The organism is Agromyces ramosus, assembly GCF_004216665.1.
In the GTDB taxonomy this organism is placed as follows: domain Bacteria; phylum Actinomycetota; class Actinomycetes; order Actinomycetales; family Microbacteriaceae; genus Agromyces; species Agromyces ramosus.
In genome coordinates, this window is the sequence record NZ_SGWY01000003.1 from 169,316 (window position 1) to 226,127 (window position 56,812).

General features: G+C 71.3%; 52 protein-coding genes (2 of these 52 cut by a window edge). 16 read left to right on the forward strand and 36 right to left on the reverse strand.

The features are described 5' to 3' along the window. The 3 genes in view from EV187_RS12705 to EV187_RS12715 are tightly spaced (at most 56 nt apart) and all read right to left on the reverse strand, a layout consistent with a single transcriptional unit that may run on beyond the window. A protein-coding gene (locus EV187_RS12705; protein ID WP_130353452.1) for a cell division protein PerM crosses the window boundary here: on the reverse strand, positions 1-548 show its 5' portion. Its footprint begins 739 nt before the window's first position; the window shows 548 of its 1,287 coding nt (coding positions 1-548); its start codon is at positions 546-548; its stop codon lies off the left edge, out of view. 31 nt (positions 549-579) lie between these two features. Further along, entirely contained in the window at positions 580-2,091 is a 1,512-nt protein-coding gene (locus EV187_RS12710) for a hypothetical protein (protein ID WP_130353453.1), read from the reverse strand. Positions 2,092-2,147: 56 nt separating this feature from the next. After that, entirely contained in the window at positions 2,148-2,708 is a 561-nt protein-coding gene (locus EV187_RS12715) for a hypothetical protein (RefSeq protein ID WP_242609597.1), read from the reverse strand. 280 nt (positions 2,709-2,988) lie between these two features. Between EV187_RS12715 and EV187_RS12720 the strand changes: the two genes are divergently transcribed. Beyond that, positions 2,989-5,022 (forward strand): MSCRAMM family protein, encoded by a 2,034-nt coding sequence (locus tag EV187_RS12720; RefSeq protein WP_130353454.1) that lies wholly within the window; start codon positions 2,989-2,991, stop codon positions 5,020-5,022. Positions 5,023-5,348: 326 nt separating this feature from the next. Next, entirely contained in the window at positions 5,349-6,722 is a 1,374-nt protein-coding gene (locus EV187_RS12725; protein WP_130353455.1) for a prealbumin-like fold domain-containing protein, read from the forward strand. A gap of 86 nt (positions 6,723-6,808) precedes the next feature. Here EV187_RS12725 and sucD read toward each other — a convergent pair whose 3' ends face one another. Then, entirely contained in the window at positions 6,809-7,717 is a 909-nt protein-coding gene (sucD, locus tag EV187_RS12730) for a succinate--CoA ligase subunit alpha (RefSeq protein ID WP_130353456.1), read from the reverse strand. Between the two features lie 24 nt (positions 7,718-7,741). Beyond that, positions 7,742-8,908: an ADP-forming succinate--CoA ligase subunit beta gene (gene sucC / locus EV187_RS12735; protein WP_130353457.1), complete on the reverse strand. Its 1,167-nt coding sequence runs from the start codon at positions 8,906-8,908 to the stop codon at positions 7,742-7,744. Positions 8,909-9,105: 197 nt separating this feature from the next. Here sucC and EV187_RS12740 point away from each other — a divergent pair, with 197 nt between their 5' ends. Genes EV187_RS12740 through EV187_RS12750 form a run of 3 tightly spaced genes read left to right on the forward strand, consistent with a single transcriptional unit; the run spans position 9,106 to position 12,345 of the window. Continuing rightward, the gene (locus EV187_RS12740) at positions 9,106-9,825 is read left to right on the forward strand and encodes a VIT1/CCC1 transporter family protein (protein ID WP_130353458.1); all 720 of its coding nucleotides are present in this window, start codon (positions 9,106-9,108) and stop codon (positions 9,823-9,825) included. A 2-nt stretch (positions 9,826-9,827) separates the two neighbouring features. Then, positions 9,828-10,703: a DUF72 domain-containing protein gene (locus EV187_RS12745; RefSeq protein ID WP_423190890.1), complete on the forward strand. Its 876-nt coding sequence runs from the start codon at positions 9,828-9,830 to the stop codon at positions 10,701-10,703. 4 nt (positions 10,704-10,707) lie between these two features. Continuing rightward, positions 10,708-12,345, forward strand: coding sequence for an FAD-dependent oxidoreductase (locus tag EV187_RS12750; protein ID WP_130353459.1), 1,638 nt, complete (start codon positions 10,708-10,710; stop codon positions 12,343-12,345). A 42-nt stretch (positions 12,346-12,387) separates the two neighbouring features. Here EV187_RS12750 and EV187_RS12755 read toward each other — a convergent pair whose 3' ends face one another. Further along, positions 12,388-14,862: an ATP-dependent helicase gene (locus EV187_RS12755; RefSeq protein ID WP_130353460.1), complete on the reverse strand. Its 2,475-nt coding sequence runs from the start codon at positions 14,860-14,862 to the stop codon at positions 12,388-12,390. Between the two features lie 280 nt (positions 14,863-15,142). Between EV187_RS12755 and EV187_RS12760 the strand changes: the two genes are divergently transcribed. Next, positions 15,143-16,060, forward strand: coding sequence for a hypothetical protein (locus EV187_RS12760; RefSeq protein WP_130353461.1), 918 nt, complete (start codon positions 15,143-15,145; stop codon positions 16,058-16,060). 171 nt (positions 16,061-16,231) lie between these two features. On the opposite strand, the gene EV187_RS12765 is transcribed toward EV187_RS12760, so the two are convergent. Next, entirely contained in the window at positions 16,232-17,317 is a 1,086-nt protein-coding gene (locus EV187_RS12765) for a glycerophosphodiester phosphodiesterase family protein (protein ID WP_130353462.1), read from the reverse strand. Positions 17,318-17,474: 157 nt separating this feature from the next. On the opposite strand from EV187_RS12765, the gene EV187_RS12770 reads away from it, so the two are divergent. After that, complete coding sequence (locus EV187_RS12770; RefSeq protein ID WP_130353463.1) at positions 17,475-18,278, forward strand: Bax inhibitor-1/YccA family protein; 804 nt, start codon at positions 17,475-17,477, stop codon at positions 18,276-18,278. 122 nt (positions 18,279-18,400) lie between these two features. On the opposite strand, the gene EV187_RS12775 is transcribed toward EV187_RS12770, so the two are convergent. Beyond that, positions 18,401-19,345 carry an L-lactate dehydrogenase gene (locus EV187_RS12775; RefSeq protein ID WP_130353464.1) on the reverse strand — a complete coding sequence of 315 codons (945 nt, stop codon included), beginning with the start codon at positions 19,343-19,345 and terminating at the stop codon, positions 18,401-18,403. 50 nt (positions 19,346-19,395) lie between these two features. After that, the gene (locus EV187_RS12780; protein WP_130353465.1) at positions 19,396-20,469 is read right to left on the reverse strand and encodes an FAD-dependent monooxygenase; all 1,074 of its coding nucleotides are present in this window, start codon (positions 20,467-20,469) and stop codon (positions 19,396-19,398) included. Between the two features lie 81 nt (positions 20,470-20,550). On the opposite strand from EV187_RS12780, the gene EV187_RS12785 reads away from it, so the two are divergent. Further along, complete coding sequence (locus tag EV187_RS12785; RefSeq protein WP_130353466.1) at positions 20,551-21,084, forward strand: TetR/AcrR family transcriptional regulator; 534 nt, start codon at positions 20,551-20,553, stop codon at positions 21,082-21,084. A 7-nt stretch (positions 21,085-21,091) separates the two neighbouring features. Here the strand turns inward: EV187_RS12785 and guaA are convergent, their stop codons facing one another. From guaA to EV187_RS12800, 3 genes are read right to left on the reverse strand one after another with little or no spacing between them, the layout of a single operon-like run. Next, entirely contained in the window at positions 21,092-22,723 is a 1,632-nt protein-coding gene (guaA, locus tag EV187_RS12790) for a glutamine-hydrolyzing GMP synthase (protein ID WP_130353467.1), read from the reverse strand. Then, positions 22,720-23,184, reverse strand: a complete 465-nt coding sequence (locus EV187_RS12795) for a DUF3817 domain-containing protein (protein ID WP_130353468.1) — start codon at positions 23,182-23,184, stop codon at positions 22,720-22,722. The genes guaA and EV187_RS12795 overlap by 4 nt, the downstream gene beginning before the upstream one ends. A gap of 9 nt (positions 23,185-23,193) precedes the next feature. After that, the gene (locus EV187_RS12800; RefSeq protein WP_130353469.1) at positions 23,194-24,120 is read right to left on the reverse strand and encodes a S1C family serine protease; all 927 of its coding nucleotides are present in this window, start codon (positions 24,118-24,120) and stop codon (positions 23,194-23,196) included. A gap of 168 nt (positions 24,121-24,288) precedes the next feature. Here EV187_RS12800 and EV187_RS12805 point away from each other — a divergent pair, with 168 nt between their 5' ends. Further along, positions 24,289-25,731 carry a metallopeptidase domain-containing protein gene (locus tag EV187_RS12805; RefSeq protein WP_130353470.1) on the forward strand — a complete coding sequence of 481 codons (1,443 nt, stop codon included), beginning with the start codon at positions 24,289-24,291 and terminating at the stop codon, positions 25,729-25,731. On the opposite strand, the gene EV187_RS12810 is transcribed toward EV187_RS12805, so the two are convergent. From EV187_RS12810 to EV187_RS12830, 5 genes are all read right to left on the reverse strand, one after another. Then, the gene (locus EV187_RS12810; RefSeq protein WP_242609598.1) at positions 25,732-26,520 is read right to left on the reverse strand and encodes an SURF1 family protein; all 789 of its coding nucleotides are present in this window, start codon (positions 26,518-26,520) and stop codon (positions 25,732-25,734) included. Next, on the reverse strand, positions 26,520-27,020 hold the full coding sequence (locus tag EV187_RS12815) for a cation:proton antiporter regulatory subunit (protein WP_130353471.1): 501 nt from the start codon (positions 27,018-27,020) through the stop codon (positions 26,520-26,522). Before EV187_RS12815 ends, EV187_RS12810 begins: the two co-directional genes overlap by 1 nt. 53 nt (positions 27,021-27,073) lie before the next feature. Continuing rightward, a complete protein-coding gene (locus tag EV187_RS12820; protein WP_130353472.1) occupies positions 27,074-28,819 on the reverse strand; it encodes a glycerol-3-phosphate dehydrogenase/oxidase in 1,746 nt (581 codons plus the stop codon). 110 nt (positions 28,820-28,929) lie between these two features. Beyond that, complete coding sequence (locus EV187_RS12825; RefSeq protein WP_130353473.1) at positions 28,930-30,054, reverse strand: GuaB3 family IMP dehydrogenase-related protein; 1,125 nt, start codon at positions 30,052-30,054, stop codon at positions 28,930-28,932. Between the two features lie 46 nt (positions 30,055-30,100). Further along, positions 30,101-31,801: an ABC-F family ATP-binding cassette domain-containing protein gene (locus tag EV187_RS12830; protein ID WP_130353474.1), complete on the reverse strand. Its 1,701-nt coding sequence runs from the start codon at positions 31,799-31,801 to the stop codon at positions 30,101-30,103. Between the two features lie 113 nt (positions 31,802-31,914). Here EV187_RS12830 and EV187_RS12835 point away from each other — a divergent pair, with 113 nt between their 5' ends. Next, positions 31,915-33,081 (forward strand): MalY/PatB family protein, encoded by a 1,167-nt coding sequence (locus EV187_RS12835; protein ID WP_130353475.1) that lies wholly within the window; start codon positions 31,915-31,917, stop codon positions 33,079-33,081. A gap of 214 nt (positions 33,082-33,295) precedes the next feature. On the opposite strand, the gene guaB is transcribed toward EV187_RS12835, so the two are convergent. After that, positions 33,296-34,798, reverse strand: a complete 1,503-nt coding sequence (guaB, locus tag EV187_RS12840; RefSeq protein ID WP_130353476.1) for an IMP dehydrogenase — start codon at positions 34,796-34,798, stop codon at positions 33,296-33,298. A 280-nt stretch (positions 34,799-35,078) separates the two neighbouring features. Here guaB and EV187_RS12845 point away from each other — a divergent pair, with 280 nt between their 5' ends. From EV187_RS12845 to EV187_RS12860, 4 genes are read left to right on the forward strand one after another with little or no spacing between them, the layout of a single operon-like run. Further along, positions 35,079-36,353 (forward strand): ABC transporter permease subunit, encoded by a 1,275-nt coding sequence (locus EV187_RS12845; protein ID WP_423190896.1) that lies wholly within the window; start codon positions 35,079-35,081, stop codon positions 36,351-36,353. Positions 36,354-36,368: 15 nt separating this feature from the next. Next, positions 36,369-37,349 carry a branched-chain amino acid ABC transporter permease gene (locus EV187_RS12850; protein ID WP_130354066.1) on the forward strand — a complete coding sequence of 327 codons (981 nt, stop codon included), beginning with the start codon at positions 36,369-36,371 and terminating at the stop codon, positions 37,347-37,349. Beyond that, on the forward strand, positions 37,339-38,250 hold the full coding sequence (locus EV187_RS12855; RefSeq protein ID WP_130353477.1) for an ABC transporter ATP-binding protein: 912 nt from the start codon (positions 37,339-37,341) through the stop codon (positions 38,248-38,250). Before EV187_RS12850 ends, EV187_RS12855 begins: the two co-directional genes overlap by 11 nt. Beyond that, positions 38,237-39,004, forward strand: coding sequence for an ABC transporter ATP-binding protein (locus tag EV187_RS12860; protein ID WP_130353478.1), 768 nt, complete (start codon positions 38,237-38,239; stop codon positions 39,002-39,004). The genes EV187_RS12855 and EV187_RS12860 overlap by 14 nt, the downstream gene beginning before the upstream one ends. Before the next feature lie 498 nt (positions 39,005-39,502). On the opposite strand, the gene EV187_RS12865 is transcribed toward EV187_RS12860, so the two are convergent. The 3 genes from EV187_RS12865 to groES form a co-directional block, all read right to left on the reverse strand. After that, entirely contained in the window at positions 39,503-40,795 is a 1,293-nt protein-coding gene (locus tag EV187_RS12865) for an ABC transporter substrate-binding protein (RefSeq protein WP_130353479.1), read from the reverse strand. A 241-nt stretch (positions 40,796-41,036) separates the two neighbouring features. Then, positions 41,037-42,005: an EamA family transporter RarD gene (gene rarD, locus EV187_RS12870; protein ID WP_423190891.1), complete on the reverse strand. Its 969-nt coding sequence runs from the start codon at positions 42,003-42,005 to the stop codon at positions 41,037-41,039. A 189-nt stretch (positions 42,006-42,194) separates the two neighbouring features. Next, a complete protein-coding gene (groES, locus tag EV187_RS12875) occupies positions 42,195-42,491 on the reverse strand; it encodes a co-chaperone GroES (protein WP_055894868.1) in 297 nt (98 codons plus the stop codon). A 130-nt stretch (positions 42,492-42,621) separates the two neighbouring features. On the opposite strand from groES, the gene EV187_RS12880 reads away from it, so the two are divergent. Continuing rightward, positions 42,622-43,809, forward strand: a complete 1,188-nt coding sequence (locus EV187_RS12880; protein WP_130353480.1) for a class I SAM-dependent methyltransferase — start codon at positions 42,622-42,624, stop codon at positions 43,807-43,809. A gap of 31 nt (positions 43,810-43,840) precedes the next feature. Here the strand turns inward: EV187_RS12880 and EV187_RS12885 are convergent, their stop codons facing one another. The 10 genes from EV187_RS12885 to glmS form a co-directional block, all read right to left on the reverse strand. Beyond that, positions 43,841-44,329: a DUF4190 domain-containing protein gene (locus EV187_RS12885; RefSeq protein ID WP_130353481.1), complete on the reverse strand. Its 489-nt coding sequence runs from the start codon at positions 44,327-44,329 to the stop codon at positions 43,841-43,843. Positions 44,330-44,478: 149 nt separating this feature from the next. After that, positions 44,479-45,192: a DUF4190 domain-containing protein gene (locus EV187_RS18895; RefSeq protein WP_130353482.1), complete on the reverse strand. Its 714-nt coding sequence runs from the start codon at positions 45,190-45,192 to the stop codon at positions 44,479-44,481. A 34-nt stretch (positions 45,193-45,226) separates the two neighbouring features. Then, on the reverse strand, positions 45,227-45,640 hold the full coding sequence (locus EV187_RS12895) for a DUF4190 domain-containing protein (RefSeq protein ID WP_207221837.1): 414 nt from the start codon (positions 45,638-45,640) through the stop codon (positions 45,227-45,229). 154 nt (positions 45,641-45,794) lie between these two features. Further along, positions 45,795-46,847, reverse strand: coding sequence for a tRNA (adenosine(37)-N6)-threonylcarbamoyltransferase complex transferase subunit TsaD (gene tsaD / locus EV187_RS12900; RefSeq protein ID WP_130353483.1), 1,053 nt, complete (start codon positions 46,845-46,847; stop codon positions 45,795-45,797). Then, on the reverse strand, positions 46,844-47,410 hold the full coding sequence (rimI, locus tag EV187_RS12905; protein ID WP_130353484.1) for a ribosomal protein S18-alanine N-acetyltransferase: 567 nt from the start codon (positions 47,408-47,410) through the stop codon (positions 46,844-46,846). Before rimI ends, tsaD begins: the two co-directional genes overlap by 4 nt. Beyond that, positions 47,407-48,027 (reverse strand): tRNA (adenosine(37)-N6)-threonylcarbamoyltransferase complex dimerization subunit type 1 TsaB, encoded by a 621-nt coding sequence (gene tsaB / locus EV187_RS12910; protein WP_130353485.1) that lies wholly within the window; start codon positions 48,025-48,027, stop codon positions 47,407-47,409. The genes rimI and tsaB overlap by 4 nt, the downstream gene beginning before the upstream one ends. 9 nt (positions 48,028-48,036) lie before the next feature. Continuing rightward, positions 48,037-48,540, reverse strand: a complete 504-nt coding sequence (gene tsaE / locus EV187_RS12915; protein ID WP_130354069.1) for a tRNA (adenosine(37)-N6)-threonylcarbamoyltransferase complex ATPase subunit type 1 TsaE — start codon at positions 48,538-48,540, stop codon at positions 48,037-48,039. Continuing rightward, complete coding sequence (gene alr / locus EV187_RS12920) at positions 48,540-49,730, reverse strand: alanine racemase (protein WP_130353486.1); 1,191 nt, start codon at positions 49,728-49,730, stop codon at positions 48,540-48,542. Before alr ends, tsaE begins: the two co-directional genes overlap by 1 nt. After that, positions 49,727-50,092, reverse strand: coding sequence for a holo-ACP synthase (locus EV187_RS12925; RefSeq protein ID WP_130353487.1), 366 nt, complete (start codon positions 50,090-50,092; stop codon positions 49,727-49,729). The genes alr and EV187_RS12925 overlap by 4 nt, the downstream gene beginning before the upstream one ends. A 19-nt stretch (positions 50,093-50,111) precedes the next feature. Then, on the reverse strand, positions 50,112-51,962 hold the full coding sequence (glmS, locus tag EV187_RS12930) for a glutamine--fructose-6-phosphate transaminase (isomerizing) (protein WP_130353488.1): 1,851 nt from the start codon (positions 51,960-51,962) through the stop codon (positions 50,112-50,114). A 79-nt stretch (positions 51,963-52,041) separates the two neighbouring features. On the opposite strand from glmS, the gene coaA reads away from it, so the two are divergent. Then, complete coding sequence (coaA, locus tag EV187_RS12935; protein WP_130353489.1) at positions 52,042-52,998, forward strand: type I pantothenate kinase; 957 nt, start codon at positions 52,042-52,044, stop codon at positions 52,996-52,998. Between the two features lie 66 nt (positions 52,999-53,064). Here coaA and glmM read toward each other — a convergent pair whose 3' ends face one another. From glmM to rplQ, 5 genes are all read right to left on the reverse strand, one after another. After that, on the reverse strand, positions 53,065-54,426 hold the full coding sequence (gene glmM / locus EV187_RS12940; protein WP_130353490.1) for a phosphoglucosamine mutase: 1,362 nt from the start codon (positions 54,424-54,426) through the stop codon (positions 53,065-53,067). A gap of 20 nt (positions 54,427-54,446) precedes the next feature. Further along, positions 54,447-54,932, reverse strand: a complete 486-nt coding sequence (gene rpsI, locus EV187_RS12945; RefSeq protein WP_130353491.1) for a 30S ribosomal protein S9 — start codon at positions 54,930-54,932, stop codon at positions 54,447-54,449. A gap of 43 nt (positions 54,933-54,975) precedes the next feature. Next, a complete protein-coding gene (gene rplM, locus EV187_RS12950; RefSeq protein ID WP_130353492.1) occupies positions 54,976-55,422 on the reverse strand; it encodes a 50S ribosomal protein L13 in 447 nt (148 codons plus the stop codon). A gap of 136 nt (positions 55,423-55,558) precedes the next feature. Beyond that, positions 55,559-56,497 (reverse strand): tRNA pseudouridine(38-40) synthase TruA, encoded by a 939-nt coding sequence (gene truA, locus EV187_RS12955; protein WP_130353493.1) that lies wholly within the window; start codon positions 56,495-56,497, stop codon positions 55,559-55,561. A 240-nt stretch (positions 56,498-56,737) separates the two neighbouring features. Beyond that, positions 56,738-56,812: the 3' end of a 50S ribosomal protein L17 gene (gene rplQ / locus EV187_RS12960; protein WP_130353494.1), read on the reverse strand. It continues 468 nt past the right edge of the window; the window shows 75 of its 543 coding nt (coding positions 469-543); the start codon falls outside the window, past its right edge — the gene reads right to left on this strand; the stop codon is at positions 56,738-56,740.

Sequence of the window (56,812 nt, forward strand, 5' to 3'; positions counted from 1 at the left end):
CGACGCACGACGCCGGTCGCGGCATCCGTCGCCGGATCGGTGCGCAGCACCTGGCCGACCGCACCCAGCACCACGCCGAGGGCCACGATGCCGGCCGGGATCAGCGCCGCCTGCAGCGGGTCGGCCCGCGCGGCATCCACGCCGGCGGTGAGCGCGAGCCCGGCGCCGGCGAGCGCGAACACGACGATCGCGGCGATGCCGCCGCTGAACGAGTGGCCGCCCGCGGTCGAGCGGCGGCCGATGCGGCGGCCGAACGCGACGGTGATGAGCGCGAAGCCGAGGAGCGCGATCGTGATCGGGAAGGAGTCGCCCGCGCCCGGCAGCGCGATCCGCCCCGAGGTGACGGGGTCGAGCTGCACCACGAGGTCGACGCCGTGGCCGAGCAGCCAGACGTCGGCCGCGGCGCGGAAGAACACCGCCGCGTCGACGGCGAGTCCGAAGTGCACCGCCCACAGCAGCATCAGCGGCACGAGCGCGAGGCCGAGGCCGATGAGCGCCGCGACGGATGCCTCGAGGGCGGCCAGCAGGGCGATCGTCGTGCGTCTCATTCCTCCGGGAGCCTATCCCGGAGGGCGTCGCTCAGTCGGCGCGACGTGCAGGATCGGGCGTACTCGATGGCTCGGTCGGCGACGCGTCGACCGGGCCGCCGCCCACCGCGATGCCGACGAGCGGCTCGGTCCCGCCGTCGGCACCTGCCGTCGCCGCCGTGTCCACGGCGTCGGCCTCCGGCGTGTCGGATGCCGCGGCCGCCGCGACCTCGTCGGCGGGGCGTCGCAGCAGCTCGACGATCACCACGGCGATGAGGGCCACGACGACCGTCCAGATGACGGCGCCCACCGTGACCGGCCGGTTGAAGAGCACCACGGCGGCCGCGATGAGGGCGATGGCGATGTAGACGGCGCCGCGCCAGCGGTCGAGGCCGATGCCGAACGAACCGGTCGTCACACCGTGTCGAGCGGCCGCCCTGCGGACGCTCGCGAACCCGGCGCCCGCGAATTCCCTGGCCGCTCGCGCCGGACGCCACGGGCCGGAGAACCAGGCGATCACGGCGACGAGTGTCGAGAGCACGAGGAACGCGACGATCGTCGAGAGCATGAGCTCGACGAGGCCGTCGAAGAGCACCGACGCCGTGTCGGATGGCATGATCGACGGGCTCACGGTGCCGATGAAGAACGTGCGGCCGATGCCGAGCCCGGCGGCGAGGATCAGCATGGTCACGGCGAGTCCGGCCGCCGTCCAGACGAGCGCCACGGTGCGGCGCTTCGCGACGAACACGCCCGCCGCCAACAGCGCGAGGCAGACCCAGGGGAGCCAGGTGCCCACGGCCACCGCGAGCGCGTAGACGGTCTGGACGAGCACGAACGCGTCGTTCTGGGCGATGACGATGGTGCGCTCGACCACGGGGATGTTCGCGGCGAAGCCGACCCCCTGCTGCTCGAGTCGGTCCTTCACTGCTTCGATGATGGGGCCGAGCTGCACCGAGACGGTACCGTCGCCGCCGATCGCGAGCGCGGCGTTCGGATCTCCCTGCACCGCGGCCACGAAGGCCTGGTGACTGCGGGTGAGTGCCGCGCGCCAGATGTCGGCGAAGGCCGGCGACTCGACGAGCCGGTCGACGACGCCCGAGACGAGCGACTGGAGGCCCTGGGTGGCGGGCGCCTCGAGCAGCCCGAGCGCCTGCTCGGCGCGCGGGGGCAGATCGAGCTGCTTGATGCCGTCGAAGAGGTCGGACGTCAGGGTCGGGATGTCGACCTGCTCCTCGATCGCCGCGGTGACCTGGTCGCCGATGTACGACTGCACCGCCGGCTCCTCGGCGAGCGGCGCGAACGTCGCCACGAACTGGTCGGTGTCGACGAGCTGGAGCCGGGCCCACGCCGAGATCACCGCCACGGGTGCGAGCAGCAGCGCGACGACGACGAGCACGACGGCCGCCACGGTGCGGCCACGGCGTCGGCGCTCGCGCGGGGGCGGGCTCGCGGCATCCGTGCGATCGACCGGCTTCGCCGTGACCGCCTCGGACCGCAATGCCGCGTTCTCCGCTTCGAGCTGCGCGATCCTCGCTTCGAGTTGCGACGTCCCTGCATCAGACATAGTCGGCCCCCTTCAGCTCGAAACCTAGCGCGACGAGGGCTTCGGGCGCATCACCTTCAATGGATGAAAGCCTTCATCGCGATCATGGCGATGCCGAACGACGCGGTGCCGAGCGCGCCGGCCACACGGATCGGCCAGCGCGAACCACGTCGGGAGAAGGCGATCCATCCGAGCACCGCGAGCACGACGACGCCCACCCAGAGGGCCGTCCAGATGGCGTAGGCGTCGGGGATCGCGCGGGTGGCGCCGAGGAGCAGGATGAACGACGGGATGAGCGCCGACGCGAGGAGCCCGAGCGATCGACGGAACGAGATGCGGAACGCCTCCCGCAGGCCGATCATGCGGTCGTCGTCGAGTCCGTGCCGGGCCACCGTGCCCGCGTAGACGTGCGCCGCCCAGAACACGATCACCGTGATGAGCACGGTCCAGAACACGGTCCACGAGGATTCCCCGTGACCGCCGGCGACCACGATCATGCCGGAAACGAGGATCACGCCGTACACCGACTCCTCGGTGGCGAAGGTCGTGCGCATGAACGGGTGCGCGAGGATGCCGGGACTGCGCGACGTGGCGCTCTCCCGCACGGCGTCGGCGGCATCCGGATGCGACTCGACCATGCACTCACCCTCTCACGATCGAGGCCTCGTGACCCCTGTTTTGGGAGGTGAGCATGGCTCGATTTTTGGTGCACCTCAATACGCCCCGGGTGTACGCTCGGCGCGAACGTGAACTTCCCCTCGGGGACGATGCAGCCGGACGTCGATTACCCGCGACACCGGCCTCACGACAAGGCGTCTGCGCGTGCCCGCGCGCCGGCACACCGCCATGCACCGCCCACCGAGGGGATGCGTTCGGCTCACCCGAACCGAGCGAACTGCAACACCCCCGGAGGCGACGATGCCTTTCCTCAACCGTCCACGTGCCGACCTCGCCGACTGTCCGCCGCCTGAGCGACGACGAAGCCGGATCGTCGCGATCGCCGCAGCCGGAGCCCTCGTGCTCACCGGCGTCATCGCCGCAGGGCCCGCCCAGGCGAGCCATCCCGAGGTGAGTCTGCCCAACAGCAACTTCGAGATCGAGCCCGACGCGAACCTCAAGCTCGACGACGCGGCCCCGTCGATCGACTGGGCGAGCGTCGCCGAGACCCGGAAGGCCGACGCGGCCAGCGGAACCGGCGACGACTCATTCGGCCAGGGCTCGAAGGAGGACACCCCGGTGCCCAGCGTCGTCTCCGGCAGCATCCCGCCGAACAAGAGCGACTTGAAGAACTTCGGCACGTACTTCGAGGACAAGGCGACGGGCGACGACTTCCTGCACATGTTCTGGCACCGCGTGCAGGACCCGACCGGAACCACGAACATGGACTTCGAGTTCAACCAGTCGCGGACCTTGTCGAGCAACGGCGTGACTCCGGTGCGATCGACAGGCGACCTGCTGATCCAGTACGACCTGGCCAACGGCGGAACCGTTCCCGAACTGTTCCTCTCGCGATGGGTCACCACTGGCGCCGGCAGCCTGTGCGAGGCCGCCAACGCCACGCCGTGCTGGGGTGACCGAGTCAACCTGAGTGCCGCGGGCATCGCGACCGGGTCGATCAACCTGACCGCTATCCCGAATGGCGAGTCGGATGGGCTCGGGCCCATCTCGGCGCGGACATTCGGCGAGGCGTCGGTCAACTTCACGCAGCTCACGGGCGGCGGCTGCACGCCGTTCGGCAGTGCCTACCTGAAGAGCCGCTCGTCCGACTCGTTCACCGCCGCGATGAAGGACTTCATCGCCCCGGCGGCGATCGATCTGAACACCTGCGCGACGGTCATCATCCGGAAGCAGACGAACCCTGACGAGGCGGCGAACACGAGCCTGTTCGACTTCTCCAAGTCGTTCGCGACGCAACCCGCGAGTGTCGACACGTTCTCGCTCGCGGATGACGGCGTGAAGTCGTACACCGGCACCGTTCCCTTCGGCGCCGGCTACACGGTCTCCGAGAACCTGTTGACGATGCCGACCGGCTATGAGTTCGACAACGTCAATTGCAGTGCCAGCACCGGCGTGACCCCGGTCATCAACGGCGAGACGGTGACGTTCGCGATCGACGCCTCGAGCGACGTGCTCGACTGCACATACACGAACGCGGCGAAGGGCACAATCATCGTCGAGAAGGAGACAAGCGACGGATTCGGGACGTTCGCCTTCACGTCGGCCACGCTGCCTGACACCGCGTTCGACCTCACGACGACCGCTCCGGGAGCCGCGGGCAAGGACTCGGAGAGCTTCTCCGACCTCACCCCCGGCACATACGACGTCGCCGAGACGGTTCCCGCCAACTGGAACCTGACGAGTGCCACGTGTGACGACGGGTCGGATCCGGCCTCGATCGACCTCTCGGCCGGTGAGACGGTGACGTGCAAGTTCGTCAACGCCCGCGAGCGCGGCGCGATCCTCATCACGAAGACCGCCAAGCACGCGGACGACCCGGACAACGAGATCCCGCACGCCGGAGTCACGTTCACGGTGACCGGCAACGGCATTCCCGCCGGCACCACCGCCGTGACGGACGCGAACGGCCAGGCCTGCGTCGGCGGCCTGCTCGTGAGCGACCTGCCCGGCATCGGCGCCTACACGGTCACCGAGACGGTGCCCGCCGGGTACCACGTGATCTCGACCAACCCGCAGACCGCGTGGGTGAGCGAGAGCGAGGCGGACTGCGATCCGATCACTCCGGGAGCGTCGCTGGCATTCGAGAACATGCCGCTGACGAACCTCACGGTGTCGGTCGACTCGCAGATCGTGGGCGGAACCTCGTCGACGATCGACTGCGTGCCCGGCCTGCCCGACCCGGACTTCACCACTCCGGCCTCGGGTGACGGGTCGCTCACGTTGAGCGACCTCGAGCCGCAGCTGGTGGTGTGCTCCATCCTCATCGACCCGTGACGGGGAGGCGTCGCACCTGAATTGGATCCCGACTGAAGGGGAGGGTCCCGCCGGCATCGCCGGCGGGACCCTCTTCCGTCGGCACCCCCCGTTTGGGGTAATGAGCAATCCTCAGAAACGACTACCCGCCGGGCGGGCGCGGGTGTACCGTTCAGGCAGCGTGAGAGACTCCTCTCGAGCCCGATGGGGTCGTGCCGCCGAGTACCCCGGCGCACGACCGTACGAACACGACGATCGCGCCCTACAGCTCCGCAATTCGCCACCTCGCCCGCAGAGGACTCATCCGATTCGCCCGAACCGGATGACCTGCGATACAGGAGGCGATCATGCCCCTCACGAACAACCCGACCCTCGACACCGGAACGCCACCGCGCCGGCGCTGGAGGCACCTCGCCGCGGCCGCCGGAATCGGCGCGCTCACGATCACCGCGCTTGTGGCCGCCCCCGCCGCGGCCTCCCACCCCGAGGTGAGCCTGCCCGGCAGCAACTTCGAGATCGACACCGACGCGAACCTGAAGGTCGATGACCCCGCGCCGTCGATCGACTGGGCGAGCGTCAACGAGGTCCGCAAGGCCGACGCGCCGACCGGGTCCGGCGACGACTCGTTCGGCCAGGGCTCCAAGGAGGACACCCCCGTCCCGACGGTCGTCGACGGCAGCATCCCGCCCAACAAGAGCGACCTGCTGAACTTCGGCCTGTACCTCGAGGAAGCGGCGGCCGGTGACTTCCTGCACCTCTTCTGGCACCGCGTCCAGGAGCCGAGCGGCACGACGAACATGGACTTCGAGTTCAACAAGTCCGAGGTGGTGTCCGCGAACGGCGTCACGCCCGTGCGCACCGCCGGCGACCTGCTCATCCAGTACGACCTGGCACAGGGCGGCACGAACCCGCAGCTCTTCCTGTCGGTGTGGGTGACATCCGGCGCAAGCAGCCAGTGCGAGGCGTCCAACTCGGTTCCCTGTTGGGGCGACCGGGTCAACCTCACCGCCGGCGGCAACGCGACCGGCTCGATCAACACGTCCGCCATCCCGGCGGCCGAGTCCGACGGACTGGGACCCATCTCCCCGCGGACCTTCGGTGAGGCCACCGTGGACTTCGATGTCCTCGGCGGGACCGGCTGCGTGGCGTTCGGCAGCGCGTACCTGAAGAGCCGGTCCTCCGACTCGTTCACCGCCGCGCTGAAGGACTTCATCGCTCCGACCGCGACCGGCCTCAACAACTGCGGGGCCCTGAAGATCGTCAAGACGAAGAAGCACGCGGCCTCGGTGCCGAGCACCCAGCCGCACGCGGGCGTCGTCTTCGGCATCACGGGCGGCAGCCTTCCCGCTGGCACGACGGCCACCACCGACGCCAACGGCGTGGCCTGCCTCGCCGGGATCGAGTCCGGCAGCTACACCGTGACCGAGACGGTTCCGACGGGCTACGCGGTCACCTCCGCCAACCCGCAGACCGCCACCGTGGTCGAGGACACGACCTGTGAGACCGCCACGCCCGTGACGTTCACCAACATGCCGTTGACGAACATCACCGTGTCGGTCGACTCGCAGATCCCGGGAGGCACCGCCTCCACGATCGACTGCGACGCGGCCGCCGACCCGCCGTTCGACGCGACGACCGACCCCGTCACCGGGGACGGCTCGTTCTCGCTGAACGACAAGGTGCCGGGCACCTACGTGTGCACCGTCGTCGTCGACCCGTGATCGAGAGGAGACATCCGACCGATCGCATCTGACACGGAAGGCCCCGCCGGCATCGCCGACGGGGCCTTCCCGATGGTGCGAAACGCCTAGGCGCCGAGCGCGGCGACCACCTCGCGCAGCAGGGATGCCGTCTCGGACGGCGTCTTGCCGACCTTGACGCCCGCGGCCTCGAGGGCCTCCTTCTTCGCCTGGGCGGTGCCGGCCGAGCCGGACACGATCGCGCCGGCGTGGCCCATGGTCTTGCCCTCGGGCGCCGTGAACCCCGCGACGTAGCCGACCACCGGCTTCGTCACGTTGTCCTTGATGAAGTCGGCCGCGCGCTCCTCGGCGTCGCCGCCGATCTCGCCGATCATCACGATCGCCTTGGTCTCGGGGTCGGCCTCGAACGCGGCGAGCGCGTCGATGTGCGTCGTGCCGATGATCGGGTCGCCGCCGATGCCGATCGCCGTCGAGAAGCCGAGGTCGCGCAGCTCGTACATCATCTGGTAGGTGAGCGTGCCCGACTTGGAGACGAGGCCGATCGGGCCCTTGCCGGTGATGTTCGCCGGGGTGATGCCGACGAGCGACTCACCGGGGCTGATGATGCCGGGGCAGTTCGGGCCGATGATGCGGGTCTTGCCGCCCTGCTCCTTGGCGTAGGCCCAGAACTCGGCGGAGTCCTGCACGGGCACGCCCTCGGTGATGATCACGAGGAGGGGGATCTCCGCGTCGATGGCCTCGATCACGGCGTCCTTGGTGAACGCCGGCGGCACGAAGGCGATGGAGACATCCGCACCGGTCTGCTCGATCGCCTCGGCGACCGAGGCGAACACGGGCAGCTCGACGGCGTTCCCGTCCTGGTCGGTGTGCAGCACCGTGGTGCCCGCCTTGCGGGCGTTCACGCCACCGACCACCTGGCTGCCGGCCGCGAGCATGCGCGCCGTGTGCTTGGAGCCCTCGCCGCCGGTGATGCCCTGGACGATGACCTTGGAGTCCTTGTTCAGGAAGATCGTCATTGCTCTCGAATCCTTCTCTGCGCGCTACGCGGCGTTCGCCAGCTCGGCGGCCTTGTCGGCGCCCTGGTCCATGTTCTCGGCGAGGGTGACGAGCGGGTGCGCCGCCTCCTCGAGGATGCGGCGGCCCTCCACGACGTTGTTGCCGTCGAGTCGCACGACGAGGGGCTTGTTCGCGGTGGAGCCCAGCTCGGCGAGCGCGCCGACGATGCCCTTCGCGACCTGGTCGCACGCGGTGATGCCGCCGAAGACGTTGACGAACACGCTCTTCACCTGCGGGTCACCGAGGATGATGCCGAGGCCGTTGGCCATGACCTCCGCCGAGGCGCCTCCGCCGATGTCGAGGAAGTTGGCGGGCTTCACGCCGCCGTGGTTCTCGCCGGCATAGGCGACGACGTCGAGCGTCGACATGACGAGGCCCGCGCCGTTGCCGATGATGCCGACCTCGCCGTCGAGCTTCACGTAGTTGAGGTCGAGGGCCTTCGCCTGCGCCTCGAGCGGGTCGGCTGCGGCCTTGTCCTCGAGGAGGGCGTGGCCGGCGTGGCGGAACTCGGCGTTCTCGTCGAGCGTGACCTTGCCGTCGAGCGCGACGATGTTGCCGTCCTCGTCGAGGATGAGCGGGTTGACCTCGACGAGCGTCGCGTCCTCGCTCTTGTAGACGTCGTAGAGCTTCACGAACACGTCGGCGACCTTGTCGACCAGGTCGGCCGGGAAGTTCGCGGCGACCGCGATCTCGCGCGCGGTGGTGGGGGTGATGCCCGTGATCGGGTCGACCTCGACGCGTGCGAGCGCCTCGGGCTTCTCGACGGCGAGCTGCTCGATCTCCATGCCGCCCTCGACGCTCGTGAGCGAGAGGTACGAGCGGTTCGCGCGGTCGAGGAGCACGGAGAAGTAGAACTCCTGCGCGATGCGTGCGCCGCCCGCGACCATGACCCGCTTGACGACGTGGCCCTTGATGTCGAGCCCGAGGATGGCCTTCGCCGCCTCCTCCGCCTCGTCGGGGGTCTTCGCGACCTTGACGCCGCCCGCCTTGCCGCGGCCGCCCGTCTTCACCTGGGCCTTGACCACGACGACGCCGCCGAGCTCCTCGGCTGCGGCGCGAACCGCCTCTGGGGTGTCGGCGACGATGCCCGGGAGCACCGGGACCCCGTACTTCTCGAACAGGTCTCTGGCCTGGTACTCGTAAAGATCCACGCTCTACTTCCAATCGGTCCGCACGCGCGACGGCGCACAGGGGCTGGTGGGTGCGGCCCGGCCTGTCCTTATCGAACGCTGACTCTCTCGATGTCGAGATACGCGGACCGACCACCATGGTACTCCCCCTCATCCGAGGGTCCGAACCGGGCGGATGCCGCTGGCCGCCGCACCGGCCGCGGTGGAAGACTGGCGCCATGAGCGACCGAGCGGAGCCCATCCACCGCGCCGACCCGCACGATTCGGCGGTGCACTCGAAGCTCAACTGGCTGCGCGCCGGCGTGCTCGGCGCCAACGACGGCATCGTCTCGGTCGCCGCGCTCGTCGTCGGCGTGGCCGCGGCGACGACGGATGTCGCGGCCATCCTCATCGCGGGCGTCGCGGCCGTGCTCGCGGGCGCGATCTCGATGGGACTCGGCGAGTACGTGTCGGTGTCGAGCCAACGCGACACCGAGCGCGCCCTCATCGCCAAGGAACGGTGGGAGCTCGAGGCGATGCCGCAGCAGGAGCTCGCCGAGCTCACGGAGCTGTATCGCGCCAAGGGCCTCTCCGCCGCGACGGCGGACACCGTCGCCCGGGAGCTCACCGCCCACGACGCCCTCGCCGCGCACCTCGAGGTGGAACTGCACATCGACGAGGACGACGTGGTGAACCCGTGGCATGCGGCGGGAGCATCCGCCCTGGCGTTCCTCGTGGGCGCCGTGCTCCCGATGCTGGCCATCCTGCTCCCGCCGCCCGAATGGCGGATCCCCGCGACGTTCGTCGCCGTCGTGATCGCGCTCGCGATCACCGGCTGGCTGAGCGCGTGGATCGGCGGCAGCCCCAGGCTCCGGGCCGTGCTGCGCGTCACGATCGGCGGCGCCCTCGCGCTCGCCGTGACGTGGGCGATCGGCGCGCTGCTCGGGGTGGCCGTCTAGCGATGATGGGCGGCGCGGAGGCGCGGGTCGGCATCTCGGGGTGGCTGTACCCGAACTGGCGGGGCGAGTTCTATCCGAAGGGGCTCCGCCAGGCCGACGAGCTCGCGTATGCGGCACGCCGGCTGACGTCGATCGAGGTGAACGGCTCGTTCTACTCCCTGCAGCGTCCCGCGAACTGGCAGCGCTGGCGCGACGCCGTGCCCGACGACTTCGTGTTCGCCGTGAAGGGTCCGCGCTTCATCACGCACATCAAGCGCCTCGGCGACATCGACGGGCCGCTCGCGAACTTCCTCGCCTCGGGCGTGCTGGCGCTCGGCGAGAAGCTCGGACCCGTGCTGTGGCAGCTCCCACCCAACCTCGGGTTCGACGAGACCCTGCTCGACGCGTTCCTCGCCCGGTTGCCGCGCACGCACGCGGCGGCGGCGTCGCTCGCGCGGCATCGGGACGCGCGGATGTCGGGACGCACGTCGTACGCGCTCCGGGCCGCGCCCGATCGGCCGCTCGAGCACGCCGTCGAAGTGCGGCATCCGAGCTTCGAGGAGCACGAGACGGCGTGGGTCTCGCTGCTGGAGCGCCACCGCGTGGCATCCGTCGCCGCCGACACCGCCGGGCGCTACCCGCGCATCGACCGCACCACGGCGGACTTCGCCTACGCGCGACTGCACGGCGATCGCGAGCTGTACGTCTCGGGCTACGACGACGCCGGGCTCGACCGGTGGGAGGCGTGGGTGCGCGGCCACCTCGGCGCGGGTCGCTCCGCCTACGTGTACTTCGACAACGACGTGAAGGTGCGTGCGCCGTTCGACGCGATGGCGCTCATCGCGCGGCTGCGATCGCCGAGCGGCCCTCCCCATGCCGCGGGCATGGTGCGACGATAGGGAGATGGCCAAGAAGCACGGTCCCGTCGTCCCCGATCTCACCGACTCGCAATGGGCTCGGCTCGTCTCGCACGGCGTACCCGTCGACGTCGCCGTGGGCGACATGCTGTTCCGCACGGGCGATCGCTGGTACGACCTCATCCTCGTCGAGGGCGGCGCGGTCGAGGTGGTGCGCGACGCCCTGCCGTGGGTCGGCGAGACGTCGATCGTCACGCTCGGCCCGCGCACGTTCGTCGGCGAACTCGGGCTGCTGAACGGCCAGCGCGCGTTCCTCTCGGCACGGGCGACGGAGGCGGGCCGGATGTACCGCGTCGACCACGCCGCGCTGCAACGGCTCATGGCGGAGGACGACGAGCTCTGCGACCTCCTGCTGCGAACCCTGTGGGCACGTCGGGACTTCCTGCGACGGGGCCCGGCCGCGCTGTCGCTGAAGATCGTCGGCACGCAGCGATCCGCCGCCGCCACCGCGCTGCGCCGCTACGCCGAGCGCCTGGAGCTCGCGCACACCTGGGTCGATGCCGACGATCCCGAGACGGCGGCCCACATCTTCGAGCACGGCTTCTCGCGCGACGACCTCCCCGTCGCGATCGTGCAGGGCGAGAACGTCCGCAACGCGACTCCCGGCCAGGTGGCCGAGCTGCTCGGCCTCGCCTACGTGAACGACGACGACACCGCCGCCGATCTCGCCGTCGTGGGCGGCGGGCCCGCCGGGCTCGCCGCGGCGATCTACGGGGCATCCGAGGGTCTCCGCACGGTGCTGCTCGACTCGATCGCGCCGGGCGGCCAATCGGCGGCGACGTCGCGGATCGAGAACTACCTCGGGTTCCCGTTCGGCGTGAGCGGCGACGCACTCACCGGACAGGCCTCGCTGCAGGCGTTCAAGTTCGGGGTGCGCGTGTTCGCGCCGTGCGAGGTCGCCGGTCTGGAGGGGTCGGGCGACGCCCTCACGCTGACGCTCGCCGACGGCCGCCTGGTGCAGGCGAGGTCGGTCGTGATCACGACCGGCGCGCAGTACCGCACGCTCGACCTCGATCGGTGGAACGAGTTCGAGGGCGCCGGCATCTTCCACGCCGCGACCTCGCTCGAGCTCCGCCAGGTCATCGACGCCCCGGTGGTGGTCGTCGGCGGTGCCAACTCCGCCGGGCAGGCCGCGCTGTACCTCTCGGCCAACGGATGCTCCGTGCGACTCGTCGTCCGTGCCGACTCGCTCTCGTCGCAGATGTCGAGCTACCTCGTCGACCGACTGGCCGACGACCCCCGCATCCGGGTGCACACGCGCACGCGGGTCGCGGCCCTGCACGGAGGCGACGCCCTCGAGCAGGTCACGCTCGAGGGCGGAACGGATGCCACGGTCGACTGCCGCGGCCTGTTCTGCTTCATCGGCGCGGAGCCGGCGACCGACTGGATCACGGATCTCGAGCGCGACGAGGACGGCTTCGTGCGCACGGGCGACGACGTGCGGAGCCTCGGCCCGGCGTGGGCGGCGCTGCAGCGGTCGCCGCTCCCGTTCGAGACGAGCCTGCCCCGCGTGTTCGCCGCGGGCGACGTGCGGCGCGGCTCCATGAAGCGGGTCGCGGCGGCCGTCGGCGAGGGCTCGAGCGCGGTCGCCTCCGTGCACCGGGCGCTGGCCGACGTGTCCTGACGCGCCGACCGCAGCGCCGGCGTCGTGTCGGCGCCGCGCCGGTCAGAGCTTCTCGATCGGCGCGATCTTGATCAGGAGCTTCTTCTGCCCGGCGGTGTCGAACGCGACGTGGGCGATGCGCTTGGTGCCCTCCCCGGTGACCTGCGTGACGCGTCCCTCGCCGAAGTCGACGTGCCGGATGCGGTCGCCCGCCGCGAGCGTGAGGTCGCCGTTGTCGCGCACGGTTCCGGTGACCCGGTTGGCCCACTCGGCCTTCGGGGCGGCGCTCTTCGTGACGCTGAAGCGCTCGAGGTCGCGGTCGCGGGTGCCCCACGCGCCACCCCCGCCCTGACCGTAGCCACGGCGGGCGTTGAGCGCGCGCGGCTGCGTGCCGCCGCGCGAGGTCGCCATGCCCGGCGACTGCCGCCAGTCGATGAGTCCCTCGGGGATCTCCTGCAGGTACCGCGAGGGCATCGCCACGGCGACCTCGCCGAACTGCGCCCGGCTCATCGCGAGCGAGAGGTAGAGGCGCTTGCGCGCACGGGTGATGCCGACGTAGAACAATCGTCGCTCCTCGGCCGGGCCGCCCGGTTCCGATGCCGACATCTGGTGCGGCAGCAGGCCCTCCTCGAGTCCGGTGAGGAACACGGCGTGGTACTCGAGGCCTTTCGCGGTGTGCAGGGTCATCAGCGACACGGTGCCGGATGCATCGTCGAGCTCGTCGGCGGCGGCCACCAGCGACACCTGCGTCAGGAAGTCGACGAGGCTCGCACCCGGATTCTCGCGATCGAAGTCGCGCGTCTGCGCGACGAGCTCCTCGACGTTTTCGGCGCGCGTCTCGTCTTGCGGGTCGCGGCTGTTGCGGAGCGCGTCGATCAGCCCCGACCGCTCGAGCAGGAAGACGAGCGCGTCGGAGACCTTCGAGGCGCCCTCGTTGGTGCCCGCCGCGATGCCCGCGGCCGACGGCACGAGCATGGCGGCCGCCTCGTCGAGCACGGTCGCGAGGTTCGTGATCGCGCCCGTGACCTTCGGGCCGAGGCCGAGGCCGTCGGCGGAGCGCATCGCCTGCCGGAACGACAGCGCGTTCTGCTCGGCGAAACTCGCGAGGGCGGTCTCGGTGGCGGGGCCGATGCCCCGCTTCGGCGTGTTCAGGATGCGTCGCAGCGCGAGCTCGTCGAGGGGGTTCGCGACGGCGATCAGGTACGCCATCGCGTCCTTGATCTCGGCGCGCTCGTAGAACTTCGTTCCCCCGACGACGCGGTAGGGCAGCGCCGACCGTACGAAGATCTCCTCGAGTGCACGGGTCTGCGCGTTGGTGCGGTAGAACACGGCGATGTCGCGGTACGCGACGCCGGCACGGTGCAGCACCTCGATCTCGTCGGCGACGAACTGCGCCTCGTCGTGGGCGGTGTAGCCCGTGTATCCCGTGATCTGGTCGCCGTCTCCGTCGGCCGTCCAGAGTTTCTTCTCCTTACGGTCGAAGTTGTTGGAGATGACCGCGTTCGCCGCGGAGAGGATGTTCTGGGTCGAGCGGTAGTTCTGCTCGAGCAGCACCACCTTCGCGCCCGGGAAGTCGCGTTCGAATTCCACGATGTTGCGGATGTCCGCGCCGCGGAAGGCGTAGATCGACTGGTCGGAGTCGCCGACCACCGTGAGGCTCGCGCCGGGGATGCCACCCGAGGCATCCGTCAGCGCGGCGACGTTCACGCCGTGCTGCTCCATCTCGACCACCCGGTCGGCCGGCACGGGCTGGGTGAGCTCGCGGATGAGCGCGTACTGGGCGTGGTTGGTGTCCTGGTACTCGTCGACGAGGATGTGGCGGAACCGCCGCTGGTAGAGCGACGCGACCTTGGGGAACGCGCGGAACAGGTAGACGGTCTCGGCGATGAGGTCGTCGAAGTCGAGGGCGCTGGCCTCCCGCAGCCGGCGGGTGTACTGCCGGAAGATCTCGAGGAACATCACTTCCTGCGGGTCGCTCGTGTTCGCGTTGCGCGCATACGACTCGACGTCGGCGAGCTCGTTCTTGAGCTTCGAGATCTTCGCCTGGGCGCTCGCGGGCGTGAATCCCAGCGTGTCGGCGTCGAGCTCTTTGATGATGCGCTTCAGGATCGTGCGCTGGTCGGCCGAGTCGTAGATCGTGAAGGTCGAGGTGAGCCCGATCGCCTCGGCCTCGCGCCGGAGGATGCGCACGCACGCCGAGTGGAAGGTGGAGATCCACATGCCCGACGCGCTGTCGCCGAGCAGCACCTCGACGCGCTCGCGCATCTCGGCCGCGGCCTTGTTCGTGAACGTGATCGCGAGGATCTGGCTCGGCCATGCCTCGCGGCTCTCGATGAGGCTCGCGATGCGATGCGTCAGCACCCGCGTCTTGCCCGAGCCCGCGCCCGCGACGATGAGCAGCGCCTGGCCGCGGTACTCCACGGCCTCGCGCTGCTCGGGGTTCAGCCCGTCGGTGAGGCGGGAGCTCGCGGTGGCGGACGGTGCGGAGGGCGCCTCGCGCCAGCCGGCCGGGTCGTCGGGGTCGAGGATCAGCGTCATGTCCCATCAAGTCTAGGCGCGGCATCCGACAGCCACGCCGTCGTAGCCCGGGTCGTCGCGAGGCGGCGACGACCCTGGCCGGATGCCGCCCGCCGACGATCGCGCGACGCACCGCGCGACCCGCTTCGACCCGCCTCACCCGCACGCGTCTTCCCGCTCACTCACGCCGATCGGTCGCTCGTCTCCGGCGGATGCGGCAGATCAACGTGAGTCGTGGTCTCTCGACGCCGCCTGTGGACACTCGGCGTCGCGCCGAGACCGCATCTGGGATCCTCGGTGGATGCCGAGACCTCGGCCGTTGCCCGACGGGCTCGCCGCATCGCCGTTCCGCGTCGCCGAGGCACTCGAGCTCGGCGCCACGCCGCGCCGCCTGCGCGCACGTGACCTCGACGCGCCCTTCCACGGGGTCCGCACCGTCACGCCGGCGAACGACCTCCTCTCGCTCTGTCGCGCATACGCGGTGCGGATGCCGCAGGGGCACTACTTCAGCCACGTCACGGCCGCCCGGCTGTGGGGACTCCCCCTCCCGTCCGCCCTCCGGGGCGATCGCAGGTTGCACGTCAGCACCGCCGGACGCGAACCGCGGGCACGCGGTGTCGTCGGCCACCGGATCGCCGAAGGCGCCGAGATCCGATTCGTCGAGGAGCTCCCGGTGCTCGCGCCGTGCGACGCATGGTGCCAGCTCGGTGCCGTGCTGCTGCAGGGCGACGATCTCGTCATCGCGGGCGACCGGCTGCTCGGCTGGCCCGACCCGCTCGCATCGCCCGACGAACTCGGGGCCGCGATCTCGCGCTTCGCCGGTCGTCGGGGTGCTCGCGCGGTCGCCCGGGCTCGACGCGACATCCGAGCGCGCAGCGGGTCCCCGCGCGAGACGGTGGTGCGGCTGATCGTCGCTCGCGCCGGCTTCCCGGAGCCGGAGCCCAACGGGCCGGTCGAGCTGTCGGGCGGGCGCCGAACGCACGGCGACCTCGTGTTCCGCGCCCACCGGCTGCTCCTCGAGTACGACGGCGAGCAGCACCGGCTGGACGCACGGCGGTTCCGCCGCGACATCGATCGCATCAACGACCTCCAGGACGCCGGATGGGTGGTAATCCGCGTGCACGCCGGCACCCCGCATGCCGAGATCATCGCGCGCCTCGACGCCGGCCTGCGTGCTCGCGGGTGGGAGGGCGCACCCCGCGCGCCGTGGGTGTCGTAGCACGGGGACGGGCCGCTGCCGTGGCATCCGCGCCCCGGGCCCCGAGCCGCTGCCGTGGCATCCGCGAGTCACACCGATCCGACGTTCGCTCGGTGTCGGCGCGACGATTCGACGTGACTCGCGGCGCGGTCGCGGGCGGATGACGCCGGCAGCGGGTGCCGCGATCGGCGCTCAGGCGCGCAGCGCGCGACGCGCCTCGACGCCGAGGTCGGGGTGGTCGACGAAGATCCCGTCGACGCCGGTTCCGATGACGTCCTCGAACTCGCCGAGCCAGTTCCCGAACGCCGAGCGCGCCGTGCCGCGCCGGTACGCCGACGAGAGGAAGCGATTCTCGGGACGCAGCGTCCACGTGAACACCCGCAGGCCGGCGGAGTGCGCGGCGTCGACGAGCTCGGCCCCGACGAGGGGCACGACCCTGCGCGGCGAACGGCCCACGGCCCCGCGCTCGGACGCCGGCGCCCGGGTCGCCGCACCGCGCGGAGCCCCGAGCAGGCGCGCCTTGCCGACGCTCACGCCGTCGACCCGCCCGGCGAGCCCGAGCAGGCCCGCCTCCGTCATGTAGTCGTCGTAGCTCGGCGCCGCGCGTCCCATGGCGAGCACGACGTCGATCGGAGACCCGGTCGCCTCCACGAGGAACACCCGCGGACCGCGGATGCCGCGGCTGCCGAGCCGATCGAGCACGTCGAGCTCGAACGCCTCCATGACGAGGCGCTCGTCGCCACGACCCCAGCCCGCGTCGTCGAGCTCGGCCGCGAACAGCTCGTCGAGCGGCAGCCCGAGCGCGGCGAAGTGGCTCGCGTGCTTGAACTCCGCCACCATGCGAACGAGCCGGCGCTGCTCGTCGGCGGCCGTGTCGATGAGCTCGAACAGGTCGCGGAGCCGGATCACGGGGTACCGGTCGTCGAAGCTCGCGCTCGACTGGCGCAGCGCGCCCAGTCGCTCGCGCGCGCGGAGGGTCGAGAGCTCCGCCCAGGTGAAATCTTCGGTGAACCACCCGGTGAGCGGCTTGCCGTCGACCTCTCGCGTCGTGCGCTTCGACGCGAACTCCGGCCGCGTCGAGACATCCGTGGTGCCCGAGATCTCGTTCTCGTGCCGCAGCACGAGCACTCCGTCGCGCGTCGCGACGATGTCGGGCTCCACCGCGTCGGCGCCGAGCGCGAACGCCAGCTCGTAGGCCGAACGCGTGTGCTCCGGACGGTAGCCCGACGCACCGCGATGGCCGATCACGAGGGGGCGCGCGCCGGAATCGTGCAGCATGCGCCCCAGCGTATCCACGCGTCGACCGGATCCGCGGGAATCCGCGCAGAACTCAGGGCGTTATCCCTGCTACGACCGGTAGATTGGTGCATGGCACGGATGCCGCATCCAGTCGCCTGTCCCCCGCACCGACGACAGCCGAAAGCAGAGGAACACCATGGCTCTCGACAATCCCGCATTCTCGCGGAATTCCGCCTTCTCGCAGCAGGGCGCTGTCGCAGCCGCACAGGACGTGTCGGCTCAGCAGCTCCAGGAGATGTACAACCAGCCTGCGACCCTTCCCGACCGCGAGGTCATGACGGTCGAGAACACCGTCGCGAAGACGGCCGGCGCGTTCGCCGTGCTCGTCGTGTTCGCCGCGGTCGGCTGGCTCGTCACGCCCGCGATGCCGTGGCTCTTCTGGGGCGCCTCGATCATCGGCTTCGTGCTCGCGCTGGTGAACATCTTCAAGAAGGAGCCGTCGCCGGCCCTGATCCTCGCCTACTCGGCGGCCCAGGGCGTCTTCCTCGGCGGCATCTCCTTGATGTTCGAGACCCAGTGGGCCGGCATCGTCGCCCAGGCCGTGATCGGCACGATCGCGGTGGTCGGCGTCACGTTGGCCCTCTTCGCGAGCGGCAAGATCCGCGCGTCGAAGAAGGCCACGAAGGTCTTCCTCATCGCGATGGTGGGCTACCTCGTGTTCTCGCTCGTCAACCTGATCCTCATGTGGACGGGCGTGAACAACGACCCGTGGGGCCTCCTCGGCGCCGAGATCTGGGGCATCCCGCTCGGTCTCGTGGTCGGCGTGCTCGTGATCCTGATGGCGGCGTACTCGCTCGTGCTCGATTTCGACGCGATCCAGCAGGGCGTGCGCAACCGCGCCCCGAAGAAGTACGGCTGGAGCGGCGCCTTCGGCATCCTGATCACCGTGATCTGGCTCTACCTCGAGATCCTGCGCTTCCTCGCCATCGCGCGCGACTAGCGTCAGCCTCGATCGACCGTCGAAGGGCCGCCCTCGGGCGGCCCTTCCTCGTGCGGATCACGGCTCGAATCTGTTCGCGTCGGCGCACTGCGTCGTATCCCCCGTTCGCGCGGCGGTCGCCCTCATCGCCCGAGCGTCTCCAGCGACGCCCGGATCGCGCCGGCCGACGCCCGCAGCAGCGCCTCCTCGTCGGGCGAGAACGGCACGCCCTCCAGCGGGAAGGCGCCGTCGCCGCCGACGAGGCTGGGCACCGACAGCGCCACGCCGTCGATCCCGTGCAGGCCACTGAGCACGGTGCTGACGGGCAGCACCGCGTGCTCGTCGTCGAGCACCGCCTCGACGATGCGCGCCCCGGCCAGTCCGATCGCGGAGTTCGTGGCCCCCTTGCCCCGGATGACCGTGTAGGCGGCGTTGCGCACCTCGTGCGCGATCTCGTCGAGCTCGGCCAACGTGAACGGGTCGCCGCCTCGCCAGTCGAGGATCGGCACGGGGCCGATGCGCGCATTCGACCACAGGGGGAACTCGGTGTCGCCGTGCTCGCCGACGATGTCGGCGTGCACGCTCGACGTCGTGACCCCGGCCCGGCGCGCGAGCAGCCACCGCAGGCGCGACGTGTCGAGCACGGTGCCCGACCCGAACACGCGGTTGGCGGGGAGCCCGGTGATCTGCCTGGCCACCACCGTGAGCACGTCGACGGGGTTGGTGACGAGCACGAAGACCGCGTCGGGCGCCCGCTCGAGCAGCGACGGGAGCACCCGTTCCAGGATGCGCGCGTTCGTCTCGGCGAGCTCCAGCCGCGTCTGGCCCGGCGCCTGCTTGGCACCCGCCGTGACCACGACGACATGCGAGCCCTCCACCACGGCGAGGTCGTCGCCGCCGCTGACACGTGCGTCGGTGAACTGCGTGCCGTGGGCGAGGTCGAGCACCTCGGCCTCGACCTTGGCCGCGGCGATGTCGTAGAGGGCGACCTCGCTCGCCGACCCGCGGATGAGCGCGGCGTACGCGAGGCTCGCGCCCACGCTTCCGGCCCCGACGACCGTGAGCTTCGAGTTCTCCACGACCCCCATGCGCCCATCCTGCCAGCCATGGCCGGTCGAGGCGATCGACGCCGCCGGCGTCAGCCGGTCATGCGAGCGGATGCCTCGGCCGGCACGTCACGGCGACCGACGAGCGAGCGCCGCCCGACGGTCGCGACGAGCCGATCCCGCAGGGGCTGCAGGCGCTCGGCCAGCGCCACGCGCCCGAGCACGGAAGACGCCGCGCGCAGGCGTTGCGTGCGTCGACACCGCGCCCGGTCGTAGGCGGCGAGGGCCGCGTCGGGCGACATCCGCCCGAGGAGGTCGCCGAGGGTCACGGCGTCGATGAGCGCCTCGCACGCGCCGCGGCCCAGGTTCGGCGTCATCGCGTGCGCCGCGTCGCCGACGAGGGCCGCGTCGGCCCGCACGTAGCTCGAGAGCCGGGGGGTCGTCCAGATCCGCTGAGCGAGCGTCGTCTCTGGGGCCGCCGAGGCGAGGACCCGCCGGATCTGCGGTGCCGCGTCGGCATGGCGCGCCCGTGCGATGTCGAGCGCATCGCCGGCGTCGACGTGGCGGGGACCGAGGTCGGAGCGGAACGCCGTGTACCAGTTGGTGCCCTCGTTGTGCGGGCCGAGGCCGAAGAGCTGGCCGCGACCCCAGTACTCGCCGAGCGCGTGCTCGGGAAGCTCGTCGGCGACGACGCCGCGCACCGCGAGCACCGGCGTGACGCGGGCATCCGAACGGGAACCCCACCGTCCGCGGCGAACGGCGCTGTGCACGCCGTCGGCCCCCACGACGACCGTCGCCCCGAGGCGATCGACGTCGTCGACGCGCTCGGTCACGCGTCGCACCGAGTCGGGTACCACCGCGTCGAGCGCACTCAGCAGCTCGTGACGCGAGACGACCATGCCCTCGGCCGACAGGTCCGCGAGTCGCCGTCCCGCCTCGCTCCACATGGGGAAGTGGTCGATCGGGATGCCCACGCTTCGCAGCGGGTCGAGGACCCCGAGTGCGGCGAGTGCCGCCTGGGCATCGGGCCACATGGCCAGGCTGGTGCCCGCGACCGGCAGCTCCGCCCGCTGCTCGTGCAGCGTCACCTCGAAACGGTCGGGGTCGAGTCGCGAGGCGAGTGCCAGCCCGGCGATGCCGCCGCCGACGATGCTGATCGTGTCCATGCGCTGACACTACTACACGTGTAGTGAACTCACCACTACAAGTGGAGTGGATTCGCGCCCACCTCGCCTAGACTCCCCGGTATGGCCGATCGACGCACGACCCTCGCCGATGCGGCGCTCGCGATCGTGGCCGACCACGGCTTCAAGGGGCTCACGCATCGGGCGGTCGACCGGGAGGCATCCGTGCCGCCCGGCACCACCTCGAACTACTTCCGCACCCGTGTCGCGCTCATCGGCGCCGTGGTCGACCGGGTCGAACAGCGCGACCTCGAGGTGTGGGCGGCGGGCGACGGCACGCCCGCCACCACGCCTGAGGGGCTCGCCGGCCAGCTCGCCTCGTACCTCGGCGTGCTCGCACGCTCCCACGCCGACCTCGCCCGCACGCGCTTCAGCCTCAGCATCGAGCGGCCCGACGACGTCGCCGAGGGGCATCGCCGCTTCCTCGCGCTCGCCGAGCGCTCCATCGGGGCGATCGGGCTCGGCGATGCGGCGCTCCGCGCCCGATGGGTCGCCGACTACTGCGACGGCGTGCTCCTGCACCAGGTCACGGCACGGCGCGACGAGGTGCTCGACGTCGCCGCGATCACGGCCGCCATCCGACGGCTGCTCGACTGAGCGCCGGCTACTCCCACTCGATGGTGCCCGGCGGCTTCGACGTGACGTCGAGCACGACCCGGTTGACCTCGCGCACCTCGTTCGTGATGCGGTTCGAGATCCTCGCCAGCACGTCGTAGGGCAGCCGCGTCCAGTCGGCGGTCATCGCGTCTTCCGAGGAGACGGGTCGCAGCACGATCGGGTGCCCGTAGGTGCGGCCGTCGCCCTGCACGCCGACCGAGCGCACGTCGGCGAGGAGCACGACGGGGCACTGCCAGATCTCCTGGTCGAGGCCCGCGGCCGTCAGCTCCGCGCGGGCGATCGCGTCGGCGTCACGCAGGATCTCGAGGCGGTCAGCGGTGACCTCGCCCACGATGCGGATCCCGAGGCCGGGCCCCGGAAACGGCTGGCGGCCCACGATCGCCTCGGGGAGGCCGAGCTCGCGGCCGATCGCGCGCACCTCGTCCTTGAAGAGCGTGCGCAACGGCTCGACGAGCTCGAACTGCAGGTCTTCGGGGAGGCCGCCCACGTTGTGGTGGCTCTTGATGTTCGCGGTGCCCGTGCCGCCGCCCGACTCGACGACGTCGGGGTAGAGCGTGCCCTGCACGAGGAACCGGATGGGCTCGCCATCGGCCGCCGCCTCCGCGACCAGGTCGCGCTCGGCCCGCTCGAACGCACGGATGAATTCGCGCCCGATGATCTTGCGCTTCTCCTCGGGGTCGCTCACGCCCGCGAGCGCGTCGAGGAAGGTGTCGACCGCGTCGATCGTGACGAGCCGGATGCCGGTGGCCGCGACGTAGTCCTCCTCGACCTGCCGGCGCTCGTCCTTGCGGAGCAGGCCGTGGTCGACGAAGACGCACACGAGCTGGTCGCCGACGGCCTCGTGCACGAGGGCGGCGGCGACCGCCGAGTCGACGCCGCCGGAGAGACCGGCGATGACCCGGGCCGAGCCGACCTGCTCGCGGATGCGGGCGACCTGCTCGGCGATCACGTTGCCGGAGTTCCAGTCGGCGGGGATGCCCGCTGCGCGGTGCAGGAAGTTCTCGATCACGCGCTGTCCGAACTCCGAGTGCTTGACCTCGGGGTGCCACTGCACGCCGTAGAAGCCCTGCTCGTCGTTCGCGAACGCCGCGACGGGCGTGGTGGCCGTGGAGGCGAGCACCTCGAAGCCCTCGGGCGCGACCGCCACGGAGTCGCCGTGGCTCATCCACACCGTCTGCGACTCGGGCTGGCCGGCGAGCAACGCGTTGTCATCGTCGGTGCGAGCCGTGACCGCCGTCGAGCCGTACTCGCGATGCCCGGTGTGCGCGACCCGGCCGCCGAGCTGCTGTGCCATCACCTGGAAGCCGTAGCAGATGCCGAGCGTCGGCACCCCGAGCCGGAGGATGCCCTCGTCGAGCGAGGGCGCCCCCGGCTCGTACACCGACGAGGGGCCGCCCGAGAGCACGATGCCCACGGGGTCCTTCGCGCGCACCTCCTCGGCCGTGATCGTGTGCGGCACGATCTCCGAGTAGACGGATGCCTCGCGCACGCGCCGCGCGATGAGCTGCGCGTACTGGGCGCCGAAGTCGACGACGAGGACGGGGCGCTGCTCGGTGCCCTGGTCGGCGGCTTGCTGGGTGGACTGCTCGGTCGCCTGCGCTGCGGGCTGGTCGGTCACTGCTGGGCCTCCACGGTGTCGGCGGTGCTGGTCGCGGCATCCGGTGCTGCCTCGGACTCGCGCCGGTCGAGGTAGGCGCGCACCTCGCGGCCGATGCGGGCCTCGAGGATGAACGAGAGGAACGGCACGACGCCGCCGAGCGCGATGATGATGAACCGGCTGAACGGCCAGCGCATCAGGCTCCACAGGCGGAAGTCGCTGAACAGGTACACCACGTAGAACCAGCCGTGCACCATGAGGATGCCGGTGGACAGGTTCACGGCCGTCACGGTGTCGATCGGCACGAACGCGAGCAGCCCCTGCGGGCCGCCGAGCTCGAGCTCGAGCCCGAACGCGTACTTCATGATCATCTCGGCGCAGAGCAGGAGCAGCAGCACGCCGGTGATGACCGAGGCCACCTGGTAGAAGCGGAGCGCCCCGCGAATGCGCGGCAGATCGGCGAGTTTGGGCTCGAGGGGCATGGGTCCAGTCTACGGCGCGTCGACGAGCTCCCGGGGCACGACGAAGACGTCGACGAGCGCCCCGTTGCGCCACACGGTCATCTCCACCTGCCGGTCGATCGCGTCCTCGACCATGAGGCGCTGGATCGACGTGGAGGTCACGACGTCATTGCCGTCGAGCGACACGACGATGTCGCCGCGGTGCACGCCGGCGAGTTCGGCCGGACTGCCGGACGCGACGCCCGCCACCTGCAGCCCGGTCGGCGAGCCGATCCGTGCGGCGAGCTCGGGTGCGAGCTGCACACGCGCACCGACGATGCCGAGCCACGCCCGCCGCACGCGGCCGCTCCGGGTGAGGGTCGCGATGATGTCGCGCGTGGCTCGGTTGATCGGCACGGCCAGCCCGAGTCCGATGCCGGCCACGGCGGTGTTCACGCCGACCATCCGTCCGCGGCCGTCGGCGAGCACGCCGCCCGAGTTGCCGGGGTTCAGCGCGGCATCCGTCTGGATCACCTCATCGATGACCCGCCCGGATGCGGTGGGCAGCGACCGCCCGAGGTTCGACACGATGCCGGCGGTCACGCTGCCGGCCAGGCCCATGGGGTTGCCGAGCGCCACCACGAGCTGGCCCACGCTGAGGCCGGCGGCATCGCCGAGCGGCACCGGCGGCGGCACCGTGCCGCGGGCCCGCAGCACTGCGAGGTCGGAGAGCACGTCGCGCCCGACCACGTCGACGGCCACCGCGGTGCCGTCGGCGAACGTCGCCTCGACCGACCGGGCGCCGACGACGACGTGGGCGCTGGTCAGCAGCACGCCGTCGTCGGAGATGACGCTCGCGCTTCCGGCGCCCTCGCCCCGCGACGTGCGCACCGCGAGGCTCGCCACACTCGGCAGCACCTCGCGCGCGACGCGGGTGACGACCGCCGAGTAGGCGTCGAGCGGGTCTTCGCTGGTCACACGGAAATGATCGCGCCGCCGCGACGTGCCATGGCCGGAGTTCGCCGCGGGCGGAACATCCGCGGATCCCGGCGGAACCCGCGTGCGGGCGTCGTTCGCCCCGAACTGGGACTGCCCCCACCCGCGACCCGCGGATACGCTCTGAGGCGACCCGAGGATGGGAGCGTCATGCGCTCACGCATCGTTGCACTGTCCGCGTCGCTCCTGCTCGGCGCAGCGTTCGCATCGGCCGGCATCGTGCTCGGGGCGCCCGCTGCGACCGGGGCTGAGGCGGCCGGACTGCTCCCCGCCGATTCGTGCAAGGTCGAGTCCATCAACTTCTCCATGCAGCAGGGATTCCCAGGCCACTTCAGCGCGGCGAGGTCCGTCGGGACCGTGCGCGCCCAGGCACTCTTCGTCGACTTCCCGGACCAGCGGATCGACGACCCGGCCAACGAGATGATGCCGATCTACCAACGCATCATGGAGCAGGAGACGGCGGTGCTGGAGGCGCAGTCCGGCGGTCGCCTCGACATCGAGGTGGAGACGCACGAGACGTGGATGACCCTGCCCGACCCGACGAGCGCGTATCCGCCGGCTGCGGGCGGCGGATGGGCGGGCGACTCCATGACGAAGATCACGACCGAGGCGGTCCGCCTGGCGGATCCGGTCGTCGACTTCGCGACGATCGACGTGATCTGGGTGTTCCACCTCTCGAACCCCTCCCTCGCACGGCGAGCGTCTGCCGACAACGACCTCAGACTCGAGGCCGACGGCCGCTCCCTCACTCGGCATGTGGTCATGTCGACCAGCTACCTCCCGAACACCATCGTGCACGAGACCGGGCATACCCTCGGCCTCCCCGACCTCTACGACGTCGAGGCGTCCAACCTTCCCCAGGAGGACCCGTCGCGCACCCTCCGCTTCATCGGTCAGTGGGACCCCATGAGCGACGCGGACAGTCGAACCCAGTTCACCGGCTGGACGCTCTGGCGGCTCGGCTGGATCGATGATCATCAGGTGCGCTGCGTCGATCCGTCGATTCCGACGGAGGTCACGCTCCATGCGGTCGAGGACCGTGCGGAGGCAGCGCTCGCCGTCGTGAGGACGGAACAGTTCCGAGGCGTGGCGATCGAGTCACGACATCCCGAGCCCGCGCCGCAGAGCGATTTTCCCGATCAGCAGGCCGGGGTGCTGATCTACGTCGTGCAGGGCGACACCACGAGCGGACAGGTGATCGCGCAGTCGGCCGACGGACGAGAACGCCTGACCGACCCGGAGTCCATGAACGCGATCACGCTCCTGCCGGGGGACCGGTACACGGATCCCGACGGGGGCTTCACGGTGACCGTGCTCGTGCACGCCGGCATGTCGGACACGGTCCGCATCGAACCGGTCGGTCAACCGACCGGTTCGCCGGTCGATCCCGACGACGCGGCCGTGCCGGACGACGTGCGTGCGACGCCCGCGGCCGGTTCGGTCGCAACCCTGCCACCCACCGGAGCGGACCCGAACCCGGCGGTCGTCCTCTCGTTCGGACTGCTGGCGATCGGACTCCCCATCGTCGTCGCGGTGCGAGCGCGGCGCCGCGTCAGCGGTGCGGAACCACGGCATCGGGGCGCGAAGCGCTGACTACCGCTGCGCGTCCGCGGGTCGCGCTGCGGACAGATCGGCGGTCTCGTCGCGCTCGCGCTCCACCGCATCGCGGACGAGCCGGTACCAGAGGAAGATCGCGAACCCGGCGAACACCACCCACTCGATCGCGTAGAACACGTTCAGCCAGTTGAGCTCGGCGGTCACCTCGGGCGGCGGCGACACGATGGCCTCGAGCCCGGCGACCGGCTCGGTGGCGGTCACGTAGGCGAAGTACACGGGTCGATCGTCGTAGTCGGCCCAGACGTTGATGAGCTGGGCGACGGCGACGGTCGTCATCGAGAACGGGTCCGCGTCGTCGGCGGGCACGATGGGCGCCTCGCTCGGCAGGAAGCGTCCGACGACCGTGACCTCGTCGCCGGCGGCGGCGTCGAACCGCTCGGCCGCCTCCCGCGCGGTCTCCCGGTCGGCGGCCCAGCCGAGGGCGACGGGCAGGCCGCCCGGCGTGGCATCCGTCACCTCGAGGTGCGCGACGGGCCAGTAGCCGGCCACGCCGTCGTTGAGGCGGCCCTCGACGATCACGGTGTCGCCCGGCACGAAGGTGCCGGTGACCTCGACGCGCTGGCCGGTCGCGGCCTGCTCGGTGGGCCCGTCGGGTTCCGCGACGTCGGCGAGCGGACGCACCTCCTCCGTCGGCCGCACCTGCACGACGGCCTGCTCCACCGCGCGATCGAGCTGCCACTGGCCGAGCAGCGCGAACCCGGCGGCGATCCCGAGCGCGAGGAGGAGCGCGAGCACCCAACGCGGGCGCAGCATCATCTGGAGCATCAGGCCTCGGCGTCTCCAGCGACCCCGCGGCGGATCGCCCGGAACACCGCCTCGATGCCCTCGGTGGGCCCGACCGCGACGATCGTGTCGCCCGGCTGCACGACGAAGTCCGCCGAGGGCGACGGGTGCGCGTGGTCGTCGCGCACCACGGCGACGAGCGCGACGCCGGATGCCGCAGGCACCTCGCCGAGCCGATGCCCGGCCAGCGCGTCGTCATCGTCGACCGTGACCCAGTCGATCGGCACGCCGGGCAGCTCGTCGAGCTCCGCGATGGACTCCACGATGCGCGTGCCGCCGAGGAGCTCGGCGAGCGCGTGCGCCTCCTCCTCGTCGAGCCGCACGGTGATCGCCTCGTCGTCGCCGCGCGCTCCGGCGGGGCGGCTCACGAGGTCGCTGGAGCCGGTGCGGTGCGCGACGACCGCGACCTCCACGCCGTCGGACGTCGTGATGGAGTGCAGCACGCCGACCCCGGGGAGGGTGACCCGGCGGACATCAACCATGGCGCGGACTCCTCGGTCTCGAGTGCGTCGCGCCCCAGTCTATCCGCGCCGGCTCAGTCCACCTTCACGATGTCGGGCGCCTCGAGCCGCACGCGGTCGGCCGAGGCGTCATCGGGCTGCTCCTGCGACGCGCGCTCGGCCGCGACGCGCTGCAGGTACCGCTCGACCTCGAGCGCCTCGCGCGCCTCGTCCCACCCGAGCACGCCCGCCATCAGCCGCGCCGCGACCGGCGCGGCGGAGACGCCGCGGTCCCACGCCTCGATCGAGATGCGCGTGCGCCGGGCGAGCACGTCGTCGAGGTGCAGCGCGCCCTCGTGCGAGGCCGCGTAGACGACCTCGGCGCCGAGGTAGTCGTCGGCGCCAGGGAGCGGCTCGCCGAGCGCGGCATCCGCCCTGATGAGGTCGAGCAGCTCGTCGGTCATCGTGCCGTAGCGGTTGAGCAGGTGCTCGATGCGCACCTTGTGCACGCCGAACGCGCGGGCGATCTTGCCGCGCTTGTTCCACGCGGCCTGATAGCCCTCGGCGCCCAGCAGCGGGATGTCCTGGGTCGTCGACGGCGGCACGCGGCCGTCCATCGCGTCGGCGGCCGCGTCGATCGCGTCCTTGGCCATCACCCGGTAGGTGGTCCACTTGCCGCCCGCGACGACGACGAGGCCCGGCACGGTGTGCGCCACGATGTGCTCGCGCGAGAGCTTCGAGGTCTGGTCGCTCTCGCCGGCGAGCAGCGGGCGCAGTCCGGCGAAGACGCCCTCGACGTCCTCCCGGCTCAGCGGCACCGCGAGCACCGCGTTCACGTGCTCGAGCAGGTAGTCGATGTCGGCGGCGGTGGCGGCCGGATGCGCCTTGTCGAGGTTCCAGTCGGTGTCGGTCGTGCCGATGAGCCAGTGCCGGCCCCAGGGGATCACGAAGAGCACGCTCTTCTCGGTGCGGAAGATCATGCCCATGGCCGACTGGATGCGGTCGCGGGGCACCACGAGGTGGATGCCCTTCGAGGCGCGCACCTTGAACGTGCCGCGCTCGCCCACCATGCGCTGCGTGTCGTCCGTCCAGACGCCGGTCGCGTTCACGACCTGCTTCGCGCGCACCTCGAAGCGCTCGTCGGTCTGCAGGTCGTGCGCCTTCACGCCGACGACCCGCTCCCCCACCTTGACGAACCCCTCGACCTTCACCCGGCTCGCGACGTGCGCGCCGTAGAAGCTCGCCGTGCGCGCGAGGCTGGCCACGTACCGGGCGTCGTCGACCTGCGCGTCGTAGTACGTGATGCCGCCGACGAGCACGTCGTTGGACAGCGAGGGGATGGCGCGCATGACCTGCCGCTTCGACAGGTGCCGGTGGTGCGGGACGCCCGGGGGCCGACCGCCGGTGTAGCTGAAGACGTCGTAGAGCATCATGCCGGCGCCCACGTAGACGCGCTCGAAGATGCGGCGCTGCACGGGGTAGAGGAACCGCACGGGCTTGACCAGGTGCGGGGCGATGCGCTGCAGCAGCAGGCCGCGTTCGATGAGCGCCTCGCGCACGAGTCGGAAGTCGAGCTGCTCGAGATAGCGGATGCCGCCGTGCACGAGCTTCGACGAACGGCTCGACGTGCCCGACGCCCAGTCGCGCGCCTCGAGCAGCCCCGTCGAGAGCCCTCGGGTGACGGCGTCGAGCGCTGCCCCGGTGCCGACGATGCCCCCGCCCACCACGAGGATGTCGAGCTCCTTCTCCTTGAGCCGCGCGAGCGCGGCGTCACGTTCCTCGGGCCCCAGCTTCGTCGAACGCGTCACCGACTTGCGCGGCGCCGACCTCTGTGTCGCCATCGTCGTTCCCCATCCCCGCGGTGCCACGAGACGACCGCGTGATCCGTTCCCACGCTACCCGAGGGGGTGTGCCGGATGCCACGGACGCGCAGGGGGTTGTGGAGACGGGCTCAGGCGCCCTGGTACGGCGCGACGACGACCTCGACGCGCTGGAACTCCTTGAGGTCGGAGTACCCGGTCGTCGCCATCGAGCGCCGGAGCGCGCCGATGAGGTTGCCGGTGCCGTCGGCGCCGGGCGCCGGGCCGTAGAGCACCTCCTCGAGCGATGCCACCTGGCCCACGTGCACGCGCTGCCCGCGCGGGAGCTTGGAGTGGTGCGCCTCGGCGCCCCAGTGATAGCCGCCGCCCGGGGCGTCGGTGGCCCGGGCCAGCGCCGCCCCGAGCATGACGGCGTCGGCGCCGCAGGCGATCGCCTTCACGATGTCGCCGGACTTGCCCACGCCGCCGTCGGCGATCACGTGCACGTACCGGCCGCCGGACTCGTCGAGGTAGTCGCGGCGCGCCCCCGCGACATCCGCCACCGCCGTGGCCATCGGCGCGTGGATGCCGAGCGTCGCGCGCGTGGTGGATGCGGCACCGCCGCCGAAGCCGACGAGCACGCCCGCCGCGCCCGTGCGCATGAGGTGCAGTGCCGCGGTGTAGGTGGCCGCGCCGCCCACGATCACGGGCACGTCGAGCTCGTAGATGAACTTCTTGAGGTTCAACGGCTCCTGGTTCTTCGAGACGTGCTCGGCCGAGACCGTCGTGCCTCGGATCACGAAGAGGTCGACGCCGGCGGCGACGACGGTCTCGTACAGCTCCTGGGTGCGCTGGGGCGAGAGCGCGCCGGCCACGGTGACGCCCGCGGAGCGGATCTCGGCCAGCCGGGCGGTGACCAGGTCGGGCTTGATCGGCTCGGCGTAGAGCTGCTGCATCCGCGCGGTCGCCCGGTCGGGCTCGAGGTTGCGGATCTCGGCGAGCACGGGCTCGGGATCCTCGTACCGGGTCCACAGGCCCTCGAGGTCGAGCACCCCGAGGCCGCCGAGCTGGCCCATCATGATCGCCGTGCGGGGCGAGACCACCGAGTCCATCGGCGCCGCGAGGAACGGGATGTCGAACTGGTAGGCGTCGATCGACCAGCCGACCGAGACGTCCTCGGGGTCGCGCGTGCGCCGGCTGGGCACGATGGCGATGTCGTCGAACGCGTAGACGCGACGGCCCCGCTTGGAACGGCCGATCTCGATCTCCTGGGTCACCCGTCAACCCTAGCGAACCCGCCCCGCCGCCGCCCGGCGACGGGCGTCACCGGGCTCGGACGACGCGCGACTCGTCCCAGACCGGGGCATCCGCCTCGACCACCTCGCCGTCGGAGCGGAACACCACGAACCGATCGAAGCTACGAGCGAACCAGCGGTCGTGGGTCACCCCCAGCACCGTGCCGTCGAAGCGCGAGAGGGCGTCCTCGAGCGCCTCGGCCGAGACGAGGTCGAGGTTGTCGGTGGGCTCGTCCAGCAGCAGCAGGGTCACGCCCGAGAGCTCGAGCAGCAGGATCTGCATGCGCGCCTGCTGGCCGCCCGACAGGGACTCGAAGCGCTGCTGGGCGGATGCCGCGAGCCCGTACCGGTCGAGCGCCGAGCTGGCCGCCTCACGGGCCATGCCCTCGCGGTTGGCGTCGCCGCGATGCAGGATCTCGAGCAGGGTGCGCCCGTGGAACTCGGGATGCTCGTGGTTCTGCGCGAACCAGCCGGGCACCACTCGGGCGCCGAGCGCTGCGCGCCCCGCGTGCGGCACGCGCGCGAGCGTCTCGCCCACCGTGGTCACGTGCCCGAGCGTGCGGTCGGGCTCGGTGCCGCCGCCGGCGAGCAGTCGCAGGAAGTGCGACTTGCCCGAGCCGTTCGAGCCGAGCACCGCGACCCGGTCGCCGTACCAGACCTCGAGGTCGAACGGCTTCATCAGGCCCGTGAGCTCGAGGCGCTCGCAGACCACGGCACGCTTGCCGGTACGCGATCCGCGCAGCCGCATCGACACCGCCTGCGCCGGAGGGCGCTCCTCGGGCGGGCCCGCCTCCTCGAACTTGCGCAGGCGGGTCACTGCCGCCTGGTAGCGCGACGCCATGCCGTCGTTGTACGTCGCCTTCAGCTTCATGGTGGCGACGAGCTGCTTCAGCGCCGCGTGCTGCTCGTCCCAGCGCCGGCGCAGCTCGTCGAGGCGCGCGAAACGCTCCTCCCGCGCCTCGTGGTAGCCCTCGAAGCCGCCCCCGTGCACCCACGCGGTGTTGCCGGCCGCGCCGAGCTCGAGCGTCACGATGCGGTCGGCGGCGCGCGCGAGCAGCTCCCGGTCGTGCGAGACGAGCAGCACCGTCTTCGGCGTCGCGCGGAGCTCCGCCTCGAGCCAGCGCTTGCCGGGCACGTCGAGCGAGTTGTCGGGCTCGTCGAGCAGCAGCACCTGCTCGGGCCCGCGCAGCAGCGCCTCGAGTGCGAGCCGCTTCTGCTCGCCGCCCGAGAGGGTGCCGAGCTCACGCCACTTCGCCCGCTCGAACGGGATGCCGAGTGCCGCCATCGTGCAGTGGTCCCAGACGACCTCCTGCTCGTAGCCTCCGGCCTCCGCGTACTCGGCGAGCGCCGACGCGTAGCGCATCTGGGTGGCGGTGTCGTCGGTCTCGATGAGCGCGTCCTCGGATGCCTCGAGCTCGATCGCCGCGGCACGGATGCGCGACGGCGCGACCGACACGAGCAGTCCCGCGACCGTCTCGGCCGCGCCGGGCGCCGTGCGTCCGGTGCCCACGAACTGGTCCATCACCCCGAGGCCGCCGTCGACCTGCACGCTGCCCTCGTCGGCCCGCAGGTCGCCGCGGATGATCCGCAGCAGCGTCGACTTGCCCGCGCCGTTCGCGCCGATGAGCGCGGTCGTGCGCCCCTCCGTCACCCGGAAGGCCAGGTCGGCCAGCAGCGGCCGGCCGTCCGGCAGCGAGAAGGAGACGCCGTTGACGTCGATGAAGCCCATGGGGAGTTTTCCGTTCGATCCGCGGCCCGGCCGCACCGCCCCGCGGGCAGCCGATCAGACTACCGCCACGCGGCATCCGTCGCCACCCCGCCCTCGTGGGGCAAGCTGGAGGCATGCAACGCGTCGCCGCCGAACCGCTGGACATCCTCCGCACCCGGACGAGTGCGAAATGGCGGAGCTTCCCGCCGGACGTACTGCCGCTGCCGGTCGCCGAGATGGACTATCCGCTCGCCGAGCCGATCGCCCACGCGCTGCACGCCGCCGTCGACCGCTCGGACACCGGGTACTCGTCGGGCAGCCGCCCCGTGGCGGAGGCGTTCCAGGGCTTCGCCGCCACCCGGCTCGGCTGGGACGTCGACCCCGCCCGGGTGACCTGCACGGCCGACGTGAGCCTCGGCAACGTCGAGGTGCTCCGGCGCGTCACGCAGCCGGGCGACGGGGTCGTCATCACGTCGCCGGTGTACTACCCGTTCTTCGACCTGCTCCCCGAGGCGGGATGCGCGGTCGTCGACGTGCCGCTGCTCGGCGGGATCGACGAGGGCTGGTCGCTCGACCTCGACGGGATCGACGCGGCATTCGCGGCGGGCGCCCGCGCGATGCTGCTGTGCAATCCGCACAACCCGACCGGCACGGTCCCGGATGCCCCGACGCTCGCCGCCCTCGCCGACATCGCCGCCCGCCACGACGTGACGATCGTCTCCGACGAGGTGCACGGGCCGCTCGCGCAACCGGCGACGCCGTACACGCCGTTCCTCACGGTGTCGGACGCCGCACGCGAGCACGGCGTCGCCGTCACCGCGGCCACCAAGGCCTTCAACCTCGCCGGGCTCAAGACCGCCCTCATCGTCACGGCGAGCGATCGGGGCGACCGGGTGCGGGCCGCCATGCCGTACGAGGTCGAGTGGCGCATGAGCCAGTTCGGCGCGATCGCGACCATCGCGGCGTTCCGCGAGGGCGGCCCGTGGCTCGACGGCGTGCTCGCGAGCCTCGACGACAACCGGCGGCTGCTCGCCGACCTGATCGCCGACGAGCTGCCGGGCGTCGGATACCGGATGCCCGACGCGAGCTACCTCGCCTGGCTCGACCTCTCCGCCCTCGGCTGGGGTGACGACCCCGCCGCGTACGCGCTCGAGCACGCCAGGGTCGCCCTCGCGAACGGGCCGAGGTTCGGCGCGATCGCCGGGCGAGGACACGCGCGGCTCAACTTCGCGTGCACGCCGGAGGTGCTGGCGGAGGCGGTGACGCGGCTGGGGGATGCACGGGTGTCGCCGGTCGAGTAGCGCCGAAGGCGCCTATCGAGACCGCAGGTCGAGTAGCGCCGAAGGCGCGTATCGAGACCGCGGTCACGGCGCTTCGCGCCGGCGCTTCGCGGCCGCGGGGCTTGCGTCTCGCGGTCTGCCGCGGCACGCTTCGCGGCGCTGGCGCGCCGCGAGCGCTACGGCTGCCGCCTTTGTGAGGGAGGCGTGTCGCCGCTTCGCGGCGCCACGCCAACCCTCACCGCGTGTAGTTCGGCGCCTCCACGACGATCTGCACGTCGTGCGGGTGCGACTCCTTGAGACCCGCCGGCGTGATCCGCACGAAGCGGCCCTTCACCTTGAGCTCGGGGATGCTGCGGGCGCCCACGTAGAACATCGACTGGCGCAGCCCGCCGACGAGCTGGTAGGCCACGGCCGAGACCGGACCGCGGAACGGCACCTGGCCCTCGATGCCCTCGGGGATCAGCTTGTCGTCCGACGGCACGTCCGCCTGGAAGTAGCGGTCCTTGGAGTACGACGTCTTCTTGCCGCGCGTCTGGAGCGCACCGAGCGACCCCATGCCGCGGTAGGTCTTGAACTGCTTGCCGTTCTGGAAGACCAGCTCGCCCGGGCTCTCGGCCGTGCCGGCGAGGAGCGAGCCGAGCATCACCGTGTCGGCGCCGGCGACGAGGGCCTTCGCGATGTCGCCCGAGTACTGCAGGCCGCCGTCGGCGATGAGCGGCACGCCGGCGGGCCTCGTGGCCTTCGACGCCTCGTAGACCGCCGTGACCTGGGGCACCCCGACGCCGGCGACGACGCGCGTGGTGCAGATCGACCCCGGACCGACGCCGACCTTCACGGCGTCCGCGCCCGCGTCGACGAGCGCCTGCGCACCCTCGCGGGTCGCGACGTTGCCGCCGATCACGTCGATGTGGGCGAACGTCGGGTCGGACTTGAGCCGACGGATGATGTCGAGCACGCCCGCGCTCTCGCCGTTGGCGGTGTCGACGACGAGCACGTCCACGCCGGCGTCGCGGAGGGCCTCTGCGCGCTCCCACGCGTCGCCGAAGAAGCCCATGGCCGCACCGACGCGGAGGCGCCCCTCGGCGTCCTTGGTGGCGTTCGGGTACTGCTCGGACTTGTCGAAGTCCTTCACGGTGATGAGGCCGGTGAGCCGGCCGGCGCCGTCGACGAGCGGCAGCTTCTCGACCTTGTGCTGGGCGAAGATCGCGATGGCCTCGTCGGGGTCCATGCCCACCCGGCCGGTGATCAGCGGCATCTTCGTCATGACGTCGCGCACGAAGGTGGAGGGCTTCTCGAAGTCGGAGACGAAACGCATGTCGCGGTTCGTGATGATGCCGACCAGCACGCCCTCGCCATCGACGACCGGGAGGCCGCTCACGCGGTAGGTGGCGCACAGGTGGTCGACCTCGGCGACGGTCGCGTCGGGCGTCGTCGTCACGGGGTTGGACACCATGCCCGACTCGCTGCGCTTCACCCGGTCGACCATGTCGGCCTGCTCGGCGATGGAGAGGTTGCGATGCAGGATGCCGATACCGCCCTGCCGGGCCATGGCGATCGCCATGCGCGCCTCGGTGACGGTGTCCATCGCGGCCGACAGCAGGGGCGTCGACACCTCGATGCGGCGGGTGAGGCGCGAGGTCGTGTCGGCCTCGCTCGGGATCACGTCGGTGTGACCTGGCAGCAGCAGGACGTCGTCGTAGGTCAGTCCTGTGAATCCGAACGGATCTGCCTGATCCATCTCTCCCCTTCGTTCCGAGTCGTGGGTCGCCCGTGAGTCGAGCGTCTCGACGGGATGCATCAATGTTAAGCGAGTTTGCGCAGCGGGCATTCCCCGGATAACAATCGAGGGCCATTGTGCCTGCGTGTGAAACACATGGGACATAATCGGCACGTACTGTCGACGAGGACGTCGACGGGAAAGACCCGGACCCGAGACGGCCATCAGCCGCGCCGGGACCCTTGGAGGTGCAGTGGAACCCACGCAAACAGTCGCAAGACGGTCACGCGGGAGGTGGCTCATCCTCTTCGGAATCCTGTTGTCCGCACTCACCCTCTCCGGCATCGCAGCGTCCCCTGCGATGGCGGTGACCGGGAGTACGGCGACGGAGGCCGAGGAGTTCGAGTACTTCTTCAGCGGCAACGTGACCTTCGACGACGAGCCATTGGAAGGCGTCCGCATCACGGTCGAGGGCAACGGCTACGACGCGGAGACCGAGACCGACGCCGAAGGCAAGTGGACCATCGGCGTGCCCGAGAAGGCCGAGTACGAGCTCACGCTCGACGAGGACACCCTCCCCGAGGGCGTCGTGGTCGAGGACGGCCAGGCGACCGTGACGGCCGAGTTCGGCCTCACCAACCGCAAGTCGGTGAACTTCTTCCTCGGCGAAGGCCAGCGGGTGACCACCGACATCGCCGCCCAGGTGCTGATCAGAGTGGTCAACGGCCTGAACTTCGGCCTGCTCCTCGCGCTCGCGGCGATCGGCCTCTCGCTGATCTTCGGAACGACGGGCCTGTCGAACTTCGCGCACGCGGAGATGATCACGTTCGGCGCGCTCATGGTGCTCACGTTCGGCGTCGATCTCGCGCTGCCGATCTGGCTGGCGATCATCATCGCCGTCGTACTCAGCGGCGCGCTCGGCTGGACGCTCGACGCGACGATCTGGAAACCGCTCCGGCGGCGCGGCGTCGCGCTGATCCCGCTCATGATCGTGAGCATCGGCCTGTCGCTCGCCCTGCGGTACACGTACCAGTTCTTCTACGGCGGCTCCACCAGGCAGCTGCCGGGCGCGACGATCCCGTCCGACATCCACCTCGGTCCCGTCACGCTCTCGTGGATCGACGTGGCCAGCATGGCCACCTCGATCGTGGTGCTGCTCGCCTTCGCGTTCTTCCTGCTGCGCACCCGCATCGGCAAGGCGACGCGTGCGGTCTCCGACAACCCCAGCCTCGCGGCTGCGAGCGGCATCGACGTCGACCGCGTCATCCGCATCGTCTGGGTCGCCGGCGGCACGCTGGCCGGTCTCTCCGGCATCCTCTGGGCGTACTTCCGGCCCGGCGTCAGCTGGGACATGGGCTTCCAGATCCTGCTGCTCGTCTTCGCCGCGGTCACGCTCGGCGGTCTCGGCACGGCGTTCGGCGCACTCGTGGGCTCGATCATCGTGGGCCTGTTCATCGAGTTGTCGACGCTCTGGCTGCCATCCGACATGAAGTACGTGGGCGCGCTCGTCGTGCTGATCCTCGTGCTGCTGTTCCGACCGCAGGGCATCCTCGGTCGCCGCGAGAGAATCGGCTAAGGAGGACCGACCATGATCGACTGGATTGCGATCTTCTCGAACGCGGCGCAGGAGCTCATCAGCCCCACGACCGCTGCCTACGCCCTGGCCGCCCTCGGCCTGGCGATCCACTTCGGCTACACGGGCCTCCTGAACTTCGGTCAGGCGGGCTTCATGGCCCTCGGTGCCTACGGTTACGCGATCTCCACGCTCTCGTTCGGATTCCCCGTGTGGGCGTCCGTGCTGGTGGGCGTCGGGGCATCCGTGATCTTCGCCCTCATCCTCGGTATCCCGACGCTGCGCCTGCGGGCCGACTACCTCGCGATCGTCACCATCGCGGCGGCGGAGATCCTGCGGCTCATCTTCACGACGAACACGTTCGACTCCCTCACGGGATCGGCGAGCGGCCTGCAGGGGTACAAGGGCGGCTTCGCCGACCTGAACCCCATCCCGCCGGGCACGTACGGCTTCGGACCCTTCACGTACAACGCGTACGACTGGTGGATCCGGATCGTGGGCTGGACCCTCGTCGTGATCTTCGCGCTGCTCACCTGGCTGATCATGCGCAGCCCGTGGGGCCGCGTCATCAAGGGCATCCGCGAGGATGAGGACGCCGTGCGCGCCCTCGGCAAGAACGTGTACTCCTACAAGATGCAGAGCCTCATCCTCGGTGGCGTGTACGGCACCCTCGCGGGCATGATCTTCATCCTGCCGCGAGCGGTGGTGCCGGCCAACTACCAGACGTCGCTCACGTTCTTCATCTACGCGATCCTGCTCCTCGGCGGGGCCGCGACGATCCTCGGACCGGTCATCGGCTCGATGATCTTCTGGGTGCTGCTGTCCTTCTTCTCGGGCTTCGTCGCCCGAGCGGTGGAGGCGGGCTGGTTCCCCTTCATGACGCAGGTGCAAGCCGGTCAGCTTCGGTTCATCCTGGTCGGGGTGGCGATTATGCTGATTGTCATCTTCAGGCCTCAGGGCATCTTCGGAAACAAGAAGGAGCTGGCCTTTGTCAAGTGACGTCACTCCCACGGCCAAGCCGGTGAAGACCACCGGCCTCCACGTCGGCGACGCCGGCCCGGGTGTCCGCAAGGTCGACCCGATCCTCATCGCCGACGGCGTCAAGCGCACCTTCGGCGGCCTCACCGCCGTCGATGTCGCCCACGTCGAGGTCCCACGCGGAGCGATCACGGCCCTCATCGGTCCGAACGGCGCCGGCAAGACCACGTTCTTCAACCTGCTCACGGGCTTCGACAAGCCCGACGAGGGCAAGTGGGAGTTCGACGGTCGATCGCTCGCGCACGTCCCCGCGTACCGGGTGGCCCGCATGGGGCTCATCCGCACCTTCCAGCTGACCAAGGCGCTCGGCCTGCTCACCGTCATGGACAACATGAAGCTCGGCGCGAAGAGCCAGACGGGAGAGAACCTGTTCCGTTCGGTCCTGCCGTTCCTCTGGCGCAAGCAGGAGGACGGGATCGAGGAGAAGGCGGTCGAGCTGCTCACGCGGTTCAAGCTCGAGCCCAAGAAGGACGACTACGCGGCGAGCCTCTCGGGCGGGCAGCGGAAGCTCCTCGAGATGGCCAGGGCGCTCATGAGCGACCCGACGCTGGTGATGCTCGACGAGCCGATGGCGGGCGTCAACCCGGCGCTCACGCAGTCGCTGCTCGACCACATCCTCGACCTGAAGTCGCAGGGCATGACCGTGCTCTTCGTCGAGCACGACATGCACATGGTCCGCCACATCGCCGACTGGGTGATCGTGATGGCCGAGGGCCAGATCGTCGCGGAGGGCGACCCGCACACCGTGATGCAGGATCCCGCCGTGATCGACGCCTATCTCGGCGCCCACCACGACGCCGACCTCGGGATCGACACCGAGCATGTCGAGGTACTGAAGGAGCTCATCGATGACGAACAGTGAACCCACCGCAGCTGCGGTGCTCGACCCGGTGGCCGAGCCCGTCGTCGAGGTCGACGCCGTCACGGCCGGCTACCTGCCCGGCGTGAACATCCTCAACGCGTGCTCCCTCATCGCACGACAGGGCGAGCTCATCGGCATCATCGGCCCGAACGGCGCCGGCAAGTCGACGCTGCTCAAGTCGATCTTCGGACTCGTGAAGGTGCGCGAGGGCACGATCAAGCTGAACGGCGAGGAGATCACGAACCTCAAGGCGAACAAGCTCGTCTCCAAGGGCGTCGGCTTCGTGCCGCAGACGAACAACGTGTTCCCCTCGCTCACCATCCAGGAGAACCTCGAGATGGGCATGTTCCAGAAGCCCAAGGGGCTGAAGGAGCGGCTCGAGTTCGTCACCGAGATCTTCCCCGAACTCGGCAAGCGACTCGGACAGCGCGCCGGATCGCTCTCCGGCGGTGAACGCCAGATGGTCGCCATGTCGCGCGCGCTCATGATGGGCCCGCACGTGATGCTCCTCGACGAGCCCTCCGCGGGCCTGTCGCCGGTGCGCCAGGACGAGGCCTTCCTGCGCGTCAAGGAGATCAACCGCGCGGGCGTGACCACCATCATGGTCGAGCAGAACGCCCGCCGCTGCCTGCAGATCTGCGACCGCGGCTACGTGCTCGACCAGGGTCACGATGCCTACACCGGCACCGGACGGGACCTGCTGAACGACCCCAAGGTGATCGGCCTCTACCTGGGCACGCTCGGCCAGGACTGACCGACGACGACCACGAAGGGGGCGGATGCTGCGGCATCCGCCCCCTTCGCGTTGTCCCCCATCCGCCGCCCGCACGTCGCGTCGGCTTCCGGTCCGACGTCGCTCACGGGCAGCGGATGCGGGCCACGTCGCCGATCAGCGCCTCCTGCAGGACGACGGGCACGTTGGTGCCGCGGAGACCCCGCGGGGACCGACGCCCGACGGACGATGGCACGACGCGCGTGCGCTCGCGGACGCCCGCGTGGCCTGGGAACCACCCGGTGGCCCAGGGCGGCAGTGGCGTTCGTCCCCGGCGTCTGCGTCCCGCGGCGCGCCCGAGGAAGCGGACGGAGCGGTGGTCGCCCGCTGCTCGAACCCCACATGCGCTGCGCCTCGTGCACCGGTCGACGAGCCGGTCCCGTCACCGATCGAAGCTGTCCCCCGATCTCGAGTTCCGGCCGGATCCCGGGCACGCGAAAGGGCCCCGGCCGAAGCCGGGGCCCTTCCAGACGTGACCTACTAGTTGATGCGCGAGTAGGTGTTGTCTTCGGCGTACTCGTAGATGCCGATGGTGGCCTCGGTCGGGTCACCGTTCTCGTCGAGTCCGATCGGGCCGGACGGGCCGTCCCAGTCGATCTGCTCGCCATCGGCGAGGAGGGCGGCGGCGTCGGCGAAGGAGGAGACCTTCTCGCCGTCACCGGTGCCGCCCGACACCTGTCGGAGGTACTCGGCGATGTCGGCACCCTCGGTGCTGTTGGCCGCGTAGGCCGCGAGGGCGATCAGCATCGTGGCGTCGTACGACTCGGGGCCGTAGCTGAAGTCGGCCAGCGCGGGGTCGACACCGAGCAGCTGCTCGCGGAAGTCGTCCTCGAGCTTCGGGCCGGGCAGCGTGCCCTTCGAGCCGGCGATCAGGCCCGGCGCGAAGTCCGGGCTGTAGTCCGCCAGGTTGCCGTCGACGAAGTAGAGCTGGTCGCCGGGGTAGCCCGAACCGACGAGCGCCGGGACGACGACCTTGGCCTCATCGAACGTGATGACCGCCACGGCGTCGGGGTTGGCCGCGTTGATCGCGGACAGCTGCGCGTCGAAGTTCGAGTCGCCCGTGTTGAAGAGCTCCTCGGCCACGACCTCGCCACCAGCAGCCTCGAACGCCTCGGTGGTCGCGGCCGCGAGGCCGGTGCCGTAGGGGTCGTTCAGGACGAGGAGGCCGAGCGTCGATGCGCCGTCCTCCGCGATCAGGTTGCCGAGCACCTCACCCTGGAGGAGGTCGGACGGCGCGGTACGGAAGTACAGGCCGCTGTCCTCGTAGTCGGTGAAGTCGGGCGACGTGTTGGCGGGCGAGAACTGCACGACGCCTGCCGACGTGATCTGGTCGATGACCGTGAAGGAGACACCCGACGACGCAGCGCCGACGATGGCCGAGACGTCCTGCGAGAGGAGGTCGGTCACCGAGACGGTCGCGATGTCGGTCGTGGTGTCGCCGGAGTCGCGGTAGATGACCTCGACGTTGATTCCGAGGTCGGCCTCGTTGATCTGCTGCGCCGCGAGCTCGACTCCGGCCTCCTCGGGCGGGCCGAGGAAGGCGAGCGTTCCACTCTGCGGAAGGATCGTGCCGATCTTGAGAGTGAGGTCTCGTTCGCCGGCCTCGACGGGCAGGGCGTCGCCGGCGGCCTCGGTCGGTTCTTCCGATTCGGCGGGGGCCGGGGCACCCGAACTGCACGCAGTGAGGAGGAGGGCGCTGACGCCGGCGAGGGCGACTCCCGTCCATGCTGCGCGAGCCGAGCGCGAGGCCGTGGCCTTCGCGAATACGCTCATGTTGCTCCTTGGGACTGAAGGATTGGTACACAAAGCAGCGCCTGATGACGCCGTGTGTTTGACAGTATTGCGCCCCCAAGGCGGAAACAAGTCACCGCGGTCACAACCGTGTAACACCACAGGAATCGTTACCTTGCCGACACCTTCCCCTGCAGGCGCGCACGGAATCGTCGTGCCGAGGCCGCACGACGCTCGGATCGCGCGTGGCCCCCGTCGGGGTGCCATGGCCCGCGCCGACGGCTCAGATGGGCTCCTCGATCGCCTCCGCGGCCGACCGGCGGGAGGTCCGCACACCGCGCACCAGGTCGAAGGTGAGCACGATCAGGGCGAGCCAGACGAGGCCGAACCCGACCCAGCGCTCGGGCGGCATCGGCTCCTGCAGCACGACGACGCCGACGAGGAACTGGATGAACGGGGCGAAGTACTGGATGAAGCCCATGTAGATGAGCGGCAGGCGTCGCGACGCCGCCGCGAAGAGCAGCAGCGGCACCGCGGTGACCGCGCCCGCGAGGAGGAGGAGCGTCGTGTGCCACGGGCTGACGGTGCCCATCGTGAGCCCGGTCGTCATGGCGACCAGCACGAGCTGCGCCACCGCGAGCGGCGCGAGCCACGCGGTCTCCAGCGTGAGGCCCGACACGGCGTCGACCTTCGGCCCCACCCGTTTCTTGATGAGTCCGTAGAAGCCGAAGGAGAAGGCGAGCACGAGGGCGATCCACGGCAGCTGGCCGTAGCCGATCGCGAGCACGATCACGGCGACGATCGAGATCCCCACCGCGACCCACTGCGTGGCGTTCAGGCGCTCGCGCAGCACGAGCACGCCGAGGAAGACCGTGACGATCGGGTTGATGAAGTAGCCGAGCGCAGCCTCCACCACCTGGTTCGAGAGGGTCGCGTACACGTACGTCTGCCAATTGATGAAGATGAGGACGCCCGCGAGTCCCATCGTCAGCACGACCCGACGATCGCGCACCAGCGTGGCGAACGGGCGCCAGGCCCGCGTCACGGTGATGAGCAGTGCGCAGAAGGCGAGCGAGAGCAGCACGCGCCATCCGACGATCTCGACCGGCCCAGCGGGTGCCAGCGCGATGAAGTAGACCGGCAGGAATCCCCACAGCCCGTACGACCCGATCGCGAAGGCCAGACCCGCTCGGCTCACGTGCGCGGGCTGCGGGGCGGTGCTCGGGTTCACGGTCTGCGGGCGGGAGGACACCCGCTCAGACTACGCCCGGCCGGGCGCGCTCCGGATCGGGTGGGCTGCCGTTCATCGTCGACATCCGGACCGTCCGACCCGGGATGCACGGTCGCGCCTGGCGGCGGCGAGCGCCGGCGGCGCGCTGCCGGGTACGACGAAGCCCGGATGCCGCTGGGGCATCCGGGCTTCGGATCGAGCGCGTGTCGACTACCGGACGACGACCGCGAGCACGTCGCGAGCCGACAGCACGAGGTAGTCCTCGCCGCCGAACTTCACCTCGGTGCCGCCGTACTTCGAGTAGATGACCTTGTCGCCGACGGCAACGTCGAGCGGGACGCGGTTGCCGTTGTCATCGATGCGACCGGGACCGACCGCCACGACCTCGCCCTCCTGGGGCTTCTCCTTGGCGGTGTCGGGGATCACGAGACCCGACGCGGTGGTCTGCTCGGCCTCGACCTGCTTGATGACGATGCGATCCTCGAGCGGCTTGATGGAAACCGACACGGTTGACCTCTTTCTTGACGAAGACTGGTTAGCAGCCTCACAGCGAGAGTGCTAAAGCGAGTCTAGGCGCGATTTGGCACTCGTGCAACGTGAGTGCCAGCGGCTCGGAGTGGGGTGCTAGCGTGGCCGGGTGGATCGCGCCGAGCTCGTCGAACTGCTCTCCCCCGAGGGCCTGCGCCTGCTCGACGGGCTGCCCGAGTGGGATTCGAAGGCCGACATCGTGCGCACCGTCGCCGACCTGCGGCGGCAGGGCCATTCCGCGGGGCTCGTCGCGGCCGTGCTCAGCCAGGCGAAGCTCCGCTCGCGGGCGCGCGCGAAGTTCGGCGAGTTCGCAGCGCACATGCTGTTCACCGAGGCGGGGCTCGAGCAGGCCACGCGCCTCAACGTCGCGGCACTCCACGCGGGCCGGTTCGCCCGCGCCGGCATCGACCACGTCGCCGACCTCGGATGCGGCATCGGCGGCGACGCCCTCGCGCTCGCCGCGGTCGAGCTCGAGGTCACCGCGGCCGAGGCCGACGAGGTCACCGCGGCGATCGCCGCCTACAACCTGACGCCGTTCCCCAAGGCCGAGGTGCTGCACCTGCCGGCCGAGGAGGTGCCCCTCGGCGGCATCGGCGGCGCCTGGCTCGACCCCGCCCGGCGCACGACGTCCGGCGGCACCACCCGTCGCATCGCGGATGCGGCCGACTACTCCCCGAGCCTCGACTTCGCGTTCGGCCTGGCCGAGCGCATGCCGGTCGGCGTGAAGCTCGGTCCGGGCACCGATCGGGACGTCATCCCCGCCGGCTCGGAGGCGCAGTGGGTGTCGGTCGACGGCGACGTCGTCGAGCTCGCGGTCTGGCAGGGCGCGGTGGCCCGTCCGGGCGTCGGGCGCGCGGCCCTGGTCATCCGCGGCGACGGCGCCGCCGAGCTCACGGCTCCGGCCGACAGCGAGGACGCCCCCGTGGGCCCGCTCGGCGACTACCTGTACGAGCCCGACGGTGCGGTCATCAGGGCGCGCCTCATCGGCGACCTCGCCCGTGCGAACGGTGCGTGGATGCTGAGCGACGGCATCGCGTACCTCACCGCGGATGCCGCCGTCGACTCGCCGTTCGCACGGGGCTTCCGCGTGCTCGACCGGCTCCCCGCCGACGAGCGGCAGCTGCGGCAGGCGCTCGCGGCCCGCCGCATCGGCACGCTCGAGATCAAGAAGCGCGGGGTCGACGTCGATCCGGCGGCGCTGCGCACGCGGTTGAAGCTCCGGGGCGACGAGAGCGCCACGATCGTCCTCACGCGCGAGGAGGGCCGCCACGTGGCGCTCCTCGTCGAGCGGATCTGATCCCGAGCGCGACCGGGCCCTCGGCCGTCGATCAGTGCGGGAGCGCGCCGAACACGATGGCGTAGTACCCGATCCAGACGGCGGCGAACACCAGTCCGGCGATGCCGGTGCCGATGCCCACGAACGCGAGGGTGCGCCCCTCCTCCTCGCGCCGAAGGCCGAGCACGCCGAACACGATGGCGGCGATCGACAGCGGGAGCATCCATCCGACGAACAGCGACGCCGCGGCGCCGATCACGCCGACGACCGCGGCGATCCAGCTGTAGACCCGTCGCTGCGTCTCCTCCTCGTCGCCGTCGGATGCCTCGCCGGCGAGTTCCGGGCGGTGCACGACGAGCAGCTGCCCGGTGGGCACCGACCGCAGCTCGCCGGTGTCGAAGGGCACGTCGAACTCGCGCACGGCTGGGTCGGCGCGCAGCGTCGGCTCGGTCGGCGCGGGCACGGCGGAGTCGGCGCGCAGCGTCGGCTCGGTCGGCGCGCGCATGGCCTCGTCGAGCGCGGGCGCGTCGGAGGGTGGCACCGGTAGGGACGCGCCCGACGGCGCGCCGGACACCACGCCCGGCGGGATCTCCCGGGGCGCACCGTTCCCGTCCGCGGTGGGAGCCGCCCGGGAACGGTCGGGGGCCGCGCCGCCTGGCGTGGCCCCCTCGCGATCCGACATCATCCGCCTCAGTACGTGTAGTCGACGTAGCCCGGCAGGGTCGCGAACGCGACGCTCCAGAGGATGATGGAGAGGAGCGCGATCGCGATGCCGACGAAGCCGAGGATGATGCCCGTGAGCCACATCCCCTTCGCCGCCGGCTCCTTGCGCTTGCCGATGAAGCCGAGCACCACCGCGCCCGCGGGGATGACCAGCTGCATGATGCCGCCCACGATCGGGATGAACACGACGAAGAAGCCGACGATGCCCACGATGCCCGCGATGAGCGAGATCAGGCTGAACACCGGGGTGGGCTTGGCCGGCGTCGTGCCGTAGGCGGGCGCGACGTAGCCGGGCTGGCCGTATCCGGGCTGCTGCGAACCGTAGGCCGGCTGCTGCGAACCGTATGCCGGCTGCTGAGGTGCCCCGTACGGCGAGCCGCCGTCGGTGCCGTACCCGCCTGGAGGCGGGGGCGGCGTGGTCGAGCCGTAGCTCGGGGGCACGGGGGGTGCGGGGGGTGCCGGCGGCGCCGGCGGCTCGGGTGCGGAGGGCACCTCGGGCGTTCCGGGCGCGGCGGGGACCTCGGGCGTCGACGGTTCCACGGGAGCGGGGAACGCCGGCTCGGGCTCCGACGGCACGGTCGGCTCCTCGGGCGACGGCGGCACGAGGGGCTCGTCGGGCTCGACCGGGACGATGGGCTCCTCGGGCACCTTCGGTGCGTCGGGGTTGTTGGGGTCACTCATGGCATCCGCCTTTCGTGGTGGTCGGAGTCGGTGATCAGTACGTGGTCGTGAAGCCGTTCGAGGCGGCGAGCACCCCGAGGAACGCGAAGAGCAGGACCATGCCCAGGACGAAGAGCACGACGCCGATGTAGCCGATGACGAGGCCGGCGATCGCCATGCCACGGCCCTCTTCGCCGGTCTTCTTGATCTGGCTGAGCGAGATGTGACCGCAGATGATGCCGGCGATGAAGCCGATGCCCGTGGCGATGCCGACGAGCGAGGCCACGAGCGAGATGATCGCCAGCGTGTTGGTCTTGGTGCCGGTCGGCTGCCCGTAGGCGGTGACGGGCTGCTGGCCGTAGGCGGGGGCGGTCTGTCCGTAGGCCGGGGCGGCGGGCTCCCCGTAGGCTGGGGCGGGCGGGGGCGGCACGGGAGTGCCGGGCTCTTCGGGACGGTTCGGATCGGTCACGGTCGGTGTTCCCCTCGATGCTGTGGATACGGTGGTCGCCGCGACACGCGGCGCCGGCGGCTGCGGTACGCGTGCGAGCGCGGCATCCGCTGTCTACGCTGCACACACTATCGCGGTGGCTGCGCGCCTGCACAGACTCTGCGCCGCGGTGGCGTCAGACCTGGATCTCGGTCACCGGGAGGGTGGAATCCGCGCCGAACGCGAGTGCCGACGGATCGTGTCCGGCCATGATCAGTTGGGCGCCGAGCGCGGCGATCATGGCGCCGTTGTCGGTGCACAGGGACAGCGGCGGCACCCGCAGCGCGATTCCCGCGGCATCCGCCCGCTGCTGCGCCACCTCGCGCAGGCGCGAGTTCGCGACGACGCCTCCGCCGAGGAGGAGCCGGGGCACGCCGAGCTCGGTGCAGGCCGCGACGGCCTTCGAGACGAGCACGTCGACGACCGCCTCGCGGAAGCTCGCCGCCACGTCGGCGAGCGGCACGGGTTCGCCGGCCGCCTCGCGCTGCTCCACCCACCTGGCGACCGCGGTCTTGAGGCCCGAGAAGCTGAAGTCGTAGCGGTGGGCCACGAGGTCCTTGGGCAGGGTGAGCCCGCGTGGGAAGCGGATGGCCGTCGGGTCTCCCCCGATGGCGGCGCGGTCGATCTCGGGTCCGCCGGGATAGGGCAGGCCGAGCAGTCGTGCGACCTTGTCGAACGCCTCGCCCGCGGCATCGTCGATGGTCTCGCCGAGGAGTTCCACGTCGGCCACGAGGTCGCGCACGAGGAGGAGCGACGTGTGCCCCCCCGACACGAGCAGTGCCACCGTGGGCGTCTCGAGGGGCGCCTCGTCGTCGAGGAGGTCGGCCCCGACGTGGCCGACCAGGTGGTTGACGGCGTAGATCGGCCGCTCGAGCGCGAGCGCCAGCGCCTTGGCGGCACCGACGCCCACCATGAGCGCACCGGCGAGGCCCGGTCCGCTCGTGACGGCGACGGCGTCCACGTCGCCGAGCTCGACGTCGGCCTCGGCGAGCGCCGCGGCGATCGTCGGTCCGAGCGCCTCCAGGTGGGCGCGCGCCGCCACCTCGGGCACCACGCCGCCGTAGCGGGCGTGCTCCTCCATGGACGAGGCGATCACGTTGGCGAGCAGGGCGGTGCCGCGCACGATGCCGACGCCGGTCTCGTCGCACGAGGTCTCGATGCCGAGCACGAGCGGTGCCTCGCGGTTCACGCGCCGCCCCGCTCGCCGGCTGCGCGTCGGGCGGCGGCGGCCGGGTCGTCGCGACCGGCCGCGACGCCGGACTCCGCCGGCCTGGTCACCGCAGCGGGCACCGTGAGCCGCATCGAGATGGCATCCACGCCGTCGGGCTGGTAGTAGCCGCGGCGCACTCCGATCTCGACGAAGCCGAGCGAGGCGTAGAGCGCCCGGGCGATGGGGTTGTCGGCACGCACCTCGAGGAACAGCTCCGCGACGTGCCGGCGGCGGGCCTGGGTGATGAGCGCGTGCATGAGGCCGCGACCGAGGCCGATGCCGCGGGCGAACGGCGCGACCGCGATGGTCTGGATGTCGCCCTGGCCGCCGTCGGCGGGTGCGAGGAGTCCGGCGTACCCGAGCAGTCGTCGCTCGGGGTCCTCCTCCTCGTCGTCGACGGCGACGAGGTAGTACCCGTGCGGGCTCTCGATCTCGCGGCGCATGGCCTCCTCGGGCCACGCGTCGTTGACGAACGTCGCGCGTTCGAGTCGCATGATGGCGTCGAGGTCGTGGACCTTCGCACGCCGCATGAGCACGCTCATCGCAGCACCTTCTTGCGGGCGGACGGGGTGACGTCGGGTGCGCGCAGGTAGAGCGGCACGTCGTCGGCGAGCGGGAGCCTGCCGGCTGCGAACGCGAGCTCGGCGAGCATGCCGACCGCACCGGCGGGCACGAGACGGGCGTCGAATCGGGTGCCGGGCTTCACCGGCACGTCGTCGTGCGGACTCAGCACGGGACCGCCGACCCTGACCGGGAGGTCGTCGTCGTCGAGGCCGTCGTAGTCGGAGATCGCGAACTCGCGTCGTCGCGCGTCGGTGACGACCTGCAGCCGTCCCGTGCCGCCGTCGCGATACCACGCCCACGCCACGGCATCGTGGCTCGCGACGGGCACGAACGGTCGGCCGATCCCCACCGCGAAGGCATGCGCTGCCGCGATGCCGACGCGGAGGCCGGTGAAGGGGCCGGGGCCCATGCCGCCCGCGACGCCCGACAGGTCGTGCGGCCGCACGCCCGCCTCGGCGAGCGCATCGCGGATGAATCCGCCGACGACCTCGGCGTGCCGCATGGTGTCGCCGGTGCCCGCCTCGGCCAGGATGCCGCCGTCGCGATCGACGACGGCGACACTCGTGCCCGTCGAGGTGTCGATCGCGAGGAGCATGGATCCAGCCTACTGGGCGGCGTGGAACGGGGTTCCGGCCCAGCGGGGCCCGTAGCCGCGCACCTCGAGCACGCGCGGCTCGTCGGCGCCGAGGAACTCGGCGTCCGCGGCATCCGCCAGCTCGACCGGGGTTCCCTCCGGGCGTTCGATGACGACCTCGAGCCACGAGTCGCTCGCGTCGTCGAGCAGGCCCGCGCCCCACTCGACCACGACCACGGAGCGGTCGAAGTCGAGGTCGAGGTCGTCGAGCAGGGCGGCGCTGCCGAGCCGGTAGGCGTCGACGTGCACGAGCGGAGGACCGCCCGCGAGGTTCGGGTGGGTGCGGGCGAGCACGAAGGTGGGGCTCTGCACCGGGCCCCGCACGCCGAGGCCGTCGCCGATGCCGCGCGTCAGCGTGGTCTTGCCCGCTCCCAGCGGGCCGGTGAGCAGCACGAGGTCGCCGGCGCGCAGCCGGCGCGCGAGGTCGCGTCCGAAGGCCTCCATCGCCGCGGCATCGGGCGCCTCGACGCGCATCACGCGGGGTCCCGTCGGGGCTCGGCGCCCTGCGGCCCGCCACCGGTGTACGTGCGCGCGACGCGCGGCCCGATCCGGGTGACGATCTCGTAGCCGATGGTGCCGGCGGCCTCGGCCCACTCGTCGGCGGTGGGCGCGCCGGTCGCCGGGTCTCCGAAGACCACGACCTCGTCGCCCGCCTCGACCCGGTCGTCGCCGACGTCGACGATGAACTGGTCCATCGCGACGCGACCGACCACCGGTCGGCGTGCTCCGGCCAGCAGCACCTCGGCGCCGCCGCCCGACGCGTGCCGCGGAATGCCGTCGGCGTAGCCGAGCGGCACGAGCGCGAGGGTCGTCGCTCGGTCGGCGTGCCAGATGTGCGCGTACGACGCCCCCGTGCCCGCCGTCACGCGGCGCACGGCGGCGACCCGGGTGCGCAGGGTCATCGCCGGCGTGAGCCCGAGGTCGGTGCAGGTCGTGCCGTCGCCGAAGGGCGTCAGCCCGTACATGCCGATGCCGATGCGCACCACGTCGTAGCGCGCCTGCGCGTCGCGGATCGCCTGCTCGGATGAGGCGAGGTGCCGCGTCGCGGGTCGGAGGCCGGCCTCTGCGGCCGCGGCGAGCGCCCGCTCGAAGGCCGCGCGCTGGGCCGCGTCGACGTCGCGCGAGGTGTTGGCGAAGTGGCTGAACACGCCGACGACGACGAGCCGGCCCTCGCGCTCGAGCTCGGCCGCCCGCGCGACCGCGGCGGCCCAGTCCTCCTCTGGCACGCCGTTGCGGCTCAGGCCCGTGTCGATCTTCAGGTGCACGCGTGCCGGGCCGCCCTGCAGCGCGGATGCCGCGCGCTCGAGCTGCGCGAGGTTCGAGATGCCGAGCTCCACGTCGGCGGCGACCGCCCGGGCGAAGTCGGCGTCGGGGTCGTGCAGCCACGCGAGGATCGGCGCGTCGATCCCCGACGAGCGGAGGGCGAACGCCTCGTCGAGGTCGGCGACGCCGAGCCGGGTCGCGCCGCCGGCCAGTGCCGCGCGCGCCGCCTCCACCGCACCGTGCCCGTACGCGTCCGCCTTGACCACCGCCATGACCTCGGCGGGCGCGACGCGCTGGGCGATCGTGCGCACGTTGCGGGCGATCGCGTCGAGGTCGATCACGGCTTCGCGGAACGGCCGCGACGCGGCATCCGGAGCGGTGTCATCGACCGGGGCCGTCACGCGATGCTCCGACCCGCCTCGAGCACCACGAAGGCGCTCGCGATGCCGGCGTCGTGGCTCATGGAGAGGTGCACGCGCTCGATGCCCAGCGTGCGCACGTGCTCGGCGAGCCCGCCCGAGAGCTCGAAGTCGGGGTTGCCCTCGGGATCCTGGACGACGCGCATCTCGTGCCAGCGGATGATTGCATGGCCGCCGAGCGCCTTGATCAGCGACTCCTTGGCGGCGAATCGGGCCGCGAGCGAGCGCGCGGGGCGCCCGCGTTCGCTCTCGGCGAACAGGCGCTCGACGAGGGCGGGTGTCCGCGTGATCGAGCGCTCGAAGCGAACGATGTCGACCACGTCGATGCCGATCCCGACGATCACGGCGCCTCCAGCCCCTTCGTCACTCCACGGTCACGGACTTGGCGAGGTTGCGCGGCTGGTCGACGTCGAGGCCCTTCGCCTCCGCGAGCTCCATCGCGAACACCTGCAGCGGCACGACCGCCAGGAGCGGCTCGAAGAGCGGCGCGGCGAGCGGGATGCGCAGCACCTCGTCGGCGAACGGCAGCACCGCCGCATCGCCGGCCTCGGCGATGGCGATCACGCGGGCCCCGCGGGCCCGGATCTCCTGGATGTTCGAGACGACCTTCGGGTGCAGGTTCGCCGACCCGCGCGGGCTCGGAACCACGACGAACACCGGCTGGCCCGGCTCGATGAGCGCGATCGGGCCGTGCTTCAGCTCGCCCGCCGCGAAGCCCTCGGCGTGGATGTAGGCAAGCTCCTTGAGCTTGAGCGCGCCCTCCAGCGCGATCGGATAGCCGACGTGGCGGCCCAGGAAGAGCACCGAGCGGGTGTCGGCCATCCAGTGCGCGAGCTGCCCGACGCGCTCGGCCTGGCCGAGCACCGCCTCCAGCTTCTCGGGCACCGCCTGCAGTTCGGCGAGCTGCGCGGCGAGCTCGCCCTCGGTGAGGGTGCCGCGCACGCGCGCGAGGTGCAGGCCGAACAGGTAGAGCGCGGCGATCTGGGCGACGAACGCCTTCGTCGACGCGACGGCGACCTCGGGGCCGGCGTGCGTGTACACGACGGCGTCGGACTCGCGCGGGATCGTGGCGCCCTGCGTGTTGCAGATCGAGATCGTGCGCGCCCCCATCTCGCGCGCGTACTTCACGGCCATGAGCGTGTCCATGGTCTCGCCCGACTGGCTGATCGAGACGACGAGCGTGTCGTCGTCGAGCACGGGCTCGCGGTAGCGGAACTCGTGGCTGAGCTCCACCTCCACCGGCACGCGGGCCCACTGCTCGATGGCGTACTTGGCCACCATGCCGGCATAGGCGGCCGTGCCGCACGCGATCACGGTGATGCGGCGGATGCCGCGCAGCTCCTCGTCGCCGAACGACGCGAGCTCGGGGATCTGCACGCGCCCCTCGCTCACGCGCCCGCGCAGCGTATTGGCCACCGCCTCGGGCTGCTCGGACACCTCCTTGCGCATGAACGACGACCAACCGCCCTTCTCGGCGGCGGAGGCGTCCCACGCGACGTCGAACGGCTCGACCTCGACGATGTCGCCGGCGAAGTCCGTGACCGTGACGCCGTCGGCCGTGATGGTGACGATCTGGTCCTGGCCGATCGCCACGGCGCGCTTCGTGTACTCGACGAACGCCGCGACATCCGACCCCAGGAAGTTCTCGCCCTCGCCGAGGCCGATGACGAGCGGCGAGTTGCGGCGGGCGCCGACCACGACGCCGGGCTGCTCCCGGTGCACGGCGAGCAGCGTGAACGCGCCGTCGAGCCGCGACACGGTGGCGCGGAACGCCTCGGTGAGCTCGCCGATGCGACGGTACTCGCGGCCGAGCAGCACGGCGGCGACCTCGGTGTCGGTCTCGCTCTCGAACGAGAAGCCCTCGGCGAGGAGCTCGTCCTTCAGCTCGGCGAAGTTCTCGATGATGCCGTTGTGGATCAGCGCGAGTCGTCCGTCATCGCCGAGGTGCGGGTGCGCGTTCCGATCGGTTGGGCCGCCGTGGGTCGCCCACCGCGTGTGGCCGATCCCCGTGCCGCCGCGGTGCAGCGGGGTCGCCTCGAGGTCGCCGGCCAGCACCTGCAGCTTGCCGGCCCGCTTCGCCGTCTCGAGGACGCCGTCGTCGTCGACGATCGCGACTCCCGCCGAGTCGTAGCCGCGATACTCCAGGCGGCTGAGTCCAGCCATGAGCACGTCGAGGCTGTTGCGCTCTCCGACGTAGCCGACGATTCCACACATAGGGGCGATTCTACTGGCGCTCCGCTGGACGCCCGCCCCGCGCCCGAGCCCGGCCGTCGCGCGACACTAGACTGACACGGTGCTGGATCCGCAGAGCCCGTCGTCGCACGTCGCGCAGATCTCGCCGTTCATCGAGCTCGACCGATCGGCCTGGGCGGCGCTCGCGCCCTCGATCCCGTCGCCGCTCCGCGAGACCGAGATCGTGCAGCTGCGCGGCCTCGGCGAGCCGCTCGACCTGCGCGAGGTCGGCGAGGTCTACCTCCCGCTGAGCCGCCTGCTCAACCTCTACGTGGGCGGCACGAAGTCGCTGCACAACGTGACGAGCGAGTTCCTCCGCGAGCGGTTCGAATCCACGCCGTTCGTGATCGGGGTGGCGGGGTCGGTCGCGGTGGGAAAGTCGACGATCGCCCGCCTGCTGCGCGAGCTGCTCGCCCGATGGGAGCACACGCCGCGCGTCGAGCTCGTGACCACCGACGGATTCCTCTTCCCGAACGCCGAGCTCGAGCGGCGCGGCCTCATGGCCCGCAAGGGCTTCCCCGAGTCCTACGACCGGCGCGCCCTGCTCCGCTTCGTCAGCGAGGTGAAGGCCGGCGCCGCCGAGGTCCGCGCGCCGTTCTACTCGCACCTGGCCTACGACATCGTGCCCGACGCGCAGGTCACGGTTCGCCGTCCCGACGTGCTCATCATCGAGGGCCTCAACGTGCTGCAGCCGCCCGGGCCGGGTCACCGGCTCGCGGTCAGCGACCTGTTCGACTTCACGATCTACGTCGATGCGCGCACGAGCGACATCGCCCGCTGGTACGAGGAGCGATTCCTGAAGCTGCAGCGCGGGGCGTTCTCGAACCCGCGCTCCTACTTCCACCGCTACGCGAGCCTCACCGAGGTGGAGGCGCGCCAGCGGGCCCGCGAGATCTGGCACTCGATCAACGAGCCGAACCTGCTGCAGAACATCCGCCCGACCAGGTCCCGCGCGTCCCTGGTGCTGCGCAAGGGCCCGGATCACGCGGTGTCGAGCGTGCTGCTGCGCAAGCTCTGAGGCGCGCCGAAGCTCCGACGCGCGCGGTGTGCCGGCGGGTCGACGGCCGGTCGCCCGTGCGGCCGGTCAGTTGGTGAGGCGCACGCGCACCACGTCGGCGAGCGCCTCGGCATGCCGCTCGGCGGACTCCTGCTCAGCGGCCTCGACCATCACGCGGACCATCGGCTCGGTGCCCGACGGTCGCAGCAGCACGCGGCCCGACTCGCCCAGCTCGGCCTCGACGGCGGCGACCGCGGCCGCGATCTCGGCGTCGTCGGCGAGCGCATGGTGGTCGACGCCGCGCACGTTCACCAGCACCTGCGGGTAGACCGTCATGACCGAGGCGAGCTCGGCGAGCGTCCTCCCGGTGCGCACCATCTCGGCCGCGAGGTGGAGGCCGGTGAGCACGCCGTCGCCGGTCGTGGCGAACTCGGTCATGATGACGTGCCCCGACTGCTCGCCGCCGAGTGCCAGGCCGCCGGCCGAGAGCTCCTCGAGCACGTAGCGGTCGCCGACGCGGGTCTCGATCACGCGGATGCCGCGTTCGGCCATCGCGCGTCGAAGGCCCAGGTTCGACATCACGGTGACGACGAGCGTGTCGTCGGTGAGCGTGCCGCGCTCGTGCATCGACACGGCGAGGATCGCCATGATCCGGTCGCCGTCGATCACGTTGCCGTCGGCGTCGACGGCGAGGCACCGGTCGGCGTCGCCGTCGTGGGCGATGCCGAGGTCGGCGCCGTGCTCGCGCACGGCCGCACGCAGCGGCTCGAGGTGCGTGGACCCGACGCCGTCGTTGATGTTCATGCCGTCGGGGTCGGCGCCGATCACGGTGACCTTCGCCCCGGCGTCGCGGAAGGTCTCGGGCGAGACGCCGGCTGCCGCGCCGTGGGCGCAGTCGAGTACGACGTGGAGGCCGTCGAGGCGGTTCGGCAGCGTGCCGAGCAGGTGCACCACGTAGCGATCCTCGGCGTCGGCGAATCGCTGGATGCGGCCGACGCCACCGCCGATGGGGGCGAGCTTCTGCTTGCCGAGGTGGGACTCGATGCGGTCCTCGACCTCGTCGGGGAGCTTCGTGCCGCCGAACGAGAAGAACTTGATGCCGTTGTCGGGCGCGGGGTTGTGCGACGCCGAGATCATCACGCCGAAGTCGGCGCGGATGGAGTCGATGAGGAACGCGGTCGCCGGCGTCGGGATGACGCCCGCGTCGAGCACGTCGACGCCGGAGCTCGCCAGGCCGGCGGCGACGGCGGCCGTGAGGAATTCGCCGGACACCCGAGGGTCGCGCGCGACGACGGCGACCGGTCGACGACCCGCTGCGCGCAGCTCGTCGGCGTGGCGCCCCTGGGTGAGGACGGCCGCGGCCGCCTGGGCGAGGCCCAGGGCCAGGTCAGCCGTGAGTTCACGGTTGGCCAGGCCCCGGACCCCGTCGGTTCCGAAGAGCCGGGGCATCGGAGAACCGGAAGCCCGGATCAGCGCTTCGAGAACTGCGGCGCCTTGCGGGCCTTCTTGAGACCGGCCTTCTTGCGCTCGATGACGCGAGCGTCGCGCGTGAGGAAGCCGGACTTCTTGAGGGTCGGACGGTTGTTCTCGCGGTCGATCTCGTTGAGCGCCCGGGCGATCGCGAGACGCAGCGCGCCGGCCTGGCCCGAGGGGCCGCCGCCGGTGATGCGGGCGATCACGTCGTACGAGCCGGAGAGCTCGAGCACGGTGAACGGGTCGGTGATCAGCTGCTGGTGCAGCTTGTTCGGGAAGTAGTCCGCGAACTCACGGCCGTTGACCGTGATGCCGCCGGCGCCGGGGACGACGCGCACGCGGGCGATGGCCTGCTTGCGACGGCCGACGGCCGCGCCCGACACGTTGAGCACGGGGCGGGGGGCGGTGGGGGCGGCCGAGGGGGTGCTCTCGGTCGTGTAGCTCTCGGGAGCCGCTTCGATCTGGTCTGCGATCTTCGCCATGGTGGTGTGAATCCTTATTTCGAGAACGTCGAGGGTGCCGGAGTTACTGGGCGACCTGGGTGAGGGTGTACGGCTTGGGCTGCTGAGCCGCGTGCGGGTGCTCCGGGCCGGCGTAGACCTTGAGCTTCTTCAGCTGGGCCCGGCCGAGCGAGTTCTTCGGGAGCATGCCGCGGATCGCCTTCTCGACGGCGCGGACGGGGTTCTTCTCGAGGAGCTCGGCGTAGCCGACGGCCTTGAGGCCGCCCGGGTAGCCCGAGTGGCGGTAGGCCTTCTTCTGCTCGAGCTTCTGGCCGGTGAGGGCCACCTTCTCGGCGTTCACGATGATCACGAAGTCGCCGGTGTCGACGTGGTTCGCGAAGATCGGCTTGTGCTTGCCGCGCAGCAGGGCTGCGGAGTGGCTGGCGAGGCGGCCGAGCACGATGTCGGTCGCGTCGATGACGACCCAGTCACGCTGGATCTCGTTCGACTTGGGAGTGTAGGTGCGCGTCACGGAAGTGCTGCTTTCTGGTCGAGAGAGGGGTTCGTGAATCCCACTCCGGCGGGAGTTCGAACGCGATGCGAGCGAACGCCCAGGTGGAGGGCTCATCTTCGGGTACCGGCGCAGGCGGCGGCACCAAAGGGAAAGCTTAGCCGACGATGCCCTCGACGTGCAATTCGCGGCGTGCGCGCGTCTGGGCCGCCCGCGCCGCGAGCTCGTGGTCTCCGGGGTAGCCGACCTCGGTGAGCACGAGCCCCTTGGCCGGCATCACCTTGAAGGCGCTGGTGCGTGCGCCGGCCCGCAGCAGCTCGGCGGGGCCGTCGGGCTCGAGCCGCCCCTCCCCCACGGCGACGCACGCGCCCACGAGGGCCCGCACCATCGAGTGGCAGAACGCGTCGGCCTGGAGCGAGGCGACGAGCACGCCGCCGGCGGAGCGCTCCCAGCGGTAGTCCTGGAGCGTGCGAATGGTCGTCGCGCCCTCGCGCGGCCGGCAGAACGCCGCGAAGTCGTGCAGCCCCACCAGCGAGGCGGCCGCACGCTCCATGGCCTCGACGTCGAGCGTGCGCGGTACCACGACGCTGCGTCGCCGCTCGAGCGGGTCGCGGGCGGTGGCGGCGTCGGCGACGCGGTACTCGTAGCGACGCCAGACCGCGGAGAACCGGGCGTCGAAGCCGTCGGGCGCCCGCTCGGCGTGGGTGACCACCACGTCGGCATCGGCCCCGAGGATCCCGGTGAGACGCCGCGCGAGCGCGGCTTCGGGCGACACGTCGGCATCGCGACCGTGCCGAGGACGCGCGACGGCCAGCAGCGCCGCCTCGCCGAGGTCGAGGTGGGCGACCTGCCCGAGCGCATGCACCCCGGCGTCCGTGCGACCGGCGACCGTGAGCCGCGGCACCTCCCCCGTGCGCCGGAAGAGCGTGCCGAGCGCCGCCTCGAGCACGCCCTGCACGGTGCGGAGTCCCGGCTGCCGGCTCCACCCGTTGAAGTCCGTGCCGTCGTAGGCGATGCCCAGGCGCACGCGCACCACGGATGCCGCGGCATCCGCATCGGCGACGTCGGCGCTCTCGGCGATCCCACCCTCGACCATGCGTCCAGCCTACGGCCGCCGCGGTCGCGGCCTGCCTCGCGCTCGCGCTCGCGCTCGCGCTCGCGAGGCGACCGTGCATCGAGTCACGCGAAGCGGTCGCATCGAAACGCGGAAGGCGACGGAACGGCGTGACTCGTTGAAGGCGGCGCGGGAACGGGGCTGGGCCGCCGGCACGGCGCCCGCACACGACGAGGGGCCCGGATGCGATGCATCCGGGCCCCTCGCGGGTGTGCTTCGAGCCTACTTGACCTCGGCAGGCTCCTCGGCGGACTCCTCGGTCGCCTCGGCACCGGCGGCCTCGTCGACCGCGGCCTC

Coding starts and splice junctions, on each gene's coding strand:
- EV187_RS12710 (WP_130353453.1), bottom strand. CDS start 2,091: ATGTCTGATGCAGGGACGTCGCAACTCGAAGCGAGGATCGCGCAGCTC.
- EV187_RS12715 (WP_242609597.1), bottom strand. CDS start 2,708: ATGGTCGAGTCGCATCCGGATGCCGCCGACGCCGTGCGGGAGAGCGCC.
- EV187_RS12720 (WP_130353454.1), top strand. CDS start 2,989: ATGCCTTTCCTCAACCGTCCACGTGCCGACCTCGCCGACTGTCCGCCG.
- EV187_RS12725 (WP_130353455.1), top strand. CDS start 5,349: ATGCCCCTCACGAACAACCCGACCCTCGACACCGGAACGCCACCGCGC.
- sucD (WP_130353456.1), bottom strand. CDS start 7,717: ATGACGATCTTCCTGAACAAGGACTCCAAGGTCATCGTCCAGGGCATC.
- EV187_RS12740 (WP_130353458.1), top strand. CDS start 9,106: ATGAGCGACCGAGCGGAGCCCATCCACCGCGCCGACCCGCACGATTCG.
- EV187_RS12745 (WP_423190890.1), top strand. CDS start 9,828: ATGATGGGCGGCGCGGAGGCGCGGGTCGGCATCTCGGGGTGGCTGTAC.
- EV187_RS12750 (WP_130353459.1), top strand. CDS start 10,708: ATGGCCAAGAAGCACGGTCCCGTCGTCCCCGATCTCACCGACTCGCAA.
- EV187_RS12755 (WP_130353460.1), bottom strand. CDS start 14,862: ATGACGCTGATCCTCGACCCCGACGACCCGGCCGGCTGGCGCGAGGCG.
- EV187_RS12760 (WP_130353461.1), top strand. CDS start 15,143: ATGCCGAGACCTCGGCCGTTGCCCGACGGGCTCGCCGCATCGCCGTTC.
- EV187_RS12765 (WP_130353462.1), bottom strand. CDS start 17,317: ATGCTGCACGATTCCGGCGCGCGCCCCCTCGTGATCGGCCATCGCGGT.
- EV187_RS12770 (WP_130353463.1), top strand. CDS start 17,475: ATGGCTCTCGACAATCCCGCATTCTCGCGGAATTCCGCCTTCTCGCAG.
- EV187_RS12775 (WP_130353464.1), bottom strand. CDS start 19,345: ATGGGGGTCGTGGAGAACTCGAAGCTCACGGTCGTCGGGGCCGGAAGC.
- EV187_RS12780 (WP_130353465.1), bottom strand. CDS start 20,469: ATGGACACGATCAGCATCGTCGGCGGCGGCATCGCCGGGCTGGCACTC.
- EV187_RS12785 (WP_130353466.1), top strand. CDS start 20,551: ATGGCCGATCGACGCACGACCCTCGCCGATGCGGCGCTCGCGATCGTG.
- EV187_RS12795 (WP_130353468.1), bottom strand. CDS start 23,184: ATGCCCCTCGAGCCCAAACTCGCCGATCTGCCGCGCATTCGCGGGGCG.
- EV187_RS12805 (WP_130353470.1), top strand. CDS start 24,289: ATGCGCTCACGCATCGTTGCACTGTCCGCGTCGCTCCTGCTCGGCGCA.
- EV187_RS12810 (WP_242609598.1), bottom strand. CDS start 26,520: ATGCTCCAGATGATGCTGCGCCCGCGTTGGGTGCTCGCGCTCCTCCTC.
- EV187_RS12815 (WP_130353471.1), bottom strand. CDS start 27,020: ATGGTTGATGTCCGCCGGGTCACCCTCCCCGGGGTCGGCGTGCTGCAC.
- EV187_RS12820 (WP_130353472.1), bottom strand. CDS start 28,819: ATGGCGACACAGAGGTCGGCGCCGCGCAAGTCGGTGACGCGTTCGACG.
- EV187_RS12830 (WP_130353474.1), bottom strand. CDS start 31,801: ATGGGCTTCATCGACGTCAACGGCGTCTCCTTCTCGCTGCCGGACGGC.
- EV187_RS12835 (WP_130353475.1), top strand. CDS start 31,915: ATGCAACGCGTCGCCGCCGAACCGCTGGACATCCTCCGCACCCGGACG.
- guaB (WP_130353476.1), bottom strand. CDS start 34,798: ATGGATCAGGCAGATCCGTTCGGATTCACAGGACTGACCTACGACGAC.
- EV187_RS12860 (WP_130353478.1), top strand. CDS start 38,237: ATGACGAACAGTGAACCCACCGCAGCTGCGGTGCTCGACCCGGTGGCC.
- EV187_RS12865 (WP_130353479.1), bottom strand. CDS start 40,795: ATGAGCGTATTCGCGAAGGCCACGGCCTCGCGCTCGGCTCGCGCAGCA.
- EV187_RS18895 (WP_130353482.1), bottom strand. CDS start 45,192: ATGAGTGACCCCAACAACCCCGACGCACCGAAGGTGCCCGAGGAGCCC.
- rimI (WP_130353484.1), bottom strand. CDS start 47,410: ATGAGCGTGCTCATGCGGCGTGCGAAGGTCCACGACCTCGACGCCATC.
- tsaB (WP_130353485.1), bottom strand. CDS start 48,027: ATGCTCCTCGCGATCGACACCTCGACGGGCACGAGTGTCGCCGTCGTC.
- tsaE (WP_130354069.1), bottom strand. CDS start 48,540: ATGCGCGTCGAGGCGCCCGATGCCGCGGCGATGGAGGCCTTCGGACGC.
- glmS (WP_130353488.1), bottom strand. CDS start 51,962: ATGTGTGGAATCGTCGGCTACGTCGGAGAGCGCAACAGCCTCGACGTG.
- glmM (WP_130353490.1), bottom strand. CDS start 54,426: ATGCCCCGGCTCTTCGGAACCGACGGGGTCCGGGGCCTGGCCAACCGT.
- rpsI (WP_130353491.1), bottom strand. CDS start 54,932: ATGGCGAAGATCGCAGACCAGATCGAAGCGGCTCCCGAGAGCTACACG.
- truA (WP_130353493.1), bottom strand. CDS start 56,497: ATGGTCGAGGGTGGGATCGCCGAGAGCGCCGACGTCGCCGATGCGGAT.